Genomic DNA, 56,948 nt, shown 5'->3' with positions numbered 1-56,948 from the left:
ATCGGCAAGCGCGGCATCCTGCACTCGGGCGCCGTGATCGGCACCGACGGCTTCGGTTTCGCGCGCGAAAATGGCGTGTACATCAAGATCCCGCAGACCGGGCGCGTCCTGATGGGCGACGACGTCGACATCGGCGCCAACACCACGGTCGACCGCGGCGCCCTGGCCGACACCGTCATCGAGGATGGCGTCAAGCTCGACAACCAGATACAGATCGGCCACAACTGCCATATCGGCGCGAATACCGCGATGGCGGGCTGCGTGGGGGTAGCCGGCAGCGCCAGGATCGGCAAGAATTGCACCTTCGGCGGCGCAGCGATGGTGCTGGGCCACCTGGAAATCGCCGACAACGTCCACATCTCCTCGGGCACGATGGTATCGCGCTCGGTGCTGGAGCCGGGGCAATACACCGGCTTCTACCCGATGGCCAAGAATGCGGAATGGGAAAAGAGCGCGGCGATCGTGCGCAACCTGAACACGATGCGCGAGAAAATGCGGACGCTGGAAAAACAGATCAAACAACTGACGGAAGCTACAGAACAAAAATGACGACTGAACAGACCAAGAGCGAATCGAAGATCCTGGGCACGAAGGTACTCAACATCAATGAAATCAAGGAATACCTGCCGCACCGCTACCCGCTGCTGCTGGTGGACCGCGTGGTCGACTACGAGATCGGCAAGACCATCACCGCCATCAAGAACGTCACCGTCAACGAAGAATTCTTCAACGGCCACTTCCCGCACAAGCCGGTGATGCCGGGCGTGCTGATGATCGAAGCGCTGGCCCAGACCGCCGCCATCCTGTCCTTCATGACCATGAACGTGAAACCGGACGAGAATTCGGTGGTCTACTTCGTCGGCATCGACAACGCGCGCTTCAAGCGTCCGGTCGAGCCGGGCGACCAGCTGGTCATGACCGTCGAGATCGTGCGCACCTCGCGCGGCATCTGGAAATACAAGGCCACCGCCAGCGTCGACGGCAAGGTGGCGGTGGAAGGCGACCTGATGTGCACCATCCGCGCCAATGAATCGGCGAACGGCGCCGCAGCGGGGCAGTAATGAGCAAGATCCACCCAAGCGCGATCGTCGATCCCAAGGCCGAGCTGGACAGCTCGGTCGAGGTCGGCCCGTACTCCATCGTCGGTGCCAACGTGCGCATTGGCGCCGGCACCCGCGTCGGACCGCACGTGGTCATCGAGGGACACACGACGATCGGCAAGGACAACCACATCTTCCAGTTCGCGTCCCTCGGTGCCCAGCCGCAGGACAAGAAGTGGGCCGGCGAGCCGACCCGCCTGGTGATCGGCGACCGCAACACGATCCGCGAATTCTGTACCTTCAATACCGGTACGACGCAGGACGAAGGCGTGACCTCGCTCGGCGACGACAACTGGATGTCGGCCTACACCCACCTGGCGCACGATTGCCGCGTCGGCAGCAACACGATCTTCTCGAACAACGCCCAGCTGGCCGGCCACGTCCACGTGGGCGACTGGGCGATCCTGTCGGGCTACTGCGGCGTGCACCAGTTCTGCAAGATCGGCGAGCATGCCTTTATCGGCATGTACACCAGCCTGACCCAGGACGTGCCGCCGTTCGTGCTGGTCTCGGGCAATCCGGCCGAGGCCCACGGCATCAACATCGAAGGCCTGAAGCGCCGCGGCTTCACGCGCGAGCAGATCAACGGCCTGCGCACCGCCTACAAGCACATCTACCGCTCCGGCCTGACGCTGGAAGAGGCCAAGGCCAAGCTGGCGGAAGAGGAAGCCGCCGCCGGCGCGGTGGAAACCGGCGCCGCGCCGTACATCCGCGCGATGCGCGAATTCCTCGGCACCAGCAGCCGTGGCATCGTCCGCTGACGTGCCGGGCCGGACTTCACTGGCCCTGGTGGCCGGCGAAGTCTCCGGCGACATGCTGGCCGCCCGGCTGATGGCCGGCCTGCAGCCGCGCCTGCCCGGCGTGGCCTTCAGCGGCATCGGCGGCCCGCGCATGCACGAGCAGGGCCTGGTGTCCGACGTCGCGATGGAAACGCTCACCGTGCGCGGCCTGCTGCCGGTGCTGCTGCGCTACCGCGAACTGAAAGGCATCCAGAATACGCTGCGCGACCGCTTGCTGGCCGAGCGGCCGGCCGCCTTCATCGGTGCCGACTACCCCGGTTTCAACCTCGGGCTGGAAGAGCAGCTGCGCAGCGCCGGCATCCCGACCGTGCACTTCGTCGGGCCACAGATCTGGGCCTGGCGCGGCGGCCGCATCAAGAAGATCCAGCGCGCGGTGTCGCACATGCTGCTGATCTTCCCGTTCGAGGAAGCGCTGTACCGCGCCGCCGGCGTGCCGGCAACCTACATCGGCCACCCGCTGGCGGAACAGATCCCGCTGCAGCCGGACGTGGCCGGAGCGCGGCGCAGCCTCGGCATCCCGCAGGATGCGAAGGTGGTCACCGTCATGCCGGGCAGCCGCATGTCGGAAATCAAGTACCTGACCGAGCCTTACCTGCGCACGGTGCAACTGCTGGCGCGGCGCGATGGCAGCAACGGCGCGGTGCGTTTCATCGCGCCGATGGCGGGCGAGCGCCAAAAGGCGTATTTTATGCAGCTGAGGGACCAGGCCGGCCTGCGGGACGTGCCCCTGACGCTGGTGGATGGCCAGTCGCACGACTGTATCGCCGCCGCCGATGCGGTGCTGGCGGCGTCCGGCACGGCGACGCTCGAGGTGGCGCTGTACAAGAAGCCGATGGTGATCGCGTACAAGGTGCTGCCGGCCGAATGGATGATCATCCGCCACATGGGCTACCTGCCGTGGATCGGCCTGCCGAACATCCTGGCGCGCGAGTTCGTGGTGCCGGAATTCCTGCAGCACGCGGCCACGCCGGAAGCGCTGGCGGACGCGCTCTGGGTCCAGCTGACCGACGAGAACAACCGGGTGCGCCTGCAGCAGCGCTTCCTGGACATGCATCACAGCCTGCTGCGCGACAGTGCCGGCCTGAGTGCCGACGCGGTGCTGAAGGTAATAGGTAAAGCAAAATGAGAAAGAAGAAGTTCGATTTCTACCCGGGCCTCCCGGCCAAGAACCGCCCGTTCACGCTCGACGACCTCGTCTGCGGCGTGGACGAGGCCGGACGCGGTCCGCTGGCCGGGCCGGTGTACGCGGCCGCCGTGATCCTCGACCCGAGCCGTCCGATCGAGGGCTTGCGCGACTCCAAGAAGCTGACCGAGGCGCGGCGCGACGAGCTGGCTCCGATCATCAAGGAACACGCGCTGGCCTGGGCCATCGCCGAGTGCTCGCATCACGAGATCGACACCATCAACATCCTGCAGGCGACCATGCTGGCGATGCGGCGCGCGGTGGAAGCGCTGCACACGCTGCCGACCATCGCCCTGATCGACGGCAACCGCTGCCCGCAATTCACGGTGTCGACCATCCGCGCCCATGCGGTGGTCGAGGGCGACGACAAGGTGCATGCGATTTCGGCCGCCTCGATCCTGGCCAAGACCGCGCGCGACGCCGCCCTGGTCGCGCTGCACGCCGCCTACCCGGAATACGCGTTCGACCAGCACAAGGGCTACTCGACCGCGCTGCACCTGGAGCGCCTGCGCCTGCACGGCCCGTGCCCGGTGCACCGCCGCTCGTTTGCGCCGGTGAGAGCGCTGCTGGAGCCCGACCTGTTCGAAAGCGCGGCCGCATGAAGACCATCAGTTCGCGCGACAATGCCTTTTACAAGGAACTCAAGGGACTGGCCACCAGTTCGCAGGCACGGCGCAAGGCCGGCCAGAGCCTGCTCGACGGCGTCCACCTGTGCCAGAGCTGGCTGGACCTGAACGGCGCACCGCTGCACTGCGTGGTGTCGGAAGGGGCGCTGGCCAATCCTGAAGTCGCGGCCATCGTGGCGCGTACCGAGGCTGCGGGCGCGCCGGTGACGGCGCTGCCGGACGCGCTGTTCGGCGCCATCAGCCAGGTCGAGCATGGCGTCAACCTGGTGTTCCTGGTCGAGACGCCGCGCCCGCGCCAGCCTGCCGTCTTGAGCCAATCGGCGGTGCTGCTGGACGGCGTGCAGGATCCGGGCAACGTCGGCTCGATCCTGAGGAGCGCCGGCGCGGCCGGCATCCGGCAGGTGTATTGCAGCGCCGGCACCGCCTTCTGCTGGTCGCCCAAGGTGCTGCGCGCCGCCATGGGCGCCCACTTCGTGCTCGAGATCTTCGAGAACGTCGACCTGGCGGCGCTGGTGCGTGGCGCCGGGGTGCCGGTGCTGGCCACCAGCGGCTATGCCAGCGAGCGCCTGTACGACATCGACCTGCGCCAGCCGGCCGCCTGGGTGCTCGGCCATGAAGGGCAGGGCGTGTCCGCCGCACTGCTGGACCTGGCCAGCCGGCGCGTGGCGGTGCCGCATGCCGGGCAGGTGGAGTCGCTGAACGTGGCCGCCTGCGCCGCCGTGTGCTTCTTCGAACAGCTGCGCCAGCAACAGCGAGGCTGAAGTAAGATCGCTGGGCATGGACTTGATGCACGGTTCAGGTTACGCTTCGTACTTGCACCTGTGAAATATTGACTCAAGATGGACACCGCCCACATGCCGCACCTGCCACCGCAACTGCCCAACTTGCACTTCCTGGTCGCGGAGGCGGACCCGGTCCAGCGCCGCGCCCTCGCCGACGCGCTCACCCAGCTCGGCGCCAGCCGCGTCACCGAAGTACCGGACGCCCCAATGGCGCTGCGCACGCTGCAGGCCGGCTTCAGCCCGAAGATCGACGTCGCCATCCTCGACCTGGGCCTGGGCGGCATGGACGGCATGGAACTGCTGCGGGCGATCGCCGCGCTGGGCTCCAGCGTGCGCCTGATCGTCACCGGCGCGCAGCCGCCCGGCGTGCTGTTCTCGGTCGAGACGCTGGTGCAGGCGCACGGCGTCGACCTGCTGGGCACCATCGCCAAGCCGGTCAACGCGGCCAAGCTCAAGGCGCTGCTCGACAATTACCAGCCGCTCCGGCGCGCAGGCGCGGCAGAGGCGAAGCCGGTTTCCCATCCCAGCTTCAGCTTCGCCGAGGTCGGCGTCGGGCTGCAGCGGCGCGAATTCGAACCCTTCTTCCAGCCCAAGATCGAACTGGCAACCGGCCAGGTGACGGGCCTGGAAACCTTTGCGCGCTGGCGCCATCCCGAGCACGGCGTGCTGGGCCCGGCCGCCTTCATCGATGCCCTCGAACAGAACGGCCGCGTCGACTTCCTCGACTGGAGCATGATCGAGCTGTCGGTCGAGCACTGCCGCCGCTTCCACGACCAGGGCATCCCGATCTCGATCTCGCTGAACCTGGCGCCGGCCACGCTGGCCCAGCCCGACTTCGTGCGCCAGATCGGCGCCTGCATGAAGCGCCACGGCGTGCTGCCGGACTACCTGACCTTCGAGATGACCGAATCGGCTATCCTCGACTTCGACGTCGATTTCATCGAACGCCTGGTGCGGCTGCGCATGATGGGCTTCGGGCTGGCGATCGACGACTACGGCACCGGGCGCTCGAATTTGCAGCTGCTGGCGCGGATTCCGTTCTCGGAGCTGAAGATCGACCGCTCCTTCGTCGACGGGGCGTCCAAGAAGCGGCCGCTGGGCACGGTGCTGAAATCCTGCCTGGGGCTGGCGAACAGCCTGGACCGCATGTCGTGCGCGGTCGGGGTGGAGACGCGCCAGGATTGGGATTTCCTGCAGGGGCTGGGGTGTACCTACGCGCAGGGGTACCACATTGCCAATCCGATGGAGGCTGCGGCTTTCCCGGGCTGGCTGGAAGACTGGCGGCACTTTTTCTAAGCGTTACCTGCAATCCGTCGTTCCCGCGCAGGCGGGAACCCAAGTTTGAGGCGCTACCGGCACGCGTGCAACTTGGATTCCCGCCTGCGCGGGAATGACGTTTTCAGGTCGCGGGCCGTAGTCGGGGCGGCGGTCTGACTCTCAATACTCCCGCCGATCCGGCTTGATCTCCTGAAGGATGGTCGTCGAAATCTCCTCGATCGACTTGGTGGTCGACGACAGCCAGCGGATCCCCTCGCGCTTCATCAGCATCTCGGCCTCGTTCACCTCGTAGCGGCAATTCTCGATCGACGCATATTTGCTGCCCGCCCGCCGCTCGTTGCGGATCTCGGCCAGGCGCTCGGGCGTGATCGTCAATCCGAACAGCTTGTGCTTGAACTGCGGCAGCGCCGAGGGCAGCCGGCCGCGCTCGAAATCGTCCGGAATCAAGGGATAGTTGGCGGCCTTGATCCCGTACTGCATCGCCAGGTAGAGGCTGGTCGGGGTCTTGCCCGAGCGCGACACGCCGACCAGGATCACGTCGGCGTCGGCCAGGTTCTTGTGCGACTGGCCGTCGTCGTGCGCCAGCGAGAAGTTGATGGCTTCGATGCGGTTCTTGTATTCCTCGGTGTCGACCACGTTGTGGATGCGGCCGATCGTGTGGGTCGACTTGACCTGCAATTCCTGCTCGAGCGGCGCAACGAAGGTCTGGAACAGGTCCATGTGCATGCCTTGCGCGGCCCGGATCACGCTCGACAGGTCGTGCTTGACCAGGGTCGAGAACACGATCGGACGCTGGTTGTCGCTCAAGGCCACCTCGTTGATGCGGCGCGCCGCCTCGTGCGCCTTCTCGATGGTGTCGATGAAGGGCAGGCGGATCTGGCGGAAGCGCATCTCGAACTGGCTCAGCACCGCGTGGCCGAAGGTTTCGGCCGTGATGCCGGTGCCGTCGGACACGAAGAAGACGGTACGCGGGATGGTCGGCGTCGCTGGGGTGCTCTCTGAAATCATGGTAATTTTTTGATAAGATAATAACAAAGTTGCAGTCACCGCACAGTGTGCCGGGCGCACACGCGGTAAAATGCTCTGCAACGAATATTGGGTTCGGCTCTGCACGCGAAGAATAACAAAGAATAAGAATAAATCCCGCCTGCCAGCCAACCGCACAGATTTCCATCATCAAAGAAGGTGTTTTTATCATGACTAACCTGTCGACTGCAGCATTGGCAGTACCCGATCCAAAAACCGGCGAGGGCGTGTACGTCGCGCCCTTCGAGCAGCTGCGCATGACCGACGTCGAGTCGGTCGGCGGCAAGAACGCTTCGCTCGGCGAAATGATCAGCCAGCTGGCCGAGGCCGGCGTGCGCGTGCCGGGCGGCTTTGCCACCACGGCCGAAGCCTTCCGCGACTTCCTGCGCCACAGCGCCGACGGTGGCCCCTCGCTGGGCCAGCGCATCGAACTGCGCCTGGAAAGCCTGGACGTCGACGACGTGCGCGCCCTGGCCGCGGCTGGCGCCGAAATCCGCGAGTGGATCTTCTCGACCCCGTTCCAGCCACGCCTGGAACAGGAGATCCGCGAATTCTACGAGCGCCTGGTGGCCGACTCCGAAACCGAGATGTCGTTCGCCGTACGCTCGTCGGCGACCGCCGAAGACTTGCCGGACGCCTCCTTCGCGGGCCAGCAGGAAACCTTCCTGAACGTGGTCGGCATCGACAACGTGCTCGAAGCCATGAAGCACGTGTTCGCGTCGCTGTACAACGACCGCGCGATCTCCTACCGCGTGCATAAAGGCTTCATCCACGCCGACGTGGCACTGTCGGCCGGCGTGCAGCGCATGGTGCGTTCCGATACCGGTGCGGCCGGCGTGATGTTCACCATCGACACCGAGTCGGGCTTCAAGGACGTCGTCTTCGTCACCTCCAGCTATGGCCTGGGCGAAACCGTGGTGCAGGGCGCGGTCAACCCGGACGAGTTCTACGTCCACAAGCCGATGCTGGAGCAGGGCAAGAAACCCGTCATCCGCAAGAACATCGGCTCCAAGCTGATCAAGATGGAATTCACCAAGGAAGCCAAGGCCGGCCGCTCGGTGCAGACCGTCGACGTGCCGATCGAACAGCGCAACCGCTACTCGCTGACCGACGACGAAGTCGTCGAGCTGGCCAAGTACGCCGTGATCATCGAGAAGCACTACGGCCGCCCGATGGACATTGAGTGGGGCAAGGACGGCCGCGACGGCAAGCTGTACATCCTGCAGGCGCGTCCGGAAACCGTGAAGTCGCAGCAGAAGGCGACCGATGCCCAGCAGCGCTTCCAGCTGAAGGGCACCGGTACCGTGCTGACCAGCGGCCGCGCGATCGGCCAGAAGATCGGCGCCGGTCCGGTGCGCGTCATCAGCGACCCGTCGGAAATGGAGCGCGTGCAGCCGGGCGACGTGCTGGTCGCCGACATGACCGACCCCAACTGGGAACCGGTCATGAAGCGCGCCTCTGCGATCGTCACCAACCGCGGCGGCCGTACCTGCCACGCGGCGATCATCGCGCGTGAGCTGGGCGTGCCGGCCGTGGTCGGCTGCGGCGACGCCACCGACGTGCTGAAGGACGGCACCTTCGTCACCGTCTCGTGCGCCGAAGGCGACGAAGGCCGCATCTACGACGGCCTGCTCGAGACCGAAGTCACGGAAACCGTGCGCGGCGAACTGCCGCCGATCAAGACCAAGATCATGCTCAACGTCGGCAACCCGCAGCTGGCCTTCGACTTCCAGTCGGTGCCGAACGGCGGCGTCGGCCTGGCGCGTCTCGAGTTCATCATCAACAACAACATCGGCGTGCACCCGAAAGCGATCCTCGAGTACCCGAACATCGACGCCGACCTGAAGAAGGCGGTGGAATCGGTGGCCCGCGGCCACGCGTCGCCGCGCGCCTTCTACGTCGACAAGCTGACCGAAGGCGTGGCGACCATCGCCGCCGCGTTCTGGCCGAAGCCGGTCATCGTGCGCCTGTCCGACTTCAAGTCGAACGAGTACAAGAAGCTGATCGGTGGTTCGCGCTACGAGCCGGACGAGGAAAACCCGATGCTGGGTTTCCGCGGCGCCGCGCGCTACCTGGCCGAGGACTTCGCCGAGTCCTTCGAGATGGAATGCTTGGCCATGAAGCGCGTGCGTGAAGAAATGGGCCTGACTAACGTCGAGATCATGATCCCGTTCGTGCGCACCCTGGGCCAGGCCGAGAAGGTCATCGGCCTGCTGGCCAAGTACGGCCTGAAGCGCGGCGAGAACGGCCTGCGCGTGATCATGATGTGCGAAGTGCCGTCCAACGCCATCCTGGCCGAGCAATTCCTGCAGTACTTCGACGGCTTCTCGATCGGTTCCAACGACCTGACGCAGCTGACGCTGGGCCTGGACCGCGACTCGGGCATGGAGCTGCTCGCCAAGGACTTCGACGAGCGCGACCCGGCCGTGAAAGCCATGCTGAGCCTGGCTATCAAGGCCTGCCTGAAGCAGGGCAAGTATGTCGGCATCTGCGGCCAGGGGCCGTCCGACAACCCGGACTTCGCGCAGTGGCTGGTGGAAGAGGGCATCGAGTCGATGTCGCTGAATCCGGACTCGGTGGTCGAGACCTGGCAGAAGCTGGCTGCGATGTAATCACGGCTTGACCCAGGAAAGCCCTCCGCCCCGATCGGGCCGGAGGGCTTTTTTTCGTCTTTTTCATGCGCATCGGTAGCGTTGTGCTACATTTCAGTCAATCTCGCCGGCCAGACGCCCATCAATAAGCGTGGCCATCCGGTCGATAAGCTATGAAGCTTTCATCACTTACCGGATATCCAATGCGCATTTTTTCACGTATTGCCGCCGTCGTTGCCGGCCTGCTTGCCTTCCTGATGTTGGCGCTGGGTTCGCCAAATAAGGATCCTTTCGCCCTGGCTGGCCTGGCGCTGATAATCGGCCTCGGCACAGCTTTTGTCGTTCGTGCCTGCACGCTGTTCCCATCGCTGTGGACAGCGGCTGCGCGTCGTGTCCTGCATGCCATTCCGCCGACGCGGAAGTTCCTGCGCGTGCCGCCCGCCATCCAGTTCCTGCATGCGGCTGCCTTGGGAACAGGATTTCTGTCGACGGCGGCCACGCTGGGCGGCTACAAGGCGGCCGGCCATGCCAGCATGCTGCTGTGCATCGCCCTGCTGTTCAGCGCCGGGGTGGTGGATATCGGCACGCGCGGCACCTGGCTGATACGCCGGCTGTGGAGCGACATGCTGGGCAAGATCTTTTCCGTGTCGTTTGGTGCAGTGCTGCTGGCCCTGGCGATCATCAAGGCCAAGGGGTGGATTCACTCGGTCACGCATATCGATCCGAAATACCTGATCGAGTCGACCGCGATCCTTGCCGCCGTCCTGCTGCCTGTCATGTACTGGCTGTTCGGCATTTTCCTGCTATGCGTGGTCGCGGTGCTGCAGATGCTGGGCATGGTGCTGTTCGCCTTTGGGACCATAATCGCAGGCCACCTGGGCACGCTCACCGGCCAGCACTGGCGCGAAAGACTCAGGCTGCTCTGGTACCGGCTGGCGAACGGAAAACGGCCGCCCAACGACAAGGTGCCGAACGGCCTGGCAGTCGTCCTCGACGATATGTCGGTGTTCGTGAGGCCGATATCGACCGTCGCCGTCATCTTCGCTTTCGTCATGGTCTACGATGCCTTGGGCCGCGTGGCGCCGCAAGTCCAACCCTACGCCACGTCGACACTGGTCGCGCTGGAATACCGGCAAGGCGGCAGCTGTGCCGGCTTCGAGAATACGCTCGGCGTCGTCTACATGGAGGATGGGCACGTGTCCGTGGCCAGGCGTGTCGGCGACCGGCTCGCGTTTTCAGTCGAGGACTGCAAATTCAAGACAGCAGATGAAAGCGGTACAAAGATTTCTTCTTTGTAACAGCATCTTTCCAAGTTGCGTCAATGCGTTATTCTTTCGGAAACCCTCCTTGTATAAATCGTGTAACTTTTCCGAAGGATCCGATGAAACGCCCCGCCTTATTGATGACCTTGCTTGGATTGTCCACCGCCGGTTTTGCCGAGGAACCGGCCTTCTGCAAGTCGATGTGTACGTCCGAAAAAACCCAGTGCCTGGCCAACGTCAAGGCCACCGAGAAGAAGGAAGGCATGCTGCCGACCGATACCGCGGAAAAGAACCCGTTCGCGCGCACCGCCCAGGTGCAGATGCGCTCGAGCGACAATGGCTCCCTGGAGCAGTCGGGTTACCAGCATCGCCGCATGGCGCGCAACGGTGCCTGTGACGATGCCTACGGGCGCTGCACCCGCGGCTGCAAGGTCGAGGGCGGGAACGACGCCGTCGGCAAGGTCGTGGCGCGCCACGCAGAGAAACGGGACTGAGGCGCTCAGGCGCGCCGTCGTTCCATGCCGTAGACGCCGGCGGCCGCGGCCACGACGCGGTTGCGCCCGCCCGCCTTGGCGGCATACAGGGCGGTATCGGCACGCGACAGCAGGCTGGCGATGGTTTCGCCCGGCACCAGGGTGGCCACGCCGATGCTGACCGTGTAGCCGATGGCACCGGCCGTGCTGCGCTCCGGGCCGCGTTCGGCGGCGGCCAGCGGCGCGCGCTGCAGCGCGGCGCGGAGGCGCTCGGCCACGTGCAGCGCCGTGTCGCCCGCCGTCGCCGGCAGCAGCACGGCAAATTCCTCGCCGCCGAGGCGGCCGCAGTAGTCGCGGTGCCGCAGGATACCGAGGGTGCGCTCGACGATTTCCACCAGCACCCGGTCGCCGGCCGCGTGGCCGTGGGTATCGTTGATGCGCTTGAAGTGGTCGACGTCGAATAGCAACAGGGACAGCGCCGCCGGCGTGCGCCAGGCCTGGGCGCATTCGCGTTCGGCCACGGCGAAAAAGGCGCGGCGCGACGGCGCGCCGGTCAGGTGGTCATGGTCGGCGGCGTAGGTGGCGCGCGCGATGATCTCGGCGTTGGCCATCATGACTGCGCCCAGCGTCAGCGTCGGGATCGACAGCGTGCCGCAGGCGAAGAACACCAGGTCCAGAGTCGGCACGTCGAATTGCGGCAGCAGGCCAGCCACGCGTGCACCGTAGGCCGCAGCGCGCAGGAACAGGCCGATGCCGACCGCGAAACTGGCACAGATCGTGAACCAGTAGGGATAGCGGCGCGTCGCCGCCGGCAGCGACTGCCTGACGCTGGCGCACATCGCCATGCACAGGCCGCCATGCAGCAGCGACACCACGACCACGCGCAGCGGCGTCGAATCGATCCCGTAATGCAGTGTGACCACGCCAGTCATGGTCGCTGCCGTAAAACCGCCCAGCGCGCGCCACGGCACCCGGCGCCCCAGGTGGCGCTGGAAGCCGGCATACATCATGACCGAGGTGCCGACCAGGAGGGCGTTGGCCAGCTCGATCGACAGCAGACCGGAAATGTAGCCGCGCGCGGCGAACAGCGGCATGGCGGCGACCGCCAGCGCATTCGCGATGATCCATTCGCGGATACCCTTGGCGCCGCTGTGCGTCTGCGAGGACAAGACCAGGAGCATCACGACCGACAAGGCCATCATGACAAGGAACAGGCTGGCGGCGCTCAGCATGGGCGCGGCTTCGGGCAAGGCGTGGCGAACATAACGGCAGGCGCCGCAGCGCCCGGTGATCATGGGGAATTGCCGAATGGTATCAAAATTGCAGCTATGCAGGGTGTTTATTGAACATCAAGTCAGTTAATATTCATGTCACAGACGCGAGGTTGTCCGTTTGGCATGCATATGTTGACTCTGCGCGCCGACACGATACACTGGGTTTGTTGCTGCATATCCAAACCAACCCTCGTCGCTCGTTCCGGGAGTCGGGGGTTTTTGCTGTCTGAACAGGAGGAGACCATGGCTGACTGGATCGGCTGGCTGGCGAGCGCCGGCGTGCTGGTGATCCTGGAGTTGTTCACCGGGACCTTTTATCTGCTCATGATCGCGATCGGCCTGGTGGCCGGCAGCCTGGTGGCGCTGGCCGGCGCCGGGCTGCCGGTGCAGGCGATCGCCGCCGGTGCGGTCGGCGTCATCGCCACCGGACTGCTGCACCGTTCGCGCTTCGGCCGCGGGCGCCTCGACGCCCGCGCCGCCACGCGCGACCGCAACGTCAACCTCGACATCGGCGAGCGCGTGACGGTGCCGGCCTGGGAAAACGGCCGTGCGCGCGTGATGTACCGCGGTGCATTATGGGATGTGGAGCTGGGGCAGGGCGCGACGCCGCACGCCGGCGAGTTTCGCATCGTCGAAGTGCTGGGCAGCCGGCTGGTCGTCGCCGACGCGTGATCCGCAACACCGATTTACAACGATAACATCAGGGGAGCACATGGAATTCTCATTCGGTACCGTCGCGCTGGTCATCTTCATTATCGCGCTCGTGTTCGTCTTCAAGACCATCAACGTGGTGCCCCAGCAGCACGCCTGGGTGGTCGAACGGCTCGGCAAGTACCACGCGACGCTGGCGCCGGGCCTGAACATCGTGGTGCCCTTCATCGACCGCATCGCCTACAAGCACAGCCTGAAGGAGATCCCGCTCGACGTGCCGCCGCAGGTCTGCATCACGCGCGACAATACCCAGCTGCAGGTGGACGGCATCCTGTACTTCCAGGTGACCGACGCCATGCGCGCCTCCTACGGGTCCTCGAACTACATCCAGGCGATCACCCAGTTGGCGCAGACCACGCTGCGTTCGGTGATCGGCAAGATGGAACTGGATAAGACCTTCGAGGAGCGCGACCACATCAACACCACCATCGTCAACGCGATCGACGAATCGGCCGCCAACTGGGGCGTCAAGGTGCTGCGCTACGAGATCAAGGACCTGACCCCGCCGGCCGAGATCCTGCACTCGATGCAGCGCCAGATCACGGCCGAGCGCGAGAAGCGCGCGCTGATCGCGGCCTCGGAAGGCCGGCGCCAGGAGCAGATCAACATCGCCTCGGGCGAGCGCGAAGCGGCGATCGCGCGCTCGGAAGGCGAACGCCAGGCGGCCATCAACCGCGCCCAGGGCGAGGCTTCGGCGATCGTGGCGCTGGCCGACGCCAGCGCGGCGGCACTGCGCCAGGTCGGCGACGCGATCCGCAGCCCGGGCGGCATGGACGCCGTCAACCTGCGCGTGGCCGAGCATTACGTCGATGCGTTCGGCAAGCTGGCCAAGACCAACAATTCGATCATCGTGCCGGCCGACCTGGGCGACATGAGCGGGTTGATTGCGAGTGCGCTGCAGATCGTCAAATCACAGAAGTAAGCGCAGCAGTCATCAGAAATCGACCGTTGCCGACACGTTCACCGTGCGCGGCGCGCCCAGTACCAGGTAGCTGGAACCCGGGTAGCCGCCGGCCGATGCCCAGTAATTGCGGCCGGTGAGGTTGTCGATGCGCGCGCGCAGCGTCACGTCGCGGTCCATGAAGCGGGTCAGGTAGTTGGCGCCGATGTCGAGGCGGGTCCAGGACGGCAGCTGCTGGGTATTGCCTGCATCGGCATACTGCTTTGCGGTGTACAGCGCACGTGCATTCAGCGACAGGCCCGGCACACCAGCGACATCCCATTCGCCGCCGATGTTCAGCTGGGTATCCGGGACGCCGATCGCATCCTTGCCCTCGGTGCCGGCGACGCCGGTCCGGCGCTGCTCCGCGTCGAGCAGCGTCAGGCCGCCCAGCACCCGTACGCCTTTCGCGGGCATGCCGAACACCGACAGTTCCAGGCCCCGGTTGCGCTGTTCGCCGAATACGCCGAACTCGCCGAACTTGTCTTCCGGTGCCGCAAACCTAACGGCGGACAGGGGCTGCGCAGTGCTGAACAGCGCAGCGCTCATGCCCAGCTTGCCGCTGTCGTACTTGACGCCGATTTCCTTCTGGCGGGAGACGAAGGGTGCGAAGATTTCGCCCAACTGTCCCGGGTTGACGGTGGCGCCGGCTGCCACTGGTCCCTGCTGCAAGGCCTCGATGTAATTGGCATAGACCGACAGGTTCTTCAGCGGCTTGTAGACGATGCCGGCCACCGGCGTGACTTCGCTCTTGTCGTACGCCGAATTCTGCACACCGCTGTTGTAGTCGTAGCCGAAATTCTTGATGTGCTGGTGGCGCGCGCCGACGGTCAGCAATACGCGGTCGTCGAGGAAGGCCATGGTGTCGGCAATTGCGTAGCTGCCCAGGATCGTCTTGGCGGTGACGAGCGGCGCGTCCATCGAACCGCCGGTGAAGAAGGTGGGCGCGGGCGGCGGCACGTCGACCGGACGGTACAGATTGGTGTTCCAGCCGGTAAAGGCGCTGGTGCCGTAGGCATTGCGCGACTTCAGCTCGAAGGCCGAGGCGCTGGCGCTGATCGTGTGCTTGACGCTGCCGGTATGCAGCGTGCCGCGCACGCCGATCTCGCCGGTGCGGATCTGGTCGTAGCGGTAGTTGTCGAAGCGGTACATGGTGGCGCCGCCGGCATTGTCGACCGTGGTCGGCGAGGCCAGCGCGTTGAATTCGCTGCCGTTGCGGGCGCCGACGGCGGCCCAGGCCACGACGTTCGGCGCCAGGTCGACTTCGCCGCGCACGCTGCCGAAGGTGTCGCGCTCGTTGGAGCGGGTCCAGGGCTGGGCGAAATTGCTGTCGGCTTCCGGCGCGCGCGGGATGGCCAGACCGAAGCCGGGCGTGACGCTCGGGCGCGGGTTGTCCAGCTTGTGTTCCTGGAAGCCGACGTCGGCCGACAGGCGGTAGTTGTCGCCGCGGTAGTCGAGGCCGACCGAGAACACGTTCAGCTCGCGCGATTCGCGGTCGACCGCGGTGTCGCCGTCGCGGCGTGCGGCATTGATGCGGATGCCGGCGCGGTTATTGTCGAAGCGGCGCGCCACGTCGATCGCGGCATAGCCCTGGCCGCCGCTCTCGACGCCCACCGTCACCCGGTTCAGGTCGGCGTTGGGCGCGCGTTTCGGCACCACGTTAACCAGGCCGCCGATGCCGCCGCCGCCCGGTGCCGCACCGTTGATGAAGCTGTTGGCGCCGCGGAAGACTTCGACGCGCTCGAGCAGTTCGGACGCCACGAACTGGCGCGGCAGCAGGCCATATAAACCGTTCCAGGCCATGTCGTCGGAATTCACGGCGAAGCCGCGGATCACGTACAGCTCCTGGAAATTGCCGAAGCCGCGCGCCACGCGCACCGACGGGTCGTTCTGTACCACGTCCGCCACGCTGCGCGCCTGCTGGTCCTGGATCAGGGCAGCAGTGTAGTTGGTGGCATTGAACGGGGTGTCCATGATGTCGACGTTGCCCAGCAGGCCGATACGGCCGCCGCGCGCCACCTGGCCGCCGGCGTAGGCGGGCGGCAGGCCTTGCGCGGAGGCGTCGGCCGAGGCGCTGACGACCACGGTGGCGACTTTCGCCTGGGTGCCATCGGCGGCTTGCGCCTCGGCCGGTGCGGCGGCGGTCTGGGCCGACGCGGCACCGGCTGCCAGCAGCAGGGCGCCGAATGCGATCGGGGTAAGGGATAGGACGGCGGTGGCGCGAGCGGACTTCTTCATTGCAATTTTTCTTGTTGATGAGAATAATTCTCATTATATCCGCCCAGCCTTGCCCAAGTAAATGAGAACTATTATTATCTGGTCTCATCCGCTTCCCATCGCGCCCGCTTTTCGCCTCATGTCTCCCATCAACGTCCGCCGCTGGTCTTGGATCCACAAGTGGAGCAGCCTGGTCTGCACCGTCTTCATGCTGCTGCTGTGCCTGACTGGCCTGCCGTTGATCTACCACCACGAGATCGGCCACCTGCTCGGCAACGACGTCGAGGCGCCAAGCATGCCGGCGAACACGCCGCGCGCTGACCTCGACCGGGTGATCGCCGCCGGCAAGGCCCTGTATCCGAACAAGATCATGATGTATATGTCGCAGGAGCTGGACGAGCCCGCGATCTGGAACCTGACCCTGGGCGACCACCCGAACGACGAACAATTCAAGTCGATCGCGATCGACGCCCGCACCGCCAAGTTCATCGCCGAGCCGCCGATCGAGGGCGGCGGCTTCATGTCGCTGATGTTCCACCTGCACGTCGACCTGTTCGCCGACATGTGGGGCAAGCTGTTCCTCGGCTTCATGGGACTGCTGTTGCTGGTGGCGATCGTCTCCGGCGTGGTGTTGTACGCCCCCTTCATGCGCAAGCTCGATTTCGGCACCGTGCGCCGTGGCCGCACCGCGCGCCTGAAATGGCTCGACATGCACAACATGCTCGGCATCGTGACGCTGGTGTGGCTGCTGATGGTCGGGACCACGGGCGTCATCAACACGCTGTCCGATGTGCTGCTCAAGGTCTGGCAATTCACCGAGATCGCCGAGATGACCAAACCCTACCAGGGCCAGCCGGCACCGACGCGGCTGGCGTCGATGCAGACCACGATCGCGCGCGCCGAAGCCGCGGAACCGGGGATGAAGGTCGGCTTCGTGGCCTTCCCGGGCACGCCCTTCGCCAGTCCGCATCATTACGGCGTCTACATGCACGGCGACCAGGCGCTGACCTCTCGCCTGTACAAGCCGGTGCTGATCGATGCCCAGACCGCCGAGATCACCGACCGCCGCAAGCTGCCCTGGTACCTTACCGCGCTGCTGGTCTCGCAGCCGCTGCACTTCGGCGACTACGGCGGCGCCGGCCTGAAATTCCTGTGGGCGCTGCTCGACCTGGCCACTATCGTGGTGCTGGGCAGCGGCCTGTACCTGTGGTTCAAGCGCGGCCGCACGGCAAAGGCAGCAGCCAGGCAGGCGGCATCGGACAACGCCGGCCGCGCCGCGCCGGTGCTGGTGCGCGGCCATAAACTGTGATGGGCAAACGATGAAGACGAACCGCGCCATCTGGGCCATGCCGGTCGTGCTCGGCCTGCTGACCGTCGTCGGCCTGCTGGTCGCGCTGGTGGGCGACGGCATCTGGGACCTGGTGTCGGTGGCGGCGCTGGCGGTGCCGGTGCTGGTCGGGTGCTGGCATGCCTTCAAGCCTGCCAGGTCGCCGCATTGAATTTAATCTTCTGCTAAGCATCGGCCCGGCAATACCGCGTATAACTCGGTGCAGCCCCAATAACGAAGGAGAGCCGCGGTGAAAAACTGGGTACGCAACAACAAGATGTTCGTCGCCTTCCTGGTCCTGTTCGGCGTGCTGCGTACCGCGGTCGCCGACTGGAATCCGATCCCGTCGGCCTCCATGCATCCGAACCTGCTGGAAGGGGACGTGGTGCTGGTCAACCGCATGGCCTTCGACCTCAAGGTCCCGCTCACCGACATGGTGCTGGCGCGCCTCGGCGAACCGGAACGCGGCGACATCGTCACCTTCCGCTCGCCGCGCGACGGCACCCTCCTCATCAAGCGCGTGGTGGCGCTGCCTGGCGACGTGGTCGAGATGCGCAACGAGCGCCTCTACATCAACGGCAAGGGCGCCGACTACAAGCTGGTCGAGGAATCGATGGACACCGTGGCCGGCACTGCGCTGCGCGCGGTGCAGCTGGCCGAGATCCTCGACCCGGCCCACAGCCAAGCGCTGGACCGGCGCCTGCGTCACATCCAGCTGATCCCGGGCGTGGTCGCGCCGAACACCTTCCCGCCGGTGACGGTGCCGCAAGGCCAGTACCTGATGCTGGGCGATAACCGTGACAACAGCGCCGACTCGCGCGTGATCGGCATGGTGCCGCGCAAGCTGCTGGTCGGGCGCGCCGAACGGGTGCTGGTCTCGGCCGACTACCAGGGCAACTGGATGCCGCGCACCGAGCGCTTCGGCATGTCGCTCTACAATCCCTGAACCGCTGCCGGACCCGCCGGACGGATTGTCGATACAATCTCGTCTTTCGGTCTTGCATGGTGCAGTGCCGAGTTTTTGAAAGGCATTGCAGATGCAAGTGAAAACGCAGAGCGTATTGACGGTGGTCCTGGCCTGCCTCGGCATGGTGGGCGCGCTGGCGATCGATACCTATCTGCCCTCGATCCCGGCGATCGGACGCGCGTTCGAGGTCGGGCCGGTGGCGGTCCAGCAGACCCTGAGCGTGTTCCTGTTCACGTTCGCCTTCATGATGCTGTTCTACGGCACGCTGTCCGATTCCTTCGGCCGCCGCCCCGTGATCCTGGTGGCGCTGGCGGTGTACACGCTGGCCTCGCTGGGCGCCGCAATGGCGCCGACCTTCGGCTGGCTGCTGTTCTTCCGGGCGCTGCAGGGCCTGTCGGCCGGCGCCGGCTCGGTGATCGGCCAGGCCATCGTGCAGGACCGCTTTACCGGGGCCGACGCCCAGCGCATCATGTCGCACATCATGATGGTGTTCGGCCTGGCGCCGGCGATCGCGCCGATCCTGGGCGGCTGGCTGCACGTCGCCTTCGGCTGGCGCGCCACCTTCGTGTTCCTGACCCTGTTCGGCGCGGCGATGCTGCTGGCGTGCTGGAAGCTATTGGACGAAAGCCTGCCGCGCGAGAAGCGCCATGCCTTCCACGGCGTGGCCATTGCGCGCAACTACCTGAAGGTGCTGGGCCACCCGCAGTTCCTGCTGCTGTCGCTGTCGGTGGGACTGGCCTTCGGCGGGCTGTCGCTGTACATCGGCTCGGCCGCCAACTTCGTGATGGAGATCCTGCACCTGCCGGAGACCGCGTTCGCCTGGATGTTCATCCCGCTGATCAGCGGCATGGTGATCGGTTCGGCCTGGGGCGGCAAGCGCGCCGCGAAGATGCCGGCGGCAACGCTGCGCCGCCTCGGCTTCGGCCTGATGGCGCTGGCCTGCGTGCTGAACGTGGGGTACACGGCGCTGGCCGGCGACCGGGTGCAGGTGCCGTGGGCGGTGCTACCGCTGATGGTCTACACCTTCGGCCTGGCGGTGGCGATGCCGGCGATCCAGGTCGGCGCGCTGGCGCTGTTCCCGCAGAACCGCGGGCTGGCGTCGTCGATGCTGGCCTTTATCCAGATGATGTCGTTCGCGCTGATGTCGGGGTTGGTGGCGCCGCTGCTGTTCGGCAGCGCGTTCAAGCTGGCGGTCGGGGTGACGGTGGGGCTGGTGGCGAGTTTCCTGGCTTGCCAGCTGGGGATGTTTGTAGGGCGGGAAAAGGCTGTTACCGCTTGATCTTGCGTTGACTGGACGCGTGGACGGGAGACCCGTCCACGCTACGTCCATGCCGCGGGTAGGGTGGACGGCTTGCCGTCCACGCGTTCAACCCGTGTAGAAATCGACGCGAGCGATCAACGGCGATTCTGCTTCATCGCCTTGTCGACCTCGCGCTTGGCATCGCGGTCGCGCTCGGTATCGCGCTTGTCGTGCTGCTTCTTGCCTTTGGCCAGGCCGACTTCGCACTTGATGCGGCCGCCCTTGAAGTGCAGGTTGAGCGGCACCAGCGTGTAGCCGGCGCGGTCCACCTTGCCGATCAGCTTCTCGAGCTCGGCCTTGTGCAGCAGCAGCTTGCGGGTGCGTACGGCTTCCGGATGGCTCCAGCCCGAGACCGAACTCTGCGGACTGATGTGGGCGCCGAACAGGAAAAGCTCGTCATCTCGCACGACCACGTACGCTTCCTTGATCTGGGCACGGCCGTCCCGGATCGCCTTGACTTCCCAACCTTCCAGCACCAGGCCGGCTTCATAGCGGTCCTCGATGAAGTAGTCGAAGAACGCTTTCTTATTATCAACAATGCTCATGAAATAGCTAAAATCCGCGCGTCGGTTAAACTACTGTTGTCGCGCTTAATGTGTGTCTTTGATAAGCGCAAAACAACATCATAACAAACGGTTGACCTATGGCAGTAGTGCACAAATCAGTTTTCTTAGGGTATAGCGCGGAGCAGATGTTCGATCTGGTCGCGAAGGTTGAAGATTATCCCAAGTTCCTTCCATGGTGCAGCGGCGTGAAGGTGCAGGAACGCAGCGAGGACAAGCTGGTCGCCTGCCTGCAAATTAATTTCCACGGCGTAAAGCAAAGCTTTACCACCGCCAACCACAACCAGCGGCCGACGCAGATGAAGATGCACCTGGTCGACGGTCCTTTCAAGATGCTGGAAGCCACCTGGACCTTCAAATCCCTGCGCGCCGACGCCTGCAAGATCGATTTCGACATGCAGTACGAGTTTTCCAGCATCATCCTCGAGCAGATCGTCGGCCCGGTGTTCGGCATGATCGCCAACACCATGGTCGACTCCTTCTGCAAGCGGGCCGAGGTCGTCTATGGCTAAAGCGGCCGACGCCGGCGGCGCGCTGCAGGTCTACGTGGTCTACGCCACCCCGCAGCAGGAATTCATCCAGCCGATGCGGGTTGCGCCCGGCACCACCATCGGCCAGGCGGTCGAAGGCAGCGGGGTGCTGGCGCGTTTTCCGGACATTAATCTGGTGACGCAGCCGGTGGGCGTCTACGGTAAGAAAAAGACGCTCGATACGGCGCTGCGCGAGCGCGACCGGGTCGAGATCTATCGGCCGCTGGTGGCCGATCCGAAGGATTCGCGCCGGAAGCGGGCGGCCAAGAAGGCGGCGGCATAACAGCCTGGCTCGCTCGGGTACGTGCGCGAATTGCATCCTGTAGCCCATGAACGTCATTCCCGCGAAGGCCGGAATCCAAGTTCTGCTTGCGCTGTCGAGATGCAAACAACTTGGGTTCCCGCCTGCGCGGGAACGACGTGCAAACGTTGTTGGCTTTAACGGCAATCCGCCAGCGCCCGGCGCGCCGCCTGCAGCCGCTTCTCCCGCTCATCATCCGACAGGAAGTAACGCTCCCCCTTCGCATCCACCGCCGACATGCGAGTCCCGCTCGTCACCAGCCGTTCTTCCTGCCGCGCCGACGCGCAGCGCTCGTCCAGCGCAGCCTTCTGCTCGGCCGATTCCCTGGCCTTGCGCGCATCCTCCTCGCGCTTGGCCTGGCGTTCGCGATACGCAGTCTCCTGCTCGGCCAGCGTCGGCGGCTTCGGCGGCGCCGCTGCGGCCGCAGCCGTCGCTGCAGTCGAGCCGGCAGGGGAAGAGGGCGCCTTGCCCGCTTCGCCCATCGCCACGGCCGGCGCAGCCGAACGCGGCATCTGCAGGATGCGCGCAGCGGGTGTACCCGGCGGCGGTGGACGGTCCGAAAACACACGCGTGCCCTTGTCGTCGATCCAGGAGTACTGGGCATGGGCCAGCTGCGCCAGCAGCATCAGTGCGCCCGCCAGGCAAGCACGCTGCCAATGTCGAGTCATAGTCTTTCCTTAGTTGAAGTACCCGATTTCGCCATGTTCGCACGAGCCTGTCAATCGAAGAGTTGCTGAAGAGTATTGAGTATTTTTTGGCAGTCCCGAGATGATCATCAAGACTTTCTGTATAATTCGCTTTTGCGCCTATAGGAAATAAACTATGCGTCTTCTTCAGAAAGCACTCACGTTCGATGACGTGCTGCTCGTCCCGGCCTACTCCAACATCCTCCCGGCCAACACGTCCCTGCGTACCAAGCTGACCCGGAATCTGTCCCTGAACATCCCGGTCATTTCCGCAGCAATGGACACCGTGACCGAAGCCCGCCTCGCAATCGCGATGGCACAGGAGGGTGGCATCGGCATCATCCACAAGAACCTGCGTCCGGCCGACCAGGCGCGCGAAGTGGCGCGCGTCAAACGCTTCGAGGCAGGCGTGCTGCGCGATCCGATCACCGTGCCGCCGACGCTGAAGATCCGCGACGTGATCGCCCTCCAGCACCAGCACGGCTTCAGCGGCTTCCCGGTGGTGGAAGGCAACAAGGTGGTGGGCATCATCACCAACCGCGACCTGCGTTTCGAAGAAGACCTGGACGCCGAGACCCGCACCAAGATGACCCCGCGCGAGAAGCTGGTGTACGTCAACGAAGAGGCGGATACGGCCGAAGCCAAGCGCCTGATGAACAAGCACCGCCTCGAGCGCGTGCTGGTCGTCAACGAAGACTTTGAATTGCGCGGCCTGATCACCGTCAAGGACATCCTGAAGTCGCACGAGCACCCGAACGCATCGAAGGATACGCAAGGCAAGCTGCTGGTCGGCGCTGCCGTCGGCGTGGGCGACAAGGACAAGGAACGCGTCGAGCTGTTGGTGAAAGCCGGCGTCGACGTGCTGGTGGTCGACACCGCCCACGGCCACTCGCAAGGCATCCTCGACCAGGTGAAATGGATCAAGTCGAATTTCCCGCAGGTTGACGTCATCGGCGGCAACATTGCCACCGCAGCGGCCGCACTGGCGCTGGTCGAAGCTGGCGCCGACGCGGTCAAGGTCGGCATCGGCCCGGGCTCGATTTGCACCACCCGTATCGTTGCCGGCGTCGGCGTGCCCCAAGTCACCGCGATCTCGAACGTGTCCGAAGCCCTGGCCGGCACCGGCGTGCCCTGCATCGCCGACGGCGGCATCCGCTTCTCGGGCGACATCTCGAAGGCACTGGCGGCAGGCGCCCACTCGGTCATGATGGGTTCGATGTTCGCCGGCACCGAAGAAGCGCCGGGCGAAGTCATCCTGTTCCAAGGCCGCAGCTACAAGTCCTACCGCGGCATGGGCTCGCTGGGCGCGATGGCCGAAGGCTCGGCCGACCGCTACTTCCAGGAAGCCTCGGCCAAGACCGAGAAGTTCGTGCCGGAAGGTATCGAAGGCCGTGTCGCCTACAAGGGCAGCGTGCTGGCGATCATCTACCAGATGGTCGGCGGCGTGCGCCAGTCGATGGGCTACTGCGGCTGCGAGACCATCGAAGAACTGCGCGAGAAAGCCGAGTTCGTCGAGATCACCTCGGCCGGCATGCGTGAATCGCACGTCCACGACGTGCAGATCACCAAGGAAGCGCCGAACTACCGTACGGAATAATCCTGAAACGCGGCCTGCAGTTGATACGCAGGGCCGCGTTTTTGTATATCGAACTCGTTTCAACGTAGGGTGGGCTCTCCGAGCCCACGTGCAAGCCGGCGGCGTACCGGCATCGTGCGTGGGCTCGGGGAGCCCACCCTACCAACATACCAAGACCTCATGCACTCCAAGATTCTGATTCTCGACTTCGGTTCCCAGGTTACCCAGCTGATCGCCCGTCGCGTCCGCGACGCCGGCGTGTTCTCCGAAGTCTACCCCTACGACATCGGCGACGAGTTCGTCCGCAACTACGGCGCTTCCGGCGTGATCCTGTCTGGCAGCCACAACTCGACCCTGGAAGGCGACTCCCCGCGCGCCCCGCAAGCCGTGTTCGAACTCGGCGTGCCGGTGCTGGGCATCTGCTACGGCATGCAGACCATGGCGGCCCAGCTCGGCGGCCAGGTCGAGAACGGCAAGGTGCGCGAATTCGGCTACGCCGAAGTGCGCGCCCGCGGCCACACCAAGCTGCTGAACGGCGTCAACGACTTCGTCACCGACGAAGGCCACGGCATGCTGAAGGTCTGGATGAGCCACGGCGACAAGGTCCTGGAAATGCCGCCGGGCTTCAAGCTGATGGGTTCGACCCCATCGTGCCCGATCGCGGCCATGGCCGACGAAGAACGCGGCTTCTACGCACTGCAATTCCACCCGGAAGTCACCCACACCACGCAGGGCGAAGCCATCATCGGCCGCTTCGTGCACGAGATCTGCGGCTGCAAGAGCGACTGGAACATGCCGGACTACATCGGCGAAGCCGTCGAGAAGATCCGCGCCCAGGTCGGCACCGATGAAGTCATCCTCGGCCTGTCGGGCGGCGTCGACTCGAGCGTGGCCGCAGCCCTGATCCACCGCGCCATCGGCGAGCAGCTGACCTGCGTCTTCGTCGACCACGGCCTGCTGCGCAAGGACGAGGGCAAGATGGTGATGGACATGTTCTCCAAGAACCTCGGCGTCAAGGTGCTGCGCATCGACGCGTCCGACCAGTTCCTCGGCCACCTGGCAGGCGTGACCGACCCCGAGCAGAAGCGCAAGATCATCGGCCGCGAGTTCGTCGAAGTGTTCCAGGCGGAGTCCGGCAAGCTGACCAGCGCGAAATGGCTGGCGCAGGGCACCATCTACCCGGACGTGATCGAATCGGCAGGCAAGGGCAAGAAGGGCCAGACCATCAAGAGCCACCACAACGTGGGCGGCCTGCCGGATACCCTGAACCTGCAACTGCTGGAGCCGCTGCGCGAACTGTTCAAGGATGAAGTGCGCAAGCTGGGCGTGGCGCTGGGCCTGCCGCATGACATGGTCTACCGTCACCCGTTCCCGGGTCCGGGCCTGGGCGTGCGTATCCTGGGCGAGGTCAAGCGCGAGTATGCGGACATGCTGCGCGAAGCGGATGCGATCTTCATCGAAGAGCTGCGCAATACGCCGTTTGCTTCGCCGATGGTGCCGGGTATCGATGCCGGCAAGGCGCCGATCAATTGGTATGAGGCGACTTCGCAGGCGTTTGCAGTGTTCCTGCCGGTGAAATCGGTGGGCGTGATGGGTGATGGCCGCACTTATGAATATGTCGTGGCGCTGCGTGCGGTGCAGACGCTGGACTTCATGACGGCGCAGTGGGCGCATTTGCCGCATGAGTTGTTGGGTAAGGTGTCGAACCGGATCATTAATGAAGTGCGCGGGATCAATCGCGTTGTTTATGATATTTCGGGGAAGCCGCCGGCGACGATTGAGTGGGAGTAGAGTTTATTTTTGGAAACTCTACTTTGTGACTTTGAAAAAGCTCGCTTCGGCGAGCTTTTCTTTTAGATGAAGCGATCCAACGAGGGTAGCCTTAAGCCAGTTCAAGATTGGTAGTCGATCCTATCGAAGCTTACCGAGGTGCACTACTCCTTGTCATTGAGTTTGAGATACCTACCGTACTTTGCAACCCTATGGAAATAGCGGACTCCATTGACGCTTGCAAGAGACTATTACACTCGAGGCGATTCAGGCTACACCTTTTCAATCATGTCAGCGCTGCTCATTAAAATATGCTGCGCGGAGCATTTCTAGATTTCGCTTTCGTGATCTTTCGATCTTTCGATCCAAGGGTTCGCTTCCTCTTCCTTGTAGCCATGGTCGATTGCTGCTTCGTGCATGAGGTTGTGCACCATGCGCAAAGTCGTCGAAATCATGCACGAATGGCGCCGCATTTTCTCAACCCCAGCGACTTGATAAAACTGCGGGATGGCCGGGCTGCCGTTTGCAGTCAGTGGGGGACTTGGTAACGTCGATGCTTTTCTTGGGGGTGCGGCCACACTTGGTTTCGCCATTCGTCCGGTAACCGGCTGGTCAATCAAAAACAGTGTTAAACCTGAAGCCAGACCGTCCCCCTCATCGGCTTACCAGGTGGCCTGGATAGTATTGCCGCTGTCGTGCTCGGCCGCATCCTTGAATGCCATTCCGCTGTTGGTGACGGTGTTGCCACTGATCGTCCAGTTTTTCGGGCCTGCGGGTTCCGTGTCCTCGACCGCATTGTCCTTCAGATAAACGGCGACAAATCCCGGCACGGTGTTGTTGACGATCGTATTTCCGCTTACCCGCGTGCCGCTGCTGTTGCCCAGCACAATGCCGCGAGGCAAAACGGGCGAGAGCGATGCGTTGTCACGGATCGTGTTGCCCTCGATTGTCGTGTCTTGGGTGCCAAATTCCACCGAAATACCCAGCGTATTGCCGACCAGATCGTTATCGTGGATCCAGTTGTCGACGCCGCTCTTGTCATGACCGCCGACCTTGTCATGGCCACCGCCGGAATTGCCCAGCGCGATCGCCGCCCGTTGCGAGTTGGTCACCGGATTACCTGTGATTTCGTTGGCGTATTCGTCTTCGCCGTGCAGGTCGATGGAATCCAGTCGCGTGCCATCGAAGTGGCTATTGGTGATCAGATTGTTATGTGTCCAGTACTGCACGATCACACCGTGACGAATATAGGGCGCCACGGTCGTATTATTGTCGAGCTTTACGAAATAAGTGTCTTTCAGTGGGTTACCCAGGAAGGGGTTTGTCGTGGCGTCCGCATGCGAATCACCCATGATGACAAAACCGTAACCGGCACCGCCCCCGCCGACATCCGTGGCGTTGCGGGCGATGGAATTCTTCACCACGATGTCATGCGAACCGCCGCCGATACGCACGCCGATACGGTCGAACTTTTCGCATACGATGCTGTCGATCGTAACGTTGTAGGTGTTTTTGCCAGTCGCAATCATGTTGAGCGGACCGCCGGCGGACAGGTTGTTGCTCCCCGTATCGGTGGAGTAGGTACCGGCCCAGGTCGATGTGAAGGTCAGCTGGCTCACCACGATATCGTGCAGTCCCATGATGCTCATGGCCGAGCCTGTTAGGGAAAGGCTGGATTTGATGATGGACCCATCACGGCTTTGCCCCATGATATGGACGCCGCTCTTCTTCAAGGCAATCGTGGAGACGTTGTACGTTCCGTTGGGAAAATAGACGGTACTGCCAGGCGCGACATTGGCCAGCACGGCATCGATGGCGGCCTGATCGCTGCTCGCGTTATCGGCGAGATCGATGCTCTTGCCTAATTCGGCTGCACGGGTGAGGACATTGACGATTGTGGGTGCAGGGCTCGGAGCGGGAATCACATGCAGGGTGCCGTCGGGTTCGCGCAGGCCGGGATTGTTGGGGGCGACCGTGATGGATGTGGTCGCCAGAATTCTTGCAGTGCTTGCGCTGGCGGTCGTGTTATCGCCACCGCAACCTGCGAGCAGCATCGTCATGGTCATGCCGATCACAGACATCCTTGCCTTCCGGTTTTTGATATGCATTGTCGTCTCCAGTGAACCCATTTTTTAATAAAGAGCGTTTTCATTCGACCGGCAAATAAATGTGCCTGTAACCTCCTGACTCGCAACCCCGACATGCAGTGTGTCTCCGCATTTTTGCATCGCAAGGAAAGCGTCGAGCGGTCTATCCCGGGGCCTGGCGTTTGAAATAGGGTTTGATGGACGGAATCGCGGCGATCAATTCCGCCTCGACCATGTCGGCGAAAAATGCCGCGCCCTTGGCACCAACGTGGGTGTAGTCGAACGCCTGCTTTGGCGCGCCGACGACTTCGACGCCGTTCGCATCGGCAGCACGGCGCTCTTCCTTCGGCGCCATCGCCAGCGTGTCCGCTTCTTTTGGACCCATCGCCTGCACGGCAGCGATGCTGTCGGCATGCAGGTCGAGGAAGGCAGCATGTTGGCCGGTGGCGGCCACGCGGGTGGCCTGGGCCCAGGGTCCCAGCGTGTCATGGAGATAGGGGCCCCTGAAGGTACGGCGGGCAAGCGGCGTCACCAGGACCGGCACCCCGCCGAGCGCTTTTGTCTCGCTCGCGTAGCGCGACATATTGGGCCCGAACCCGGTGACCAGGTCGGTCGAGCGCTTTCCCTTGCCTGGCTGGTCATTGTGTCCGAACTGGATCAACACATAGCTAGCGCTGAAAGCACCCCCATCGCGCAGCAGTGCCTCGACGTCGGCCCATCGCTGTTCCTTTCGGAAGGTCGACGTGCTGCGCCCGCCGCGCGCCAGGTTGATGCACTTGACTTCTGAAACGAAGCGCGCGCACAAGGCGTCACCGTAGCCGCTTCCCCTTGCCATGGTCGAGTCGCCGACAAGGATCACACGGACAGGCTTGGGTTGTTTGGCGGCGGCGGTAAGCCCACCGAAAAGCGCGGCGGCAAACGATAGGGCGAGCGTGAAAAGGCGTGGTGTCATGGCGATCTCCTGAACTGACGCGTCGCCCTTCACATTCACTGGCAGCGCATCGGGTCGAGCCAATTTACATGATTGTCTATTTAACTGCAACGATTTAGTGCATCGATATAGTTGATCGATGGAACGTGTCGTGTCGACGATGGTATTTTGCGAAAAGAAGTCAGCGCTGTATGGGACGAACCCGAGACCGATCGGCACCGGCATCGGCGGCCGGGGCGGAGCGCTTCGAACATGCCCTCACGGGCCGGGTGAAACGGCGTGCCCCGGCGGCGCGGTCGATGCCCGCACGATCAGATCCGGTGCGAACAAGGCGCCGCTGGGCGCGGAGGCCGGCGCCAGGATGCGCTGGACCGCCGCGTCGGCCATGGCCTGGATCGGCTGGCGCACCGTGGTCAGCGCCGGATCGTGGGCAGCCGCGAAGAAAATGTCGTCGATGCCGATCAGCGAGCAATCCGCAGGGATCCGCTTGCCCAGCTGCTTCAGTCCTACCCCGACGCCAATGGCCATCATGTCGTTGATGGCGATCGCGGCGGTCGGCCTCGAAGGCGCTTCCAGAATGCGCGCCGCGCCGCGGCGGCCCATCTCGAACAGCTGGGTATCGCCATGCGGGTCGCTCGGGATGTCGAAGGCGTCGGTGATCAATAACTCGCCGCTGATGCCGGCTTCGGCGACCGCCTGCTGGAAGCCGCGTACCCGTTCCTGCCGGTTGAGGGTAAAGGGTGGGGGCGTCAAGAGCGCGATCGCGCGGTGGCCGAGCGCGACCAGATGCGCCACCGCCATCGCCGTGGCAGCGGCGTTGTCCATCGAGATGGTATTGATGTGGGCATGGTGTTCCCCGGTGTGCTTGATGTCGAAGGCCACCACCGGACAGCGCATCGCGATCGACGCCAGGTAATTCGTGTCGCTCAGTGCCGAGCCGCTGATCACGCCCTGCACGCCATACGCCAGCAGGTCTGCCGTCAGCGTGCGTTCGCGTTCCGGGTCGCGGAAGGTGCTGAAGGTCATGACGTGACAATGGTAGCGCGCGGCGGCAGCCTCCACCGCGCAGGCCAGCGATCCGAAGAACTGGTTGGCCAGCGACGGCACCAGCAGGCCGACCATGGCGGCGACGCCGGTTTTCAATTGACGCGCGGCGATGTTCGGCCGGTAGCCCAGCTGCTTAATCGCCCATTCGATCTTGGCCTGGGTGTCCGGGCGCATCTGGCCCATTCGGTTGTTCAGGTAGTTCGAAATGCTCGAGGGGGATACACCCGCGAGACGTGCGACATCCTGGATCTTTGGTTCGCTCATGGTTTCTCAATCGGCTCGGCATCCGGCGCACGGCATTGCCGCCTGGACAACGACATTATAAGCCATCGTTCTAGTAAAACGTTGCAAGGGCCGAGTCGTATGCACGTATGCGGAGAATGGCGTGTCGGCGAGCCTGTTGAGGCTGGCGATGGGAGCACCCGGCGGGCCTGAACCCGGCCGGGCGAATTGCAGGGACGTGTCTTCTGTATCGTTACAGTAATGGCGCGAACGAAGGCGGGCGCTGGTTCAGAACGTGTAGGTCGCCCGCAGGTTGAAAGCCCGGCCGATGGGGCTGGCCTGGCCACTGAGGTAGCCTTCGTTGCGGTAATTCGCAGCCGGCGGGTCGCGGTCGAACACGTTGTTCACGCCGCCCATCAGCGACCACTTGCGGAACCCGGTATACACGAGCGACCAGTTGACCAGCAGGTAGGGATCGATGCGGTGGTAGAACAGGGAACCCGCGTTCAGGTCCTCGAAGCTTTGCCGGTACTGCTCGGACAGCGTCGAACTCCAGTGGCCGCCGCTGCTGCGCCACTTCTGCGATGCCGTATAGCGCCAGCGGTAGATGAACAGGTTGGCGTCGAGCGGACCGAAGGTGTTGACGCTGTCGATCCAGGGACTGTCGTTCGTCAGCCGGGTGCAGAAGTTGTGCACGTAGGTGCCGTCGAGCTGGACGCCGAAGGTGCCCCAACGCGTGCGCGGCAGCGTGTAGGTGGCCGTCACGTCGACGCCGTCGGTGCGCTGGCCGCCCATGTTGTTCAGGCGGTCGTCGATGTACAGCAGCGCGTTGGTCTTCGGATCGCGCACGAACAGGCTGGCGTACTGCGGTTGGAACAGCGTGGCCTGCGCCATCTGGCCGATCGCGTCGCGCAGGCGCACGTTCCAGTAGTCGAGCGAGACCAGCAATGACCGGGTCGGCGTGAGCACGACGCCAAAGTTGATCGTGCGTGACTTCTCGGGCCCGATCGCGGGATTGGCGCCCGTGTTGACCGGAAGCCTGGCGGTGCACACCGTGGTGGGAGAATAGCCGGGCAGGGCGGTACCCCCCGAATTGCCGCCGACCGCTCCGCCAGGGCACAGCAGTGGATCGTTGTAAGTGGTGGTGGTGACGCCGGTCGGTCCGTTGACGGCACCGAAGTAACGCTCGCCCAGCGTCGGCGCGCGAAAGCCCGTGCCAACCGCGCCGCGCAGCATCAGCCAGCCGGACGGCTTGTAGCGGAAGCTGAGCTTGGGATTGGTGGTACTGCCGAAGTCGTTGTAGCGGTCGGTACGCACGGCGATGTCGATGTCCAGTGCCTTGGTCAATGGCGCGTCCAGTTCCACATACATCGACGTCACGTTGCGCGACGCGTGGACGTCGAGCGCGGCGGTGGACGAACCGGTCTGGCCGCCGGACAGCGCGACGCTCGGCGGCACGAACGATCGGCCAAAGTCGTGATAGGCCGTGGCGCCGGCGGCGACGGCCAGCGCACCGCCCGGAAGCCGCATCAGCTCGCGGCTGACCGTCAGGTCGGCGCCGGTAAGGCGCGTCAAGCCCTTGCCGGCCAGTTCGCCATTGGTCGAGATACTCGCAAGGTAGGACTTCCCTTTCTCGTCCTGCAGGCCGAAGGGGTTCAGTACGCCGTTGGACACGCCTGCCAGGAGGCCATAGCTGTTGACGAAGCCGGAACGGAACGAGGAATTGGTCGCGTAGACCGCGTTCCACAGGCCGACCTTGTAGTCCCAGGCGCCAAGGCGGCCTTCGTCCTCGAGCGTCACGCGCGACTGCGACTTCTCGTAGTTCAGCACGGTCGGGCCGAGGTCGCCGATCAGCGACCACCCCAGCGTCAGCGTCTGGTTGGTGATCCCGGCCATCGCGGGCGTGATGCCCTTGCCCGGATAATACGGGCTGCTGGGGGTGATGGTCAGCGCTGGAAAATTCGGAATCGAGGCGTCCAGGCCCGTGGTCGGGTTCTTCACCGGACGGACATAGATCGTCGAATACAGCACCGAGGCCGTGAGCTTGTTGTCCTCGGTCAGCATCTTGGAACCCTTGAGGAACAGCGAGTTCTGCTTCTTTGCCGTGGTCAGCGTCAGGGTGTTGGCGTTCGCGATCGAGGAGCAGGTATTGCTGGTGCCCGGCGTCGAATACGGCGGCAGGCAACCGCTGTCGTAATACGGGCTGCCGGTGATGGTCTTGTTGCCGACCTTGGTCGAGCCGTTGGCCAGCGTGACGTTGGCCGGCACCGCGTTGGTGCCCTTGGTCAGGTGCGGCGCCGCGAAGCCCGCGCTCATCAGCCGTTCGCTGCCGGTGATGTCGGGACGCGCCTCCTGGGCGAGTGGAATGTTTTTATTCAAGTCGCCCGTGACGTAGACATTCCAGCCGTCGCGCGCCAGATTGCCCTTGCCGGCGATGAAGGAGAGCCCTTTGGTCTCGCCACCGCCGCTGCGCTGCGGCACGCTGCCCTTGACCGTGAACGAGGCGCCGCTGTACGCCTTCCTGGTGACGAAGTTGATGACGCCGCCGATGGCGTCGCTGCCATACACCGACGAGGCGCCGTCGCGCAGTACCTCAGTGCGGTCGAGGGCGCTGACCGGGATCGTGTTCGGGTCGATGGCGCTGTCGGACAGGCGCTTGCCGTCCAGAAGGACGAGGGTGCGTGCGGTTCCGATGCCGCGCATGTTGGCCCCATTGCCGTTGCCGGCGCCGGTGGCCGGCTCGTAGTCGGCCGCGGTCGACATCGACATCAGGACGTCGGCGACCGTGATCGCGCCCTGGGCGATCCAGTCCTCGGCCTTGGTCACCGTGACCGGCAGCGCCTGGTCGGCGGCGGACCGCTTGATGCTGGAACCGGTGATTTCGACCTTGCTGATCGAGTCGTCGACCGACGTTTGCTGGGCACGGGATGCGGACGCCAGGCCCAGCAGGGCCAGCGTGACCGCCGCGGCGATCGGTACGCGGGCGAAGCGCCCGGTATGGTTTGTCGTATTCAAAGCCTTGTCTCCTTGATGTTGTCGTTGGCTTATTGAGCGGAGCGTGCAAGCCGCCACGCTTCGAAACGTGCACGGGTCTCGGGCGCGGTCGGCGGGTACAGGCCGATGATGCCGGCGCCGTTCGCCACCTGCTCGAGCACGAAATCCTCGAAGCACTCCTGCTCGGCCCCGTCGCGCGCGACCTCGTGGGCCAGGTGCGCCGGGATGCAGACCACGCCGTCGTCGTCGCCGACCATGATGTCGCCGGGATAGACGGCCACACCGCCGCAACCGATCGGTGCGTTCAGGTCGAGCGCATGATGGCGAATCAGGTTGGTTGGTGCGGACGGGCCCGCGCACCACGCAGGCATCGCCAGGCGCGCGATGCCCGCCGCGTCGCGCAGGCCGCCATCGGTCACGATGCCGGCGACGCCGCGTACCTGCAGGCGGGTCGCCAGGATGCTGCCGGCGGACGCCACCGACACGTCGCCGCGGCAATCCATCACGAGCACGGCGCCCGCCGGGATCTGTTCCACGGCGGCGCGCTGCGGGTGGTTCGGATCGCGGAAGACATCGATGCCGTCGAGGTCTTCGCGCGCCGGGATATAGCGCAGCGTGAACGCGGGGCCGGCCATGCGCTGCCCGGTCTTGAGCGGGCGCGCGCCCTGGATGAACACATTGGCCAGGCCGCGCTTGAACAGCTGGGTGGTCAGGGTGGAGGTGGAGATCTTCCGCAGCGCCGCCAGCAGTCCGGGTGTGATCGGCAGGTCCGGGATGGTCATGGCTGGGCCCCTTCGCGCTCGAAGATGGTGCCGGTGAACGTAACGTGTTCGGCCGTGATGCGCCTGGCCGCATAGTAGCGGTCCCATTGGGCGCTGCTGATCGTGTGCTTGCCGGTGTCGGGATCGAGGGCCTGCAGGTAGTCGCCGAACTTGAAGTAGATGGCGCGCTCGTCCGGCTTGATGCGCGTATGCGCTTCGCGCCGCATGCCGTCGGGCCCGATGACGGCCACGTTCGCATCGCCGCCGGCAAAGCGGATGTCCAGGTCGAACGGCTGGCCGGCGCGCACCGTGCCCAGCGCCGTGGTGGCCTCCTTGCCATCGGTGCCGAGCATGCGCACCAGGATGTCGAACACGCCGTTGCCGGCCTGGCCGTCCAGGCCCTGGCGGTCGGCCGTGTCCTGCACGTAGACCTTGACGATGGTGTCCAGGCCTTCGACGTGGTACTGGGCGACGATGGTCTTGGCGCCGTCCGGCAGATGCGCCGTCACGCGCGCGGCGAAATGCTCGCGCGTCAGGGCGGCGCTGCGGCGCAGCTTGGCGGCGATCTTCAGTTCGTTGCGGTAGCCGTGGCCATGGCCGGAATCGTATTTCGCGTCGAGCGCGCTGAAATGCAGCGTGCCGTCGTAGGGCACGGCGTACGGCGTCTTGCCTTCGACCTCGAACAGGCGTTCCAGCGCATCGCGCGGTGTGAAGGCCGGCGCCGCCGAGGCAGGACGCGGCGCGCTCGCCAGCGACGCCAGCGCCAGGGCGCAGGCCAGGGTGAGGATGGCGTTCTTCATTTGAGCATCTCCAGCAGCGTTGCCTGCATGGCCTCGGCCCACAGCTTGTAGCCTGCGGGACCCGGGTGCAGCTGGTCCGGCATGATGGTGTTGGGGATCTTGCCGTCCTGGCCCAGGAACACCGCGTTGATGTTCAGGAAGCGGATGTCGCGGCCGTTGTCGAGCAGAGCCAGGTCGCGGTTCACGGCCTCGATCGTGCGCATGCGCTTCGCCGCTTCCTCGACCCCGGCCTCGGTCACCGGCTTGCCCGTCCGGTCGCGCGGGCCGCGCGGGAAGATGCCGAGCACCAGGATTTTCGTGCCCGGCAGCTTGGCACGGATCATGCCGATGATCTTGCGGTCGGCGGCGGCGATCTCCTCGGCCGGGTCATCGAGGCTGTTGTTGGTGCCCAGCATGAAGACCACGAGCTTCGGCGCGATGCCGTCCAGTTCCCGGTGCTCGATGCGCCAGATCACGTGGTTGGTGCGGTCGCCGCCGATGCCGAAGTTGGCCGGCTGGTACTTGCCGTAATACGCCTCCCAGATGTGCGGGGCGATGTGCCAGCGCTCGGTGATCGAGTCACCCAGGAACAGCAGCCCGATCGGGCCGCTCCTGGCGCGCGCTAGGATGGCGTCGTGTTTTTTCAGGAACACGCCGTCGTCCTTCTTCTCGACCGCTTGCGACGCGCCCGGCTTGTTCGATGCCGCATGCGCATGGACGGGGCTGGCCGCCAGCGCGAGCGCCAGCAGCAGGGAATTACAAAACGCAGGTTTCATCGAGGTCTCCAGTCTTCTTGTGCGATAGATGGGGCTGCACGCGGTCGACCCGACCGCCCAGCCACAGGGATAGGAATACGAGGGGCAGCAGCAGTGCGCCCAGGATAAAAAAGGGCGTGTAGTCGCCGCCGACGGTCAGGATCGGCACCAGTTGCATGCAGACGATGACGCCGAGCACGGCGGAGGTCCCGCTCAGGCCCGCCAGGGTGCCCACGGTCTTGCCGGAGTAGAAATCGCTGGGCAGGGTCTGGATGTTGCTGATGGCCGCCTGGAATCCGAACAGGATCACGCCGATGGCCAGCACCGCCAGCACCGGCGTGGCCGCGGCGGCGCTCAGGATCAGTGCCGGGAACATCAGCAGCAGGCCGGCCGCGATCACCGACTTGCGGGCCCGGTCCACGCTCCAGCCGCGCGCCAGCAGGGCGCCGCACAGCCAGCCCCCGGCCAGCGCCCCGAACGCCGCGCCGACATAGGGCACCCAGGCGAACATGCCGATCGCCTTGACGTCGAAGCCGAAGCGTTCGTTCAGGTACAGCGGCAGCCAGCTGACGAACAGCCACCAGACCGGGTCGATGAAGAAGCGCGCCGCGATCACGCCCCAGCTCTGGCGGTGGCGCAGCAACTGGGCCAGCGTGGGGACGTAGTCGTCTTGCGGCGTGTCGGGGCCGCGCGCACCGGACAGGATCAGTGCGCGTTCGTCGGCACTGATCCACGGGTGCGTGGCCGGTCCTGACTTGTACACGATCAGCCAGGGAACGATCCAGATGAAGCCGAGCGAGCCGATCAGCACGAAGGTCGCTTTCCACCCGTAGGCCGCATACAGCAGGGCGACCAGCGGCGGCGCGATCACCGACCCGAGCGAGGCCCCGGCGCCGAAGATGCCCTGGCCGAGCGCGCGCTCGCGCACCGGAAACCATTCCGCGATGGCCTTGGTGGCGCCCGGCCAGTTGCCCGCTTCACCCACGCCTAGCATCGTGCGGAACAGGCTGAACGACAGTGCCGAGCGCGCCACGTAGTGCAGGGCGATCGCGCCGGACCAGACCACGATCGACAGCATGAAGCCGATCCGGGTGCCGAGGGCGTCGAACAGCTTGCCGAACAGCGACTGGCCGACGGCATAGCCGACCAGGAAGATCGTCACGATGTTGGCGTAGTCGCGCTTGTCCATGCCCAGTTCGGACGCGATGCCCGGCCACATGACCGCCAGCGCCGAGCGGTCGATGTAGTTGATGATCGTCGCGGCCGCCACCAGCGAAATGATCAGCCAGCGCAAGCCTTTGATGGTTTTCATGTCCGTGTCTCCATAGGGGTTCTCGTCCCGCCGCAGCGGGCTGGCTCTTCGGCCAGTTGGGCGCGGTCCGGCAAGCCTTCGCAATCGCCGCGGCATTGCACGACGCAGGCGCCGATGGCGCAGCCGCGCGCGGCGGCTGCGCGCAAGTCCAGGCCGTCGAGCAGCGCGCTGATGACGCCGACCGCGAAGCCGTCGCCGGCGCCGACCGTGTCGACGACGCGCGGCACCGGTACGCCCGGCACGACACCCGCATCGACGCCGGCGCCGGCAACCCAGGCGCCCTCCGGCCCGAGCTTGACGACCACCTGCCGCACGCCCCGTTCGAGGTAGTAGCGGGCAATCCCGGCCGGATCCTCGCAGCCGGTCAGGAGCCGTCCCTCGGCCAGGCCCGGCAGCACGATGTCGGCTGCGCAGGCGAGCGCGTTGACGGTCTCGATCATCGCGGCCGGCGACTGCCACAGGCGCGGCCGCAGGTTCGGGTCGAAGCTCACGGTGTGCCCGCCGGCGCGGGCCTGGCGCGCCAGTGCGAACGCGAGCTCCCTGCAGCCGCGCGACAGGGCCGGGCAGATGCCGGTGAGGTGCAGCAGGCGCGCCCGTCCGAAATCGCTGTCGGGCGCCGGCATGTCGCCCGGCGACAGGTGGCTCGCGGCCGAGCCGCCCCGGACGTAGTCGACCTCGGGATCGGCGCCGTCGACCGTCATCTGTTTGAGCATCAGGCCGGTCGGGTAGCGCGCGTCCATTGCCAGGTGGCGCAGGTCAAGCCGCTCCTCGGCCATGAAGGTGCGCAGGCGGCGCCCCAGGCTGTCCTGGCCCAGCCTGCCGATGTAACCGACACGGAAGCCCAACCGCGACAGACCGACGGCGACGTTCAATTCGGCGCCCGCGGTGGCGCGCTCGAATGCGTCGACGGCCTCCAGCGGACCCGGCGTGCGCGCGATCAGGAGTGCCATCGCCTCGCCCACGGTCACGACGTCGGGTACCGTCATGGGCGGCGCTCCGCGATCGACAGGGTGGTCACGAGCGTGGCGTCGCGGCTGGCGGGCAGCGACAGCCGCAGGACCGTGCCGCGTTCCTCGGTCGGGCCGCGGTCGACGTGGCCGGGCGGGCCGGCGGCAACCACGATCCCCGGCTCGATCACGGCCTTGGCGCCGGTCGTGCCGACCTCGACCGCCAGTGCGGCCGGGGCGCCCTGCACCAGGTAGTGCTGGCCACCCGTGCTGGCGATCGCGCTGTCGCCGTGGACCTGCGCGGTCAGCACCACGGGCTTGCTGGCGCGCAGCGTATCGATCACGGTCCACACGCCGCCGGCGTAGCGGAAGCGGCGCTGCAGCTGTTCCACGCCGAGTTCCGGGCGGTAGGCGCCGGTCAGGTCGGCGACCAGTTCGGCGCCATCGCGGCCCAATTTGACGCTGGCGAAGCGGATCGCATCTAGGCGCGCATACGGGTAGTCGCGGAAGGCGTCGTGCCCGCCGCCCTCGTTCGCCTGGCCCTGGCCGTCGATCAGCAGCGTGTTGCTCAGCTTGCTGGTCGGGATGCCCGCATAGCCCATCGGTCCGGTCAGGTAGGTCCCGGCACCGTACAGGATGAAGCTGCCGGCGTCGGGGTGCGCATGGCCGGTCTCGAGATGCCAGTCGGGCAGCCGGCCGATCAGGGACGCGACATGGTGGCCTTCCGGCGGTCCGGCGCGGAAGGCGAATGCGGTGGCGCGCGGCGTCCAGTCGCTGCGCCAGTACACGGTGCCGAGCTCGTCGAAATGGTGGTAGGGCGGCAGTGCCGCCATCGGCGCGGCTGCCAAGCCCGGGTCGCGCCAGAGCAGGGTCCAGAAGTCTTCCGCACAGACGTGGCCGAGCGAGGCCATCCAGTCAGCCACCCCCTGGGCCTGCGGATCGGCAAAGCGCGCGGCCAGCCGGTACAGCAGGTTGTAGTTCGAGTTCAGCTTGCCGCCAGGATGGGTGCGTGCCGGTTCCTCGCCTTTGCGCGCGCGCGTGACCGGGCCCTCGAACACGTCGCCGAAGTCGTAGACGTCCTGGCCGTTGGGCGTCAGCGAATGCGCGAGGTACAGGTGCGCGCGGCGCAGGGCCGGCGTGTCGTACAGGTCGTCGCCGGCGGCATGGGCGAAGGCGTCCAGCGCGTGCACGATCCACGGCATGGAGAAGATCCAGTACTCCACGCCTTCGTAGAAGTAACCGTCGGGCGACGCCACTTCCAGCACGCGGCTGAAGATGGCGCGCGCCAGGGCCGCCCAGCGCGCCGCATCCGGCGTCTCGTCCCACAGCGCGTAGGCGGCCACGGCCAGGCCGGCGACCGGGATGAAGCAATGGTTCTGGCTGTACGAGTAGGATTTGCCCGGGGCCGGCATGAAATGCGCGGCCAGGATGCCGGCCTGGCGCACCAGCTTGTCGCGGTAGCGCGTGCGTTCGGCGGGCGTCAGCACGTCGTACAGCAGGTCGTAGCCGGCGCCCAGGCCGTACAGCAGGTGGCCGGCGGCCAGGTCGATGTCCGGCTTGCTGTAGGTGTAGCCCCAGACCGGGTAACTGACGGCGGCATCCATGTAGCGCCGGGCGGCCTCGAGATAGCGGGCGTCGCCCTCGATGCGGTAGGCCAGCGCGGCGCCGATGATACCGATCGCGGTATCGTTCTGCGCGCGCCGCTTCTGTGCCGGCGCGGCCGCCGGCGGCTGGCGCATGGCGATCAGCCCGGCCAGCGCCGCCTGCCACTGCGCGCGGTGGCTGCCCTTGGCGCGCGTGCGCAGCGCTTCCAGGCCGTCGGCGGTGACGAATACGCGCGGATGCACGCCCTGCAGCGCGCGGCGCAGCGGGGCCGGGTGGGTGGCCATGAGCGCCTGCAGGGGATGCGGACCGGCCATCGGCTTGCCGCGGCCGGTGCCGAGCGACTCGCGCTCGTCCTGCGCCAAGGCGTTTTGCAGGGCCAGCGCCGGCAGTGACAGGCCGGCGCCCAGGAAGCGGCGGCGTGTGAAGGTGGAATTCATCGCGTGCTCCGCTCAGTACAGGCCCAGGCCGCCGTTGACCTGGACGATCTCGCCGGCCAGGAAGGCGGCGCGCTCGGACGCCAGGAAGACCACGACATTGGCCACGTCCTCGGGGGCGCCTTCGCGCCGCACCGGCGTGCGCTCCGCGATGGCCTGGCGGTTGGCCGGCGTGTTGAAGGTGTCGTGGAACCGGGTCGCGATCAGGCCCGGCGCCACGCCGTTGACGCGAATGCCCAGCGGACCGGCTTCCTTGGCCAGCGCGCGCGTGAACCCGGCCACGGCCGCTTTCGACGCGGCGTAATGGACCGAGCCCGGACCGCCGCCGTCGAAGGCCGCCAGCGAGGACATGGTGATGATGGACCCGCGTTTGCGCGGTTCCATCCGCTTCAGGGCCGCCTGGCAGATCGCGAAAGTGCTGGTGAGATTCAGGCCCACGGCGTCGTCCCACAGCGACAGCGGCATCTCGGCGACCCGGCAGCGCTGGATCAGGCCGCCGATATTCGCGAAGATGACGTCGATCTCGCCGATCTCCTGTTCGGCCTCGGCGAACACCCGTTCGGCCGCGCCGCCCTCGCTCATGTCGGCATGGATCGCATGGGCGCGCCGGCCCATGGCGCGGATCTGCGCCACGACCTCGTCGGCCTCGGCGCTGCTGCTCCAGTAGGTCAGCACGACGTCCGCGCCTGCCTGCGCCAGCGCCAGCGAGCTGGCCTTGCCGATGCCCGATGCGCCGCCTGTGACCAGCGCTTTTTTTCCGATGAGTTCCATATCCTCTGTCTTCCTTTTCATGGTGGTGGTGTTGCTAGGTACGCGGTGCGGCGGTCGAGGCGCGGACGATCAGTTCCGGTGCGAACAAGCCGCCGTCCCCTGCCGTGGCGGCGCCTGGAGCGCGGATGCGCTGGACGGCCGTGTCGGCCATCGCCTGGATCGGCTGGCGCACGGTGGTCAGTGGCGGATCGTGGGCAAGCGCGAAAAAGATGTCGTCGATGCCGATCAGCGAAAAATCACGCGGCACCTGTTTGCCGAGCTGGCGCAGTCCGACGCCGATGCCGATGGCCATCATGTCGTTGATGCCGATCGCCGCCGTCGGCCGGCTCGCAGCCGACAGCAGGCGCGTGGCGGCGCTGCGCCCCAGTTCGAAGAGCTGGGTATCGCCGTGCGGGTCGCGTGGCGCCTCGGTCGCGTCCGCGATGATCAGTTCGCCGGTGAGGCCGGCGCGCGCGACGGCCTGCTGGAAACCCTTCAGGCGGTCCTGGCGGTTCAGGGTGTATGGCGGCGGCGTCACCAGCGCGATCGAGCGGTGACCGAGGGCGGCCAGGTGTTCCACGGCCAGCGTGGTGGCGGCGACATTGTCGACCGAGACGGTGGTGATGAGGTCATGGTTGTCGCGCGAATGCCGGATATCGAAGGCCACGACCGGACAGCGCGTGGCGATGTTCGCCAGATGGTCGGTGTCGCTCAGGGCCGATCCCGTGACAATGCCTTGCGCGCCGTAGGCCAGCAGGTCGGCCGTGACCACGCGCTCGCGCTCCGGATCGCGGAAGGTGCTGAAGGTCATTACCTGGCAGCCATGGCGTGCGGCCGCCGTCTCGATCGCGCAGGCCAGCGCACCGAAGAACTGGTTGGCCAGCGACGGCACCAGCAGGCCGACCATGGCCGCCACGCCGGTCTTGAGCTGGCGAGCCGCGCTGTTGGGGCGGTAGCCGAGCTGCGCGATCGCCTGCTGGATCTTGAGGCGGGTGTCCGGCCGCATCTGTTCCATCCGGTTGTTCAGGAAATTCGAAATACTCGTGGTCGACACGCCGGCCAGCCTGGCGACGTCCTGGATTCTGGGTTCGTTCATGGTGTCGCGCGGCCGCTCAGAAGGTCGTGTCGAGCCGGATCGACGTATAGCGGAACGCGTCGCGGGCCGGCTGCCAGCCGTAGGATTTGATATCGGGCCCGCTGGTCTGCTTGAAATTCAGGAAGGAGCCGACGTTGCCGACCGCGTAGTGCTTGTCGAGCAAGTTGCGCACCCCCACGGACAGCTTGTAGCGTCCCCTGGCGTCGCTGACATGGGCGCCAAGGTCGAGGATGCCGTATCCCGGGCGGTCGAGGCTCGGGTCCTGGCTGATCGCGCCGCGCACTGCCGACTGGGTGCGCCACTGGGCATTCACCGCCGCCGGATAGGGCAGCCACGCGACTTGCGGCAGCGTGTATTCGGCGCCCAGCGACAGCTTCCACTTCGGCGAATTCGGCATCGCGCCGCCGCTGGCATCGCGCAGGTAGGCGCCCGGTACCAGGCGGTTGGGGATCGTGCAGTCGGTCGCGCCCGTGTAGCAGGTCCCCTGGTCCCAGACGCGGATCGTGGCGCGCGTGAAGGCCAGGTTCGCGTTCAGCAACAACGCGCGTGTCGCCAGCACGGTGGCGTCGGCCTCGACGCCGCGCGTCTGGATCGACGGGATGCTGTACAGGACGCTGGCCAGGCTGCCGTCCGAAAAGCGCTCCGTGGCCGAGGTCTGGTAGTCGCGGAAGCGGGTCTGGAAGACGGCCGCGTTGAAGGTGGCGCGGTTGTGCCACAGGTTCGCTTTCAGGCCGGCTTCCAGGCTGAGCGCCTTCTCGGCAGCCAGCGGCAGGTGGGCGAACACGTTCGGGTTGTTGGCGCCGCTGGTCATGTCGTAGGCGACGCCCTTGCTGCCGGTGGAGACGGTGCCGTAGGCCATGACGTCCGGCGTGACGTGGAAGCTGTAGCCGAGCTTGCCCGTCACCGCCGTCGCCTTGTGCTGCGGGGCGACGTAGTCATATTCGCCGGTGTGGACGTTGTTCGGCGCCGACGACGACAGGCTGTCGATGGTATGGAAGGCATAATCGTTGGTCTCGCGGTTCAGGCGCAGGCCGGCGGTCAAGCTGTGCCGGGCCGCGACATCCCAGTTCGTGTTGGCATAGATCGCGTGGTTGAGGACGCCCGAGCCGGTAAGGTAGTTGGTGAAATTGGTTTCCTTCACCGATGGGTTGCCCCGGTAATACGTGCGATCGATCGTATTGCGCGACGCCCATGCGCCGACCAGGTAGCGGAACGCACCGCCGTCCGGCGAGGTCAGGCGGAATTCCTGGGTCGAGGTCTTGCTGGCGGTGGTCCCGTTGAGCATGGGCGGCTCGGCGATGCCGGACGGCTTGCCGCTCGCGTCCACCTGATAGTAGGTCGAAATCAGGTCGATATTGTCGTTGTCGCGGAAGTCGTTCGACAGGTTGTTGTCGACCGACGTGATCGACGTCAGTGTATGGCCGGCCAGCAGCGAGGCATCCGGGAACGCATACGTGGCGCGCACGCCGACGCCGCGGTCGGTCGACGCCAGCCCCGTGGGCGAGTCGTTGCGGATATCCCGGTTCCACGGTCCGATGTGGATGCCGCGCAGGACCGCGGTGTTCGACAGCGCCGTGTAATTCTTGTTGTAGAGGTAGCCGACACCCGGATCGATGGCGACGATGGCCGCCGTGTTCCCGGTCGCCAGCGAGTGGTCGAAATGCGGCGCGATCATCAGGTCGAGGTCGGGCGTCACCCGCCACTGCAGCTTGGCCAGGAAGCTCCTGCCACCCGAACCGTTTTGCATCGTGTCGTTGGTCAGGTTGTGCAGCATGCCCGGAAAGTCGGTCTTGCTGGCGTACAGGCGCAGGCCGACGTCGTCGCTCAAGCGCCCGCTCAGGGCGGCGGAGGCGCGGTATTCGTGGTCGCTGGTGCGGTAGAGGCTGACTCGGGTCTGCATCGGGCCGGAGCCGATCGGCTTGGTCGTCATCAGCACCGCGCCGGCAATCGAACTTTTGCCGAACAGCGTGCTTTGCGGACCCTTCAGCACTTCCACGCGCGCCACGTCGGACGCATCCTTGAACGCTTGTTGCGCCTGCGAGTAAGGGATGTCATCGACCAGGATCGCGACGTCGCCCTCGATCCCGAGGTTGTTCGACGTGGTGCCGATACCGCGCATGTTGATGCTGTTGGTGCCGACCTGGGTACCGACCGAGAGCGACAGGGCGGGAGACAGGTTGACGATGTCGACCAGCTCGCGCACGTTGTTGCGCTGCAGGGTTGCCTCGCCCAGCACCGAGATCGATGCGGGGACGTCCTCGAGCTTCTCGACGCGGCGGTTGGCGGTCACCACGATTTGCTCGAGCTTGGGCTGCTGGTAGGAAGCAACCTGGCGGTCGGCCACCGGCAGCGCGGTGCTGTCCGCCTGTTGGGCGTGGGCGGGCGCCCAGGCCAGCAGCGCCAGCGCCGTTGCGGCGGCGATCGGGCGACGTGGGCAGGGTGAAAGCCCGGATGCGGTGTTGGCCAGCATGTTGTCTCCATTCGTTATTCTTATATTAACGATTGCTGTTTTCTGTATCGTTACAGTAATTACTTAAAAAATTTTGGCACCCGAAGCTGCCAGAAGGTCTTGACGCCTTCTGTATCGATATACTGTAGCGATGCAGTAGAGGATATATCAATGGCTCCGGGTGTCAACCGGTTTTTTACGTCAAGAATGATTGGCGCGGGAATCGCGCCGAGTGCCTATCAAGTCGGCTTGGTTTGACCGTGTGGAAGAAGGATGCGCTCGATGTACTGTCGCGTCGTTCGCGACCCGCCTGATCCGCAACGGCGCCCAACAAGCTGCGCTACCTAGCGCGCAACAACGGACCGGCAGAGGTCTCGGCAAATGGCATCGAGGATGGTATCGAGTTTTTCGCGCAGGAGAAACCGCCGGTGATTCAACGAGTTGCCACACTTATTGATATTCGAGTGGGAGCGAGTTTCCTTAGGGAAATTTAATTTTCGCAGTCTTTGGAAGCTCGCCTCGTTTTGGCGAGCGTTTTACAAAATAACGTACGCAAAAAGTCCTCGTTGCGCTTACTTAAGCTTAGCAATCGGGTGGAACTGCCCTCGCGACTGAGCACACGATTATTGCCAGGGACTGATGTGCGCCCATTGCTGTAGCGAACTGGCCAGGCAGCGGCCTGCAAAGCCGTCTGGACGTGTTCGACTATCGTCCTCACCTCCATCCTGCGACATGCCGGGTCGTGGAGCACATGTCATTTAGCCGCAGGTTCCTGTCCGGGAACCGCGTGAGCTTTTCCGAACCTGGTCCGATCGGTCGGTCAATGCACCGTTTCGCGGCGGCTTTCGGCCGGTAGGCGAATACGGGAACAATCAACAGCTTGAGCGGCCCCTGGCCGGGCCGGGCTCATTTGCCGACAGAATGGGGCGGACCCGAAAACAGTGCCAGCGGCACTGCCTTGCCCATTGCCTCGTAACCCGCATCGTTCGGATGCAGGTGGTCGCCGCTGTCGTAGGCTGGCAGGATGCGTGTCGGCCGGGCCGGGTCGCGCAAGGCCCGGTCGAAGTCGATCACGCCATCGAACTCGCTGCCGCGGATCCAGTCATTGACCGCCATCCGCATCTTTTCCTTCTCGCTTGAATAATACTTGGCGCCTTCGAAAGGGCTCAAGGTCGCGCAGTAGACCAGGAGTCCGTGCGCATGCGCGCGTGCGATCAGCTGACGGTAGCCGGCGATCAAGTCCGTGGCGCCGCCTGGCAGCGGGCTGTCGTCGCTACTGTGGCCGATGTCGTTAATCCCCAGCATGACCGTCACATAGCGCACCCCGGCCGTGGCAAGGACGTCGCGGTCGAAACGCTCCAGGGCCGCGCGGCCGGCCAGCGAGCCCGGTGGCGGGTTCGAAAGCAGGCGGTTGCCGCTAATGCCGCGGTTGACCACGCCCAGCGCACGGGCGGCGCCGTCCTGCGCGGCCGCCAGGCGCCGCTCCAGGACATCCGTCCAGCGGCGGTTGCGGTCGGCCGTGCTGCGGAAACCATCGGTGATCGAATCGCCGAAGGCCACGATGGCGGCGCCTTCGCCTTCGCCCTCGACGTCGACCTCCGTCAGGAAGGGCCAGGTACCGAGGCTGGCCTGCCCCGGCAGGCTGGCCGCGGCGGTGAAGTCGCCCGGTGCGGATACCTGGCTGGTCTGGTTGGCGCCCGAGTGCAGCGTGTTGACTGTCGCGGTGCCTGGCAGGTAGAGGCTGACCGCCAGGTCGGCCTGAGCCGGCACGTCAAGCTCGACCGGATCGGACAGCACCGGCGCCCCGGGCGCGATCGTGATCGACGGGTTACCGGAGAAGGTGAGAGGCCGGTCGCTGCCGGCCTTGACGGCGCCGCCGCCGGCATGCAGCGCGATGCGGGCCGTGCCGATAGCCAGCGGGCTGCTGCCCATCTCGTTCGACAGGCGGATGCGCACCCGCTTGCCGCCGGCGCTGGTGTGCACGACCAGGCGTAGCGTCTAGTTGCTGAAGGTCTGCGCCTTGCCGGGCAACGGCGCCCCGGCCGGCCCGGCGCCCCAGGTGCCTACCCAGTGTCCGTCGTCCAGCGCCAAAGCCGGCATGGGCAGCGCGAGGGCGCTGGCGATCAGGCCGGCGAGCGGTAAGGTAGCGAAGCACAGCTTCATCGGTGGTCCGTTGGATGGTTGGCTTGTTGCGGGGGACGCACCCCATCTTAGCCCCACTGGATGAGCGCATGTAATCAACTCGGCGCACAATTCCTTGCACTTGCAATGAACAGTGCGCCATGGTGCGGGGTGTCATGCTATAAATGCTTCACATGTGAAGTATTCACTGGCTAACGTTTGCACCGCACCGTTTCCGAAAGCCCATCATGTCCCATCCTTCCACGTCCCCCGTCCGCCGCCAACCCCGCATCACCGGCGGCCTGTTCATGCTTGCCGGCCTGTTCCTGGCCGGCGGCGGCCTCTACCTCGCCATCCTCGGCGGTTCCTGGTATTACCTGATCGCCGGCCTCGGCGTGGTATTGACTGGCGCGGGGCTGTTTGCCAGTCGGCGCTGGGCGCCGCACGTCTATGCAGCCGTCCTGGCCGGCACCGTGCTGTGGGCGCTGGCCGAAGTCGGGCTGCGCGGCTGGGAGCTCGAGCCGCGCCTGCTGGTGCCGACGCTGCTGGGACTCTATCTGTTGCTGCCATGGATGGCGCCGCGCCTGGGCGGCGGCACTGGCCGGTATGGCCGCGCCCAGCTGCCCCTGCTGGCGTCTGTCGTGCTGTCCATCGCCGTCGGCGCCGCATCGCTGACGCACTCGGTCGGCGTGGCCGGCCAGTTGCCGCTGGACCAGCATGTGGTCGAGGCATACGACCGCTCCGTGCCCGATGCGGACTGGCAGTTCTACGGCCGTACCGCGAAGGGCGACCGCTATTCGCCGCTGGCCCAGATCACGCCTGCCAACGTTAACCGATTGAAGGTCGCCTGGCAGGCGCAAACGGGCGATACCATGCGCAAGGGCGAGGACGTCGGCGGCACGGACGCCGGTCACGAATTCAACTTCGAGGATACGCCAACCAAGATCGGCGACACCGTCTACGTCTGTACCGGTCACAGCTGGGTGGTCGCTTTCGACGCCAGGACCGGCAAGAAGAAGTGGACCTACAACCCGCATGCCGACACCGACGCCGATGTCTACCTGGCCTGTCGCGGCGTCGCCTACTACCGGGCGCCGGCCGGTGCCCGGACCGATTGCCCGGCCCGCATCATTGCACCGGTCCTGGATGCGCGCGTGATGGCGTTGAACGCGGAAACCGGCAAGCCTTGCGAAGACTTCGGCGAACACGGCTTCATCTCGCTGGCGCGCTACCTGGGTCATGTGCAGAAGGGTTTCCACTTTGTCACCTCGCCACCGCTGGTGCTGCACGACCGCCTGATACTTGGAGGCTGGGTCTGGGACAATCAGGCCGAGCACGAACCTTCGGGCGCGGTGCGCAGCTTCGATCCGCTGACGGGCGACTTGGTATGGGCTTGGGACGTGGGCCACACGCCGCATACCTTCAAGCCGGGCCCGGGCGAGGAGCTGACGCGCGGCACGCCGAATGCGTGGGGCGTTTACACCGCCGACCCCGACCTGAACCTGGTCTACCTGCCGATGGGGAACGCGACTCCGGACTATTTCGGCGGTCACCGTCGACCCTTCGACGAACAGTATTCGAGCGCTATCGTGGCGCTGGACATCACAACGGGCGAGGAGCGCTGGCACTTCCAGACCACCCACCACGATTTGTGGGACATGGACTTGCCGATCGGTCCGTCGCTGGTCGACGTGCCGGACCCGGCCCAATCCGGCAAGACCGTGCCGGCGCTGGTGCAGACCAACAAGCGCGGCGAATTCTTCATGCTGGACCGCCGCACTGGCACGCCGCTGGCCAAGGTCGAAGAGAAGCCGGTGCCGCAGGGCGCCGCGCCGGGCGACTATGTGACGAAGACCCAGCCTTTTTCGACCGGCCTGCCGTCGTTGACCCCGGCCAACCTCAAGGAAAACCACTTGTGGGGCGCTACGCCCTTTGACCAGATGATCTGCCGCATCCAGTTCCGCAGCTTTAATTACCAGGGGCAGTTTACGCCACCAGGCCTGAAACGCACCATCGTCTACCCGGCCTTCGACGGCGTTATCGACTGGATGGGCGCCTCGGTCGATCCGGATCAGAAAGTGGTGATTGCCAACGCCAACTACATCCCATTCACCGTCCAGCTGATCCCGCGTGAAAAGCCGGAGAAAGAGGGCGTGATTCCGGCCTGGAACGGTAAGGGCGAGCAGCCGCTGACGACCGCACCCTATTCGCCGCAGTACGGCACGCCCTACATCGGCAGCGTCCACCCGTGGCTTAACCCGCTCGGCGTACCGTGCAACGCACCGCCGTGGGGTACCTTGAGCGCGATCGACCTGAAGTCGCGCAAGATCGTCTGGCAGCACCCGGTCGGCACCACGCGCGACACCGGCCCGTTCGGCACGCATGTCAACCTGCCCCTGAAGACCGGTATCTTCAACATCGGCGGCAATATCGTCACCAGGGGCGGCATGGTGTTCATGGGCGCGACGGCCGACAACTACATGCGCGCTTTCGACGAGCGCACCGGCGAGGAGCTGTGGCGCGCGCGCCTGCCGGCCGGCGGCCAGGCCACGCCGATGTCCTACGCGGTCGACGGCAGGCAGTTCGTCGTCATCGCCGCAGGCGGCCACGGGGGCCTGGGCACGAAGACCGGCGATTATGTTGTCGCGTATAGCCTCGATGGCAAATAAGATGAACTGCGTTCATGAAGATCACGCGACTTGGTGCGTGAGCGCATGAACACCTGCGACCGGGTCGGCGGCGACCGCCTGCATGACGTCGTCGACGGCATCGCGGCACGCCGCGAAGTGTGTTGCGACACCAAGATGAACGGCACCGACGACCCGGCTGCCGAGGCGTAGGCGGAGACCATGGGCGCGACTGCAAGGGTCGCGATGCCAGGCATGCTGGCGCCGCCAGCACAAAATCAACCTGCTTTCGCCCCCGCAAAGTACGCTTCGATCTCTTCCAGCGTCTTGCCGCGCGTTTCGGGCAGCAGGAAGGCCGCGGCCAGGAAGTAGACCACCGAGCAGGCGGCACCGAAGAAGAACACCGCGGAGTAGCCGTGGCGCCCGACGATGGGCAGGAACAGGGCCGCGAAGGCCGTCGAGACGAACTGGTTGACCAGTAGCGCGATGCTCATGCCATTAGAGCGGATCCGGGTCGGCATCAGTTCGGATAGCGCCAGCCATACGCACACGCCCGGGCCTACCGCGAAGCTGGCCACAAAGACGGCGATTGCCAGCGCCACCAGCCAGCCGCGCTCGGGCGGCGGCAGGGCGCCGAGGCGGGCGCTTTCGATGATCAGCGGCGCCCCGTTTGCCGCGGCCGGATCGGGGAAGGGGTTCAGGTGCAGGCGGCGGAAGGCCTTGCCCAGCACGCTGTCGGGCTGCACCGCATCTGCGCGTTTCGCCTGCAGCAGGGGCAGGGCAGGGTCGTCGCTGCGCAGGGTCTGCACGTCGGTGAAGGGGCCGTAGGCATAGGCGACGGTGAGCACCTGCGTGCCGGCATCCGGCGCAGCGCCAAGGCGCTGCAGGGTGGCCGCGTCCAGGCGCAGGGCCAGGCTGTCGCCTGCCGCCATGTTCGCCACCGCCGTGCGGACGTCGCGCTGGCGCGACTCGGTATCGTGGAACAGCAGGCCCGCCGCCAGCGAGGCGATGACGATGCCGGCGCTGCCCAGCATCAGCAGCGATTTCCGGCCCAGGCGGTCGACCAGGAACACCGTTAGCATCGTCACCAGCGCGTTGATCAGCTTCAGCATGACGTCGGCGGCGTTCGCGGTGGCGCCGGGCAGGCCGGCGCGGTCGAGGATGTTGACCACGTAGGCCAGGATCGAATTGATGCCGGTGGCCTGGGTGCAGGCCAGGATCAGGCAGGCCAGCAGGAAGGGAAACATGTAGCGGCGCGAGAGCAGCGAATCGGCCGCACCGCGGGCCACCGGCACGCGCTGCATGTCGGCCAGCTCCTGTTCCGCCTCGGCCGGATTGCGGGTACGCAGCAGGGCCGCGCGGGCCTCGCGCTGGCGGCCGCGCCGGGCCAGCCAGCGCGGCGACTCGGCCAGCAGCAGGCAGCCGGCGGTGAAGATAATACCCGGCGCCAGGCACATCCAGAAGATCGCGCGCCAGGCATGGTCTTTCGCGCTCAGCACCGCCGCCGCGCGCAGCTGTTCGGGCAGCGCGGCCGCGGCCTGGGCCGCCGTCTCCACGCTGCGCGCCTGAATCAGGCCGATCACGGCGGCGGCCACCAGGCCCACCGTCAGCAGCAGCTGGAACAGGGCGGCGCCGCGTCCGCGCTGGCGCGCGTGCAGACATTCGGCCAGGTAGAGCGGCACGATGACGCCGATCAAGCCGCCGCTCACGCCCTGCAGCAGGCGTCCCAGCAGCAGCGGCACGTAGCCGTCCGCCAGCGCAATCATCGGGATGCTGATCACGAACAGGGCACCAGACAAGGCCATGGCCGCGCGCCGCCCGACCAGGTCGGCCAGCGCGCCGGCGAACAGGGAGGACAGCACGGAGCCGAGCAGCACCGCGGCCACGATGAAACTCAGTTCCTGGGCGCCCAGCTTCCAGGCCAGCGAGGCGGTCGATTCCAGGTAGGGCAGGGCGCCGGCAATGATGCCGACGTCGATCCCGTATAGGAGGCCGCCCATGCCGGCGATGAACAGCAGATAGGCGGTCGAGCGGGAGGAAGAGGCGGAAAGCGGGGAAGGCATCGTGGCTCCGTCAAGAAATATCGATGGCTTCGCCTTCGACGAAGACGGCCAGCGGCTGCAGGTAGTCGTCGAGGACGACAAGGTCGGCCCAGGCGCCGGGCGCCAGGCGGCCGCGTTCGTATTCGCCCAGGTAGTCGGCCGGATAGCGCGACAGCCGGTCGCTGGCTTCACGCAGGTCGAGGCCGATGGCGACGAAATTGCGCAGGGCCTGGTCCATGGTCAGGGCGCTGCCGGCCAGCGAGCCGCCGGCCAGGCGCACGCAGCCCCGGCACTTGAACACGCGCTGGCTGCCGAGCGCATATTCGCCGTCCGGCATGCCGGTGGCGGCGGTGGCGTCGGTCACGCCGTACAGGCGCGGGATTGCGCGCATGGCCGCGCGCAGGGCGCCGGGGGCGACGTGCTGCAGGTCGGGGATGACTTCGGCGTACTCCGCATGCGCCAGCGCGCAGCCGGCCATGCCGGGCTCGCGGTGGTGCAGCGCGCTCATACCGTTGAACAAGTGGGTGAAGCCGGCGGCGCCGGCCTCCAGCGCCGCATACCCGTCTTCATAGGTGCCGGCGCTGTGGCCGAGCTGGACCAGGATGCCCATTGCCGCCAACTGCGGGATCAGTGCCAGGTGGCCCTCGATCTCGGGCGCCAGCGTCAGCACGCGGATCGGCGCGGTCGCATGCAGTGCGCGCACCAGTTCCAGGCTCGCGGTCATGACGTCGGGCGGCTGCGCGCCAAGGCGCGCCGGATTGATGAAGGGGCCTTCGAGGTGTACGCCGAGCATGCGCGCACTGCCGGGGGGGCGCGCCGCGATCGTCCCGGCCAGGCCCCGCAGCGCGTGGCGGATCGCGCTCTCGCGCGCCGTCATGGTAGTGCCAAGCATGGCGGTGGTGCCGTGGCGCGCATGGTGGCGCGCGACCGTGGCGCCGGCATCGTCGCCCTGCATGATGTCGACGCCGCCGGCGCCGTGCACGTGCAGGTCGATGAAACCGGGCAGTATGCATGGTCCGCCCGCTGCGGCGGCAGAGTCCTCGCTGATGGTTTCGATGCGTTCGCCGAATCGGATAGTGCCTGCGATCCAGCCGTCGGGGGTGAGGATTCTGCCGTGGAGCACTCTCTATTCCGCGATATGTAATTCGATGCCCAGCTTGAGCAGCCCTTCGCGGTACTCGGGGCTGATGCCGGCATCGGTGATGATGGTATGGATCCGGCCCAGCTGCGCGATGCGGTGCAGGCTGACTCGGCCGAATTTGGAACTGTCGGTCAGGACGATGATGCGCTTGGCGCGCTCCACCATCATGCGGTTCAGGCTCGCCTCCGCTTCATGATGGGTGGTGACGCCGAACTGCAGGTCGAGGCCGTCCACGCCCAGGAACAGCTTGTCGAAGTTGTATACCTGCAGGCAGGCCTCGGCCTGGCTGCCCTGGAAGGACAGCGACTGCTTGCGCAGCAGGCCGCCGGTCAGGATCAGCTCGACGCCGGGGACGTCGGCCAGCTCCCAGGCGATGTTCAGGCCATTCGTGGCGACCGTGACGCCGTTGGCGTCGTGCAGGTTACGCGCCAGGAAAATGGTGGTGGTGCCGGAGTCGATCACGATGTTGTCGCCGGCTTCCACCAGCGAGGCCGCGAAGGCGCCGATGCACTCCTTCTGCTCGTGGTAGAGGGCGTCCTTCTGGCGCATGGTCTGCTCGGGCGGAGGCACCCGCGTCAGCATGGCGCCTCCGTGGCTGCGCGTGACCAGGCCCTGGCTGCCCAGCGCGGACAGGTCGTGGCGGATGGTCACCGCCGAAACCCCGAGCTGCTCGACCAGTTCGGTCACCTGGACGGCACCCTGGTGGGCAAGCAGTTGCAGGATCGTTTCGCGGCGCTGGCTGGTATTTCGCATGGTCTCGGTCTCGGCTCGTCGGTCGTTGAAAAAGTGCCGAGCTTAACAGATAGCAGCGGGCTTGCCGACTGCCGCAATGTTGCGGCTGCAGGCACGGGCATACTGGGCCAGCACCAGGCCGATGCGGTGCTCCACCAGCGCCTGGGGATCGTTTTGCAGGCCGCCTTGCAGCACCTCCAGGTACTGGTCCGGCAGGTACTGGCTGAGCAGGGGCAGCGGGATGCCGCGCTGGCGCAGGTTGGCGAACAGCCGCGCCAGCGCTGCCTGCACCGGGGCCTCCCCCCAGTAATAGCGGCAACGGTCGCTGAGCGCGTAGCGGCGCAGCAGGCGCTGCTCCTCGCTGCTGCCGTGGTAGTGCTTGCGCCAGTGGTCCGGCTTGTCCATCATGACTTGGTCGAGCACCTGCATCAGGCGCGACGCCTGGTCGCCCGGCACCAGCTCGTCCTCGATGCTGCACAGCGCCAGCAGGCCTTCGCGCATGGCGAAGGTGGCGGCCGGCCCTACCTTCAGGATCGCGAAGTGGTCGCGCACCATCTGGTGCAGGGCGATCTCGCGCTGGTAGTCGGTCGAGTGGGCCTCAAATACCAGGCCGGGCTGGCCAGCGATGAAACCAGACAGCGCGGCCGCTGGTGCCGGGTCGTAGTGCTGGACGCTGCTGTGGTCGAAGTCGACGCCGGGCTGCACCACTATCGCGATCACGCGCCTCCAGGCGCCGTGCAGGCCGGCGTCGAGGAAGGCTTGGAAATGCACGGAGAGGGTACGGCGTGCGGCATCCGGCGCGGTCGGCGCGCCGGCTTCGGCCAGGTTGGCTTCGCCGCCAGGAATCGGGACTTCGGTGCCGATCACATACACCGGCGGCGCATGGGCTGCATCCGTGGCGGCGGCGTCGGCGATGCGGGCCAGGCGCGCCGAGCGCTCGGCCACGATCTCGTCGGGCAGGTGTGCCGGGTCGTCGGCGCAGCGCATGCTGCAGTCGAGGTGGATCTTGTGGAAGCCGGCGGCGGCGTAGTTCGCCACCAGGGTCTCGGCGTGCAGCATCGCGGTGGCGCCGTCCAGGTGCTGCCACGCGTTCGGGCCCAGATGGTCGCCGCCCAGCACCAGGCGTTCGACCGGGAAGCCGCGTTCGCGGGCCAGGGCCAGCACATGGTCGCGGTACATCGCCGGCGTCATACCGGTGTATCCGCCGAACTGGTCGACCTGGTTCGAGGTTGCTTCGACCAGCAGCGGCGTATCGTGCTCAAGCGCCACGCGCATGGCGGCAGCCAGCACCATCGGATGGCTGCAGCAGACGCTGTACAGGCCCTGCGGCTCGCCGCGCCGGTGCGCCTTGACGATCTCCTGGACGGGTGAAGTCGGGTTCATGGTGTGGCTTTATCCTTCAGTTGTTGGCGGATCAGCAGCGCGGCGCCGCGCACGCCGCCGGCGTCGCCGAAACGGGGCGGCAGGATCGGCGGCGGATAAGCGCCGGCGAACAAATGCCTTTGCAGCGCCACGGGCAGGTCGAGGTAGAGGTGCGGCAGGTTCGACAGGCCGCCGCCGAGCACGATCGCGTGCGGATCCAGGCACAGCACCACGCAGGCCAGGCCGTGTGCCAGCAGATCGAGGTGGACCGCGAGCGTGCGATGCGCCAACTGGTCACCGGCGTTCGCGCGCGCGGCGATGGCCAGCGGCTCTGCGCCGTCGCCGCCGAAATGGCGGTGCAGGCGCGCCATGCCGGGGCCGGACACATAGCGTTCCAGGCAGCCGGTCCTGCCACAGGGGCAAGGAATCAATTCGAGTCCATATAGTTCGGCCAGCGTGGCCGGCAGCTGCCAGTGGCCCCATTCGCCGGCTATGCCATTGTGGCCGCGCTGCAGGCGTCCGCCGGCACACCAGCCGGCGCCCGCGCCGGTACCAAGGATGGCCCCGAACATGGTAGGCAGGCCGTCGGCCGCGCCGCCCTCGGCTTCGGACAGGGCGAAGCACTGGCAGTCGTTGCCGATCGCGACCGGCCGCGCCAGCGCTTGCTGCAGCATATTGCAGACCTGCCGCCCGTTCAAAGCAGGTACATTGGAGCTCAGCTGGCGCCCGCTCCGGCTGTCGGTGACGCCGGGCAGGCCGATGCCCACCGGCGCGGCGCTGCCCAGCACCCCGTCGCCACGCAGGACCAGGCCGCGAATCGCGTCGGTGAAGGCGGCGATGTCCTCGGCCGGGGTGGCGATGCGCTCACGGTAAACCTCGGCCATGGCCACGTCATAGGTCGCCAGCTCGATCTTGGTGCCGCCGATGTCGATGCCGTGGAAGCCCGCTTGATCAGCCATGCTCATGCTCATAAATGGTGACGCCTTGCACGACGCGGTTGACGGTGCCGCCGGCGAAGGGGTTGTCGGGACGCAGCGACAGGCGGGCTGACTGCTGCAACGCGTACTGCTGCGCCATCAGCAGCCACAATGGGGCAAGCCAGGCGTCGCTCCAGTCCGGCGCATCGGCATTGAAATCGCCGCCCACGCCCACCGTCAGCACCCGCGCAGCGATACCGTCGCGACGCAGTTCGTCCAGCAAATCGGTTTCGTAGCGGCGCGCCAGTGGCTTGCTGCTATAGAAGAGGACCACCAGCGAAGCCTCGTTCAGCGCCGACTTCGGGCCGTGGCGGAAGCCGAGCGGGGTGTCGGCCATGCCCAGCACGCGGCCGCCGGTCAGTTCCAGCAGCTTGAGCGCCGATTCGCGCGCCAGCGCTTCCAGCGGCCCGCTGCCGAGGTAGGCCACGCGCTCGACCTGATGCGATGCCAGCGCGGCCGCCGCCGGCGCCCATTGCGCCAGCGCTGCTTCCGCCGCATCCGCCAGGCGCGCCGGGCGCGCCGACAGGTCGGCATCGCCGCCCAGCACACACAGGGTCGCCAGCAGCATGCTGGTGAAACTGCTGGTCATGGCGAAGCCGCGGTCGCAGCTGGCGGCCGGCATCAGCAGCACGCAGGCGGCATCGTCGCTGGCGCCGCGCACTGCCAGCGCGCCCGCCTCGTTGCAGGTAATGTGCAGGAAGCGCGCATTGGGCACCGTCGACCGTACCAGTTCGACCGCCGCCAGGCTCTCCGGGCTGTCGCCGCTGCGCGCGAAGGATACCAGCAGAGTAGGTGCCGACGGCTCGAGATAGAGCTCCGGATGGGTGAGCAGGCTGGTGGTGGCGATCGCGCGTACCTGGGCGGCGCAGCGCGCATTCAACTCGTCGGCGACGATCTGGCCGGCGTACGCCGAGCTGCCGGCGCCGGTCAGGATCACGCGCTGGCGCGGGTCGTGCAGCCGCTGGCCGAGGAAGGCGGCGACTCTAGGCTGGTGGACGTGCAGGCTGGTCGACAGGGCGCGCCACATCGCGGGCTGCTGCGCGATTTCCTCGGCGGTATATAAGCCACCGATATCCTGCCAGTTGGCCGCGTCGCGGTCGAGAAGAATGGTCATTATTGTTTGCGTGCGAAAGTATTGGATGGAAAAATCATAGATTTTTATTTTCGAAAAGTCAAATACGAAAGATATTTCGAAAGAAAATTGTCCATAATTCATCGATATGACCAAGAAATGCACGGTTCATGGACAAGAAGACGACTTCATATGTGGAAATTTTCCAACTAAATGAAATTTAAATTCCGGAATTAAAGAGAAACGAAAGTTTTCGAAGGCGAAAATCAGCGGTATTGACCTCATCTCCTGGGTTTTTTGTGGTTTTTATTGACCTTATTTATTTTTGTTTCTACATTATGCGAAACAAAACGTAATTTCCAGACTCCAGATGACCAAAAGCCCGTTCCGTTTTCGTTTCTTCGCCGTCTGCGCCGTTGCCGCTTGCGCCACCTTCGCGCCGCCGTCCCATGCAGCCCCGCTCGGCCAGCTGCGCAGCGTCAAGCCTGGCGCCGACGGCCTTTCCTGGGACCTGCGCACCGACAGCGGCGCCCACGTGCAGGTCAGCCTGCTTGGCGCCGACGTATTGCGCATCTGGGCCGCGCCGGGCGAGACCCTGGCCGGTCCCGGCGATAAGGCCGCGGCCATCGTGGTCGGCACGCCGGCCGCCGAGGTCGCGCACAGCGTCGAGGAAACGCCTTCTTATATCGCGATCAAGACCGCGGCCCTGACCTTGCGCATTGAACGCAGCCCCCTGCGCTTCACGCTCTACCGCGCCGGTGCAGAGACACCGCTTTGGCGCGAATTGCAACCGCTCGACATCGCGGTAAAGCAGGCGGTGCAGGTGCTGTCCAGCGATGCCGGCGAACGCTTCTTCGGTGGCGGCCAGCAGAACGGGCGCTTCGAATTCAAGGGACGCGAGCTGCCGGTCTCGTATTCGGGCGGCTGGGAAGAGGGCGACCGCCCAAACCCGGCGCCCTTCCTGCTCAGCTCCAAAGGCTGGGGCATGCTGCGCAATACCTGGAGTGACGGCAGCTACGACCTGCGCAACCCGGAGCAGTCGGTGCTGCAGCATGCCGAGAACCGCTTCGATGCGTATTACTTCGTCGGCAAGGACCTGCGCGGCGCGCTCGGCCTGTACACGGCCTGGACCGGGCGGGCGCGCCTGCTGCCGCGCTGGGCGCTGGAATACGGCGACGCCGACTGCTACAACGACGGCGACAATGCCAGGAAGCCGGGCACCGTGCCGCAGGGCTGGACCGACGGCCCGAGCGGCAAGACGCCCGACGTGGTCGACAGCGTGGCGAAACGCTACCGCGAGCACGACATGCCGGGCGGCTGGATCCTGCCGAACGACGGCTACGGCTGCGGGTACACGAACCTGCCGGACACCGTGCGTGGCCTGGCCGGCTACGGCTTCCGCACCGGCCTGTGGACCGAGAA

At 65.7% G+C, this 56,948-nt stretch carries 50 protein-coding genes (2 of these 50 cut by a window edge); 23 read left to right on the top strand and 27 right to left on the bottom strand.

The window, feature by feature from the left end:
* The 7 genes from lpxD to U1H99_RS19645 all read left to right on the top strand — a co-directional run.
* Positions 1–549: the 3' portion of a UDP-3-O-(3-hydroxymyristoyl)glucosamine N-acyltransferase gene (gene lpxD, locus U1H99_RS19675; RefSeq protein WP_323143408.1), read on the top strand. 510 nt of this gene lie to the left of the window's left edge; the window shows 549 of its 1,059 coding nt (coding positions 511–1,059); its start codon lies off the left edge, out of view; it ends in the stop codon at positions 547–549.
* A complete protein-coding gene (gene fabZ, locus U1H99_RS19670; RefSeq protein ID WP_323143407.1) occupies positions 546–1,061 on the top strand; it encodes a 3-hydroxyacyl-ACP dehydratase FabZ in 516 nt (171 codons plus the stop codon). Before lpxD ends, fabZ begins: the two co-directional genes overlap by 4 nt.
* Positions 1,061–1,861: an acyl-ACP--UDP-N-acetylglucosamine O-acyltransferase gene (gene lpxA / locus U1H99_RS19665; RefSeq protein WP_323143406.1), complete on the top strand. Its 801-nt coding sequence runs from the start codon at positions 1,061–1,063 to the stop codon at positions 1,859–1,861. Before fabZ ends, lpxA begins: the two co-directional genes overlap by 1 nt.
* The gene (gene lpxB, locus U1H99_RS19660; protein ID WP_323143405.1) at positions 1,845–3,026 is read left to right on the top strand and encodes a lipid-A-disaccharide synthase; all 1,182 of its coding nucleotides are present in this window, start codon (positions 1,845–1,847) and stop codon (positions 3,024–3,026) included. Before lpxA ends, lpxB begins: the two co-directional genes overlap by 17 nt.
* Positions 3,023–3,685 carry a ribonuclease HII gene (rnhB, locus tag U1H99_RS19655; protein WP_323143404.1) on the top strand — a complete coding sequence of 221 codons (663 nt, stop codon included), beginning with the start codon at positions 3,023–3,025 and terminating at the stop codon, positions 3,683–3,685. The genes lpxB and rnhB overlap by 4 nt, the downstream gene beginning before the upstream one ends.
* Complete coding sequence (locus U1H99_RS19650) at positions 3,682–4,470, top strand: TrmH family RNA methyltransferase (RefSeq protein ID WP_323143403.1); 789 nt, start codon at positions 3,682–3,684, stop codon at positions 4,468–4,470. Before rnhB ends, U1H99_RS19650 begins: the two co-directional genes overlap by 4 nt.
* A gap of 78 nt (positions 4,471–4,548) precedes the next feature.
* Positions 4,549–5,787: an EAL domain-containing response regulator gene (locus U1H99_RS19645; protein WP_323143402.1), complete on the top strand. Its 1,239-nt coding sequence runs from the start codon at positions 4,549–4,551 to the stop codon at positions 5,785–5,787.
* Positions 5,788–5,928: 141 nt separating this feature from the next.
* Here U1H99_RS19645 and ppsR read toward each other — a convergent pair whose 3' ends face one another.
* Positions 5,929–6,777 carry a posphoenolpyruvate synthetase regulatory kinase/phosphorylase PpsR gene (ppsR, locus tag U1H99_RS19640; RefSeq protein ID WP_323143401.1) on the bottom strand — a complete coding sequence of 283 codons (849 nt, stop codon included), beginning with the start codon at positions 6,775–6,777 and terminating at the stop codon, positions 5,929–5,931.
* Between the two features lie 275 nt (positions 6,778–7,052).
* Between ppsR and ppsA the strand changes: the two genes are divergently transcribed.
* From ppsA to U1H99_RS19625, 3 genes are all read left to right on the top strand, one after another.
* Entirely contained in the window at positions 7,053–9,407 is a 2,355-nt protein-coding gene (gene ppsA, locus U1H99_RS19635) for a phosphoenolpyruvate synthase (protein WP_323143718.1), read from the top strand.
* Positions 9,408–9,559: 152 nt separating this feature from the next.
* Positions 9,560–10,684, top strand: coding sequence for a hypothetical protein (locus tag U1H99_RS19630; protein WP_323143400.1), 1,125 nt, complete (start codon positions 9,560–9,562; stop codon positions 10,682–10,684).
* Positions 10,685–10,767: 83 nt separating this feature from the next.
* Positions 10,768–11,142 carry a hypothetical protein gene (locus U1H99_RS19625; RefSeq protein ID WP_323143399.1) on the top strand — a complete coding sequence of 125 codons (375 nt, stop codon included), beginning with the start codon at positions 10,768–10,770 and terminating at the stop codon, positions 11,140–11,142.
* A 5-nt stretch (positions 11,143–11,147) separates the two neighbouring features.
* Here the strand turns inward: U1H99_RS19625 and U1H99_RS19620 are convergent, their stop codons facing one another.
* Positions 11,148–12,416, bottom strand: a complete 1,269-nt coding sequence (locus tag U1H99_RS19620; protein WP_323143398.1) for a GGDEF domain-containing protein — start codon at positions 12,414–12,416, stop codon at positions 11,148–11,150.
* A 222-nt stretch (positions 12,417–12,638) separates the two neighbouring features.
* Between U1H99_RS19620 and U1H99_RS19615 the strand changes: the two genes are divergently transcribed.
* Entirely contained in the window at positions 12,639–13,067 is a 429-nt protein-coding gene (locus U1H99_RS19615; RefSeq protein WP_323143397.1) for an NfeD family protein, read from the top strand.
* 40 nt (positions 13,068–13,107) lie between these two features.
* Complete coding sequence (locus tag U1H99_RS19610) at positions 13,108–14,028, top strand: SPFH domain-containing protein (protein ID WP_323143396.1); 921 nt, start codon at positions 13,108–13,110, stop codon at positions 14,026–14,028.
* Positions 14,029–14,040: 12 nt separating this feature from the next.
* Here the strand turns inward: U1H99_RS19610 and U1H99_RS19605 are convergent, their stop codons facing one another.
* Complete coding sequence (locus tag U1H99_RS19605) at positions 14,041–16,284, bottom strand: TonB-dependent receptor (protein ID WP_323143395.1); 2,244 nt, start codon at positions 16,282–16,284, stop codon at positions 14,041–14,043.
* A gap of 118 nt (positions 16,285–16,402) precedes the next feature.
* On the opposite strand from U1H99_RS19605, the gene U1H99_RS19600 reads away from it, so the two are divergent.
* The 4 genes from U1H99_RS19600 to U1H99_RS19585 all read left to right on the top strand — a co-directional run bounded on the left by U1H99_RS19600 (position 16,403) and on the right by U1H99_RS19585 (position 19,836).
* Entirely contained in the window at positions 16,403–17,572 is a 1,170-nt protein-coding gene (locus U1H99_RS19600; protein ID WP_323143394.1) for a PepSY-associated TM helix domain-containing protein, read from the top strand.
* A 10-nt stretch (positions 17,573–17,582) separates the two neighbouring features.
* A complete protein-coding gene (locus tag U1H99_RS19595; RefSeq protein WP_323143393.1) occupies positions 17,583–17,762 on the top strand; it encodes a hypothetical protein in 180 nt (59 codons plus the stop codon).
* Between the two features lie 78 nt (positions 17,763–17,840).
* Positions 17,841–18,536, top strand: a complete 696-nt coding sequence (lepB, locus tag U1H99_RS19590) for a signal peptidase I (protein ID WP_323143392.1) — start codon at positions 17,841–17,843, stop codon at positions 18,534–18,536.
* Positions 18,537–18,633: 97 nt separating this feature from the next.
* Positions 18,634–19,836: a multidrug effflux MFS transporter gene (locus U1H99_RS19585; protein ID WP_323143391.1), complete on the top strand. Its 1,203-nt coding sequence runs from the start codon at positions 18,634–18,636 to the stop codon at positions 19,834–19,836.
* A gap of 116 nt (positions 19,837–19,952) precedes the next feature.
* Here U1H99_RS19585 and smpB read toward each other — a convergent pair whose 3' ends face one another.
* Positions 19,953–20,402 (bottom strand): SsrA-binding protein SmpB, encoded by a 450-nt coding sequence (gene smpB / locus U1H99_RS19580; RefSeq protein WP_141837706.1) that lies wholly within the window; start codon positions 20,400–20,402, stop codon positions 19,953–19,955.
* 98 nt (positions 20,403–20,500) lie between these two features.
* Between smpB and U1H99_RS19575 the strand changes: the two genes are divergently transcribed.
* Together U1H99_RS19575 and U1H99_RS19570 are read left to right on the top strand one after the other, a co-directional pair.
* Positions 20,501–20,932: a type II toxin-antitoxin system RatA family toxin gene (locus U1H99_RS19575; RefSeq protein ID WP_141837708.1), complete on the top strand. Its 432-nt coding sequence runs from the start codon at positions 20,501–20,503 to the stop codon at positions 20,930–20,932.
* Positions 20,925–21,233: an RnfH family protein gene (locus tag U1H99_RS19570; RefSeq protein WP_323143390.1), complete on the top strand. Its 309-nt coding sequence runs from the start codon at positions 20,925–20,927 to the stop codon at positions 21,231–21,233. Before U1H99_RS19575 ends, U1H99_RS19570 begins: the two co-directional genes overlap by 8 nt.
* A gap of 155 nt (positions 21,234–21,388) precedes the next feature.
* Here U1H99_RS19570 and U1H99_RS19565 read toward each other — a convergent pair whose 3' ends face one another.
* Positions 21,389–21,919 carry a DUF4124 domain-containing protein gene (locus U1H99_RS19565; RefSeq protein WP_323143389.1) on the bottom strand — a complete coding sequence of 177 codons (531 nt, stop codon included), beginning with the start codon at positions 21,917–21,919 and terminating at the stop codon, positions 21,389–21,391.
* 154 nt (positions 21,920–22,073) lie between these two features.
* On the opposite strand from U1H99_RS19565, the gene guaB reads away from it, so the two are divergent.
* Positions 22,074–23,534 carry an IMP dehydrogenase gene (gene guaB, locus U1H99_RS19560; protein ID WP_323143388.1) on the top strand — a complete coding sequence of 487 codons (1,461 nt, stop codon included), beginning with the start codon at positions 22,074–22,076 and terminating at the stop codon, positions 23,532–23,534.
* Between the two features lie 159 nt (positions 23,535–23,693).
* The gene (guaA, locus tag U1H99_RS19555) at positions 23,694–25,304 is read left to right on the top strand and encodes a glutamine-hydrolyzing GMP synthase (protein ID WP_323143387.1); all 1,611 of its coding nucleotides are present in this window, start codon (positions 23,694–23,696) and stop codon (positions 25,302–25,304) included.
* A gap of 308 nt (positions 25,305–25,612) precedes the next feature.
* Here the strand turns inward: guaA and U1H99_RS19550 are convergent, their stop codons facing one another.
* From U1H99_RS19550 to U1H99_RS19475, 16 genes are all read right to left on the bottom strand, one after another.
* The gene (locus U1H99_RS19550; protein WP_323143386.1) at positions 25,613–25,876 is read right to left on the bottom strand and encodes a hypothetical protein; all 264 of its coding nucleotides are present in this window, start codon (positions 25,874–25,876) and stop codon (positions 25,613–25,615) included.
* Positions 25,877–25,945: 69 nt separating this feature from the next.
* Positions 25,946–27,391 (bottom strand): NosD domain-containing protein, encoded by a 1,446-nt coding sequence (locus tag U1H99_RS19545; RefSeq protein WP_323143385.1) that lies wholly within the window; start codon positions 27,389–27,391, stop codon positions 25,946–25,948.
* 142 nt (positions 27,392–27,533) lie between these two features.
* A complete protein-coding gene (locus U1H99_RS19540) occupies positions 27,534–28,322 on the bottom strand; it encodes a rhamnogalacturonan acetylesterase (protein ID WP_323143384.1) in 789 nt (262 codons plus the stop codon).
* Between the two features lie 237 nt (positions 28,323–28,559).
* Positions 28,560–29,612, bottom strand: a complete 1,053-nt coding sequence (locus tag U1H99_RS19535; RefSeq protein ID WP_323143383.1) for a LacI family DNA-binding transcriptional regulator — start codon at positions 29,610–29,612, stop codon at positions 28,560–28,562.
* A gap of 246 nt (positions 29,613–29,858) precedes the next feature.
* Positions 29,859–32,585 (bottom strand): TonB-dependent receptor plug domain-containing protein, encoded by a 2,727-nt coding sequence (locus tag U1H99_RS19530; protein ID WP_323143382.1) that lies wholly within the window; start codon positions 32,583–32,585, stop codon positions 29,859–29,861.
* Between the two features lie 29 nt (positions 32,586–32,614).
* Entirely contained in the window at positions 32,615–33,346 is a 732-nt protein-coding gene (locus U1H99_RS19525) for a ribonuclease activity regulator RraA (protein WP_323143381.1), read from the bottom strand.
* Positions 33,343–34,125: a polysaccharide lyase family 7 protein gene (locus U1H99_RS19520; RefSeq protein WP_323143380.1), complete on the bottom strand. Its 783-nt coding sequence runs from the start codon at positions 34,123–34,125 to the stop codon at positions 33,343–33,345. Before U1H99_RS19520 ends, U1H99_RS19525 begins: the two co-directional genes overlap by 4 nt.
* Positions 34,122–34,880, bottom strand: coding sequence for a GDSL-type esterase/lipase family protein (locus U1H99_RS19515; RefSeq protein ID WP_323143379.1), 759 nt, complete (start codon positions 34,878–34,880; stop codon positions 34,122–34,124). The genes U1H99_RS19520 and U1H99_RS19515 overlap by 4 nt, the downstream gene beginning before the upstream one ends.
* Positions 34,861–36,171 (bottom strand): MFS transporter, encoded by a 1,311-nt coding sequence (locus U1H99_RS19510; protein WP_323143378.1) that lies wholly within the window; start codon positions 36,169–36,171, stop codon positions 34,861–34,863. The genes U1H99_RS19515 and U1H99_RS19510 overlap by 20 nt, the downstream gene beginning before the upstream one ends.
* A complete protein-coding gene (locus tag U1H99_RS19505; RefSeq protein ID WP_323143377.1) occupies positions 36,168–37,157 on the bottom strand; it encodes a sugar kinase in 990 nt (329 codons plus the stop codon). The genes U1H99_RS19510 and U1H99_RS19505 overlap by 4 nt, the downstream gene beginning before the upstream one ends.
* A complete protein-coding gene (locus U1H99_RS19500) occupies positions 37,154–39,160 on the bottom strand; it encodes a DUF4962 domain-containing protein (RefSeq protein ID WP_323143376.1) in 2,007 nt (668 codons plus the stop codon). The genes U1H99_RS19505 and U1H99_RS19500 overlap by 4 nt, the downstream gene beginning before the upstream one ends.
* Positions 39,161–39,172: 12 nt before the next feature.
* Complete coding sequence (locus U1H99_RS19495; protein WP_323143375.1) at positions 39,173–39,928, bottom strand: SDR family NAD(P)-dependent oxidoreductase; 756 nt, start codon at positions 39,926–39,928, stop codon at positions 39,173–39,175.
* Between the two features lie 34 nt (positions 39,929–39,962).
* Positions 39,963–41,003, bottom strand: a complete 1,041-nt coding sequence (locus tag U1H99_RS19490; RefSeq protein WP_323143374.1) for a LacI family DNA-binding transcriptional regulator — start codon at positions 41,001–41,003, stop codon at positions 39,963–39,965.
* A gap of 16 nt (positions 41,004–41,019) precedes the next feature.
* Entirely contained in the window at positions 41,020–43,473 is a 2,454-nt protein-coding gene (locus U1H99_RS19485) for a TonB-dependent receptor (RefSeq protein WP_323143373.1), read from the bottom strand.
* Positions 43,474–44,358: 885 nt separating this feature from the next.
* Positions 44,359–45,435 (bottom strand): SGNH/GDSL hydrolase family protein, encoded by a 1,077-nt coding sequence (locus tag U1H99_RS19480; RefSeq protein WP_323143372.1) that lies wholly within the window; start codon positions 45,433–45,435, stop codon positions 44,359–44,361.
* Positions 45,436–45,450: 15 nt separating this feature from the next.
* Positions 45,451–45,615: a hypothetical protein gene (locus tag U1H99_RS19475; RefSeq protein ID WP_323143371.1), complete on the bottom strand. Its 165-nt coding sequence runs from the start codon at positions 45,613–45,615 to the stop codon at positions 45,451–45,453.
* 206 nt (positions 45,616–45,821) lie between these two features.
* On the opposite strand from U1H99_RS19475, the gene U1H99_RS19470 reads away from it, so the two are divergent.
* Together U1H99_RS19470 and U1H99_RS19465 are read left to right on the top strand one after the other, a co-directional pair.
* The gene (locus U1H99_RS19470; RefSeq protein WP_323143370.1) at positions 45,822–48,242 is read left to right on the top strand and encodes a membrane-bound PQQ-dependent dehydrogenase, glucose/quinate/shikimate family; all 2,421 of its coding nucleotides are present in this window, start codon (positions 45,822–45,824) and stop codon (positions 48,240–48,242) included.
* A gap of 45 nt (positions 48,243–48,287) precedes the next feature.
* Positions 48,288–48,413, top strand: a complete 126-nt coding sequence (locus U1H99_RS19465) for a hypothetical protein (RefSeq protein ID WP_323143369.1) — start codon at positions 48,288–48,290, stop codon at positions 48,411–48,413.
* A gap of 65 nt (positions 48,414–48,478) precedes the next feature.
* Here U1H99_RS19465 and U1H99_RS19460 read toward each other — a convergent pair whose 3' ends face one another.
* The 6 genes from U1H99_RS19460 to U1H99_RS19435 are packed head-to-tail and all read right to left on the bottom strand — an operon-like array spanning position 48,479 to position 55,568.
* Complete coding sequence (locus U1H99_RS19460) at positions 48,479–50,263, bottom strand: MFS transporter (protein WP_323143368.1); 1,785 nt, start codon at positions 50,261–50,263, stop codon at positions 48,479–48,481.
* A gap of 10 nt (positions 50,264–50,273) precedes the next feature.
* Positions 50,274–51,365 (bottom strand): N-acetylglucosamine-6-phosphate deacetylase, encoded by a 1,092-nt coding sequence (locus U1H99_RS19455; RefSeq protein WP_323143367.1) that lies wholly within the window; start codon positions 51,363–51,365, stop codon positions 50,274–50,276.
* 3 nt (positions 51,366–51,368) lie between these two features.
* Positions 51,369–52,136, bottom strand: a complete 768-nt coding sequence (agaR, locus tag U1H99_RS19450) for a transcriptional repressor AgaR (RefSeq protein ID WP_323143366.1) — start codon at positions 52,134–52,136, stop codon at positions 51,369–51,371.
* A 42-nt stretch (positions 52,137–52,178) separates the two neighbouring features.
* A complete protein-coding gene (locus U1H99_RS19445) occupies positions 52,179–53,498 on the bottom strand; it encodes a D-tagatose-bisphosphate aldolase, class II, non-catalytic subunit (RefSeq protein ID WP_323143365.1) in 1,320 nt (439 codons plus the stop codon).
* The gene (locus tag U1H99_RS19440; protein ID WP_323143364.1) at positions 53,495–54,436 is read right to left on the bottom strand and encodes an ROK family protein; all 942 of its coding nucleotides are present in this window, start codon (positions 54,434–54,436) and stop codon (positions 53,495–53,497) included. Before U1H99_RS19440 ends, U1H99_RS19445 begins: the two co-directional genes overlap by 4 nt.
* Positions 54,429–55,568, bottom strand: a complete 1,140-nt coding sequence (locus U1H99_RS19435; protein ID WP_323143363.1) for an AgaS family sugar isomerase — start codon at positions 55,566–55,568, stop codon at positions 54,429–54,431. The genes U1H99_RS19440 and U1H99_RS19435 overlap by 8 nt, the downstream gene beginning before the upstream one ends.
* Positions 55,569–55,896: 328 nt before the next feature.
* On the opposite strand from U1H99_RS19435, the gene U1H99_RS19430 reads away from it, so the two are divergent.
* Positions 55,897–56,948 carry the beginning of a TIM-barrel domain-containing protein gene (locus U1H99_RS19430; protein WP_323143362.1) on the top strand. It continues 2,254 nt past the right edge of the window, so 1,052 of the gene's 3,306 nt are visible here — the first part of the coding sequence; its start codon is at positions 55,897–55,899; its stop codon lies beyond the right edge, outside the window.

Origin of the sequence: Massilia phyllosphaerae, assembly GCF_034659755.1 — a bacterium.
In the GTDB taxonomy this organism is placed as follows: Bacteria; Pseudomonadota; Gammaproteobacteria; order Burkholderiales; family Burkholderiaceae_D; genus Telluria; species Telluria phyllosphaerae.
The sequence above is the reverse complement of the archived record's forward strand: the minus strand, read 5'-3'. Positions and strand labels throughout refer to the sequence as shown.

Excerpts from the sequence above, each read along its gene's own strand:
- U1H99_RS19610 (WP_323143396.1), top strand. The coding sequence starts at position 13,108 with ATGGAATTCTCATTCGGTACCGTCGCGCTGGTCATCTTCATTATCGCG.
- U1H99_RS19625 (WP_323143399.1), top strand. The coding sequence starts at position 10,768 with ATGAAACGCCCCGCCTTATTGATGACCTTGCTTGGATTGTCCACCGCC.
- U1H99_RS19475 (WP_323143371.1), bottom strand. The coding sequence starts at position 45,615 with ATGAAGCTGTGCTTCGCTACCTTACCGCTCGCCGGCCTGATCGCCAGC.
- U1H99_RS19505 (WP_323143377.1), bottom strand. The coding sequence starts at position 37,157 with ATGACGGTACCCGACGTCGTGACCGTGGGCGAGGCGATGGCACTCCTG.
- agaR (WP_323143366.1), bottom strand. The coding sequence starts at position 52,136 with ATGCGAAATACCAGCCAGCGCCGCGAAACGATCCTGCAACTGCTTGCC.
- U1H99_RS19575 (WP_141837708.1), top strand. The coding sequence starts at position 20,501 with ATGGCAGTAGTGCACAAATCAGTTTTCTTAGGGTATAGCGCGGAGCAG.
- U1H99_RS19525 (WP_323143381.1), bottom strand. The coding sequence starts at position 33,346 with ATGACCATCCCGGACCTGCCGATCACACCCGGACTGCTGGCGGCGCTG.
- U1H99_RS19515 (WP_323143379.1), bottom strand. The coding sequence starts at position 34,880 with ATGAAACCTGCGTTTTGTAATTCCCTGCTGCTGGCGCTCGCGCTGGCG.
- U1H99_RS19605 (WP_323143395.1), bottom strand. The coding sequence starts at position 16,284 with ATGAAGAAGTCCGCTCGCGCCACCGCCGTCCTATCCCTTACCCCGATC.
- U1H99_RS19510 (WP_323143378.1), bottom strand. The coding sequence starts at position 36,171 with ATGAAAACCATCAAAGGCTTGCGCTGGCTGATCATTTCGCTGGTGGCG.
- U1H99_RS19535 (WP_323143383.1), bottom strand. The coding sequence starts at position 29,612 with ATGAGCGAACCAAAGATCCAGGATGTCGCACGTCTCGCGGGTGTATCC.
- U1H99_RS19495 (WP_323143375.1), bottom strand. The coding sequence starts at position 39,928 with ATGGAACTCATCGGAAAAAAAGCGCTGGTCACAGGCGGCGCATCGGGC.
- U1H99_RS19445 (WP_323143365.1), bottom strand. The coding sequence starts at position 53,498 with ATGAACCCGACTTCACCCGTCCAGGAGATCGTCAAGGCGCACCGGCGC.
- ppsR (WP_323143401.1), bottom strand. The coding sequence starts at position 6,777 with ATGATTTCAGAGAGCACCCCAGCGACGCCGACCATCCCGCGTACCGTC.
- U1H99_RS19645 (WP_323143402.1), top strand. The coding sequence starts at position 4,549 with ATGGACACCGCCCACATGCCGCACCTGCCACCGCAACTGCCCAACTTG.
- U1H99_RS19490 (WP_323143374.1), bottom strand. The coding sequence starts at position 41,003 with ATGAACGAACCCAGAATCCAGGACGTCGCCAGGCTGGCCGGCGTGTCG.
- guaA (WP_323143387.1), top strand. The coding sequence starts at position 23,694 with ATGCACTCCAAGATTCTGATTCTCGACTTCGGTTCCCAGGTTACCCAG.
- U1H99_RS19460 (WP_323143368.1), bottom strand. The coding sequence starts at position 50,263 with ATGCCTTCCCCGCTTTCCGCCTCTTCCTCCCGCTCGACCGCCTATCTG.
- ppsA (WP_323143718.1), top strand. The coding sequence starts at position 7,053 with ATGACCGACGTCGAGTCGGTCGGCGGCAAGAACGCTTCGCTCGGCGAA.
- U1H99_RS19500 (WP_323143376.1), bottom strand. The coding sequence starts at position 39,160 with ATGAATTCCACCTTCACACGCCGCCGCTTCCTGGGCGCCGGCCTGTCA.
- U1H99_RS19520 (WP_323143380.1), bottom strand. The coding sequence starts at position 34,125 with ATGAAGAACGCCATCCTCACCCTGGCCTGCGCCCTGGCGCTGGCGTCG.
- guaB (WP_323143388.1), top strand. The coding sequence starts at position 22,074 with ATGCGTCTTCTTCAGAAAGCACTCACGTTCGATGACGTGCTGCTCGTC.
- U1H99_RS19465 (WP_323143369.1), top strand. The coding sequence starts at position 48,288 with ATGAACACCTGCGACCGGGTCGGCGGCGACCGCCTGCATGACGTCGTC.
- U1H99_RS19440 (WP_323143364.1), bottom strand. The coding sequence starts at position 54,436 with ATGGCTGATCAAGCGGGCTTCCACGGCATCGACATCGGCGGCACCAAG.
- lpxA (WP_323143406.1), top strand. The coding sequence starts at position 1,061 with ATGAGCAAGATCCACCCAAGCGCGATCGTCGATCCCAAGGCCGAGCTG.
- U1H99_RS19470 (WP_323143370.1), top strand. The coding sequence starts at position 45,822 with ATGTCCCATCCTTCCACGTCCCCCGTCCGCCGCCAACCCCGCATCACC.
- U1H99_RS19435 (WP_323143363.1), bottom strand. The coding sequence starts at position 55,568 with ATGACCATTCTTCTCGACCGCGACGCGGCCAACTGGCAGGATATCGGT.
- U1H99_RS19540 (WP_323143384.1), bottom strand. The coding sequence starts at position 28,322 with ATGACACCACGCCTTTTCACGCTCGCCCTATCGTTTGCCGCCGCGCTT.
- U1H99_RS19620 (WP_323143398.1), bottom strand. The coding sequence starts at position 12,416 with ATGATCACCGGGCGCTGCGGCGCCTGCCGTTATGTTCGCCACGCCTTG.
- smpB (WP_141837706.1), bottom strand. The coding sequence starts at position 20,402 with ATGAGCATTGTTGATAATAAGAAAGCGTTCTTCGACTACTTCATCGAG.
- U1H99_RS19570 (WP_323143390.1), top strand. The coding sequence starts at position 20,925 with ATGGCTAAAGCGGCCGACGCCGGCGGCGCGCTGCAGGTCTACGTGGTC.
- U1H99_RS19545 (WP_323143385.1), bottom strand. The coding sequence starts at position 27,391 with ATGCATATCAAAAACCGGAAGGCAAGGATGTCTGTGATCGGCATGACC.
- rnhB (WP_323143404.1), top strand. The coding sequence starts at position 3,023 with ATGAGAAAGAAGAAGTTCGATTTCTACCCGGGCCTCCCGGCCAAGAAC.
- U1H99_RS19595 (WP_323143393.1), top strand. The coding sequence starts at position 17,583 with ATGAAGACGAACCGCGCCATCTGGGCCATGCCGGTCGTGCTCGGCCTG.
- fabZ (WP_323143407.1), top strand. The coding sequence starts at position 546 with ATGACGACTGAACAGACCAAGAGCGAATCGAAGATCCTGGGCACGAAG.
- U1H99_RS19630 (WP_323143400.1), top strand. The coding sequence starts at position 9,560 with ATGAAGCTTTCATCACTTACCGGATATCCAATGCGCATTTTTTCACGT.
- U1H99_RS19550 (WP_323143386.1), bottom strand. The coding sequence starts at position 25,876 with ATGGCGAAACCAAGTGTGGCCGCACCCCCAAGAAAAGCATCGACGTTA.
- U1H99_RS19650 (WP_323143403.1), top strand. The coding sequence starts at position 3,682 with ATGAAGACCATCAGTTCGCGCGACAATGCCTTTTACAAGGAACTCAAG.
- U1H99_RS19485 (WP_323143373.1), bottom strand. The coding sequence starts at position 43,473 with ATGCTGGCCAACACCGCATCCGGGCTTTCACCCTGCCCACGTCGCCCG.
- U1H99_RS19565 (WP_323143389.1), bottom strand. The coding sequence starts at position 21,919 with ATGACTCGACATTGGCAGCGTGCTTGCCTGGCGGGCGCACTGATGCTG.
- U1H99_RS19600 (WP_323143394.1), top strand. The coding sequence starts at position 16,403 with ATGTCTCCCATCAACGTCCGCCGCTGGTCTTGGATCCACAAGTGGAGC.
- U1H99_RS19615 (WP_323143397.1), top strand. The coding sequence starts at position 12,639 with ATGGCTGACTGGATCGGCTGGCTGGCGAGCGCCGGCGTGCTGGTGATC.